Source organism: Trueperella sp. LYQ141 (assembly GCF_046599555.1).
In the GTDB taxonomy this organism is placed as follows: domain Bacteria; phylum Actinomycetota; class Actinomycetes; order Actinomycetales; family Actinomycetaceae; genus Trueperella.
This window is the reverse complement of the sequence record NZ_JBKIWQ010000010.1, coordinates 1-57,671: the sequence shown is the minus strand read 5'-3', so window position 1 is coordinate 57,671 and position 57,671 is coordinate 1. Positions and strand designations below refer to the sequence as shown.

44 protein-coding genes and 2 tRNA genes (1 of these 46 running past the window's edge) are annotated in these 57,671 nt (G+C 53.4%); 40 read left to right on the top strand and 6 right to left on the bottom strand.

Going from position 1 to position 57,671, the window contains the following annotated elements; all coding sequences use genetic code 11:
• The 10 genes from hisF to ACLHIJ_RS07685 all read left to right on the top strand — a co-directional run.
• Nucleotides 1-525 carry the 3' portion of an imidazole glycerol phosphate synthase subunit HisF gene (hisF, locus tag ACLHIJ_RS07730; protein WP_411296375.1) on the top strand. It extends 243 nt beyond the left edge of the window, so 525 of the gene's 768 nt are visible here — the last part of the coding sequence; the start codon falls outside the window, past its left edge; it ends in the stop codon at nucleotides 523-525.
• Nucleotides 518-943 carry a phosphoribosyl-AMP cyclohydrolase gene (hisI, locus tag ACLHIJ_RS07725; RefSeq protein ID WP_411296374.1) on the top strand — a complete coding sequence of 142 codons (426 nt, stop codon included), beginning with the start codon at nucleotides 518-520 and terminating at the stop codon, nucleotides 941-943. Before hisF ends, hisI begins: the two co-directional genes overlap by 8 nt.
• 30 nt (nucleotides 944-973) lie before the next feature.
• The gene (locus tag ACLHIJ_RS07720) at nucleotides 974-2,509 is read left to right on the top strand and encodes a chorismate-binding protein (protein ID WP_411298873.1); all 1,536 of its coding nucleotides are present in this window, start codon (nucleotides 974-976) and stop codon (nucleotides 2,507-2,509) included.
• Between the two features lie 25 nt (nucleotides 2,510-2,534).
• The gene (gene trpC, locus ACLHIJ_RS07715; protein ID WP_411296372.1) at nucleotides 2,535-3,347 is read left to right on the top strand and encodes an indole-3-glycerol phosphate synthase TrpC; all 813 of its coding nucleotides are present in this window, start codon (nucleotides 2,535-2,537) and stop codon (nucleotides 3,345-3,347) included.
• Nucleotides 3,348-3,451: 104 nt separating this feature from the next.
• The gene (gene trpB, locus ACLHIJ_RS07710; protein ID WP_411298872.1) at nucleotides 3,452-4,678 is read left to right on the top strand and encodes a tryptophan synthase subunit beta; all 1,227 of its coding nucleotides are present in this window, start codon (nucleotides 3,452-3,454) and stop codon (nucleotides 4,676-4,678) included.
• Complete coding sequence (trpA, locus tag ACLHIJ_RS07705; RefSeq protein ID WP_411296370.1) at nucleotides 4,675-5,514, top strand: tryptophan synthase subunit alpha; 840 nt, start codon at nucleotides 4,675-4,677, stop codon at nucleotides 5,512-5,514. Before trpB ends, trpA begins: the two co-directional genes overlap by 4 nt.
• On the top strand, nucleotides 5,515-6,513 hold the full coding sequence (lgt, locus tag ACLHIJ_RS07700; protein ID WP_411298871.1) for a prolipoprotein diacylglyceryl transferase: 999 nt from the start codon (nucleotides 5,515-5,517) through the stop codon (nucleotides 6,511-6,513).
• A 38-nt stretch (nucleotides 6,514-6,551) separates the two neighbouring features.
• On the top strand, nucleotides 6,552-7,979 hold the full coding sequence (pyk, locus tag ACLHIJ_RS07695; RefSeq protein ID WP_411296368.1) for a pyruvate kinase: 1,428 nt from the start codon (nucleotides 6,552-6,554) through the stop codon (nucleotides 7,977-7,979).
• A gap of 136 nt (nucleotides 7,980-8,115) precedes the next feature.
• Nucleotides 8,116-8,197, top strand: a tRNA-Leu gene (locus ACLHIJ_RS07690).
• A gap of 199 nt (nucleotides 8,198-8,396) precedes the next feature.
• Nucleotides 8,397-9,026: an ANTAR domain-containing response regulator gene (locus ACLHIJ_RS07685; RefSeq protein WP_411296367.1), complete on the top strand. Its 630-nt coding sequence runs from the start codon at nucleotides 8,397-8,399 to the stop codon at nucleotides 9,024-9,026.
• Nucleotides 9,027-9,202: 176 nt separating this feature from the next.
• Here ACLHIJ_RS07685 and ACLHIJ_RS07680 read toward each other — a convergent pair whose 3' ends face one another.
• Nucleotides 9,203-9,577 carry a PaaI family thioesterase gene (locus ACLHIJ_RS07680; protein WP_411296366.1) on the bottom strand — a complete coding sequence of 125 codons (375 nt, stop codon included), beginning with the start codon at nucleotides 9,575-9,577 and terminating at the stop codon, nucleotides 9,203-9,205.
• A gap of 45 nt (nucleotides 9,578-9,622) precedes the next feature.
• On the opposite strand from ACLHIJ_RS07680, the gene polA reads away from it, so the two are divergent.
• The 6 genes from polA (at nucleotide 9,623) to ACLHIJ_RS07650 (ending at nucleotide 20,142) form a co-directional block, all read left to right on the top strand.
• The gene (polA, locus tag ACLHIJ_RS07675; protein WP_411298870.1) at nucleotides 9,623-12,364 is read left to right on the top strand and encodes a DNA polymerase I; all 2,742 of its coding nucleotides are present in this window, start codon (nucleotides 9,623-9,625) and stop codon (nucleotides 12,362-12,364) included.
• Between the two features lie 208 nt (nucleotides 12,365-12,572).
• Nucleotides 12,573-14,042: a 30S ribosomal protein S1 gene (rpsA, locus tag ACLHIJ_RS07670; RefSeq protein ID WP_411296364.1), complete on the top strand. Its 1,470-nt coding sequence runs from the start codon at nucleotides 12,573-12,575 to the stop codon at nucleotides 14,040-14,042.
• A 630-nt stretch (nucleotides 14,043-14,672) separates the two neighbouring features.
• Nucleotides 14,673-15,467 carry a siderophore-interacting protein gene (locus ACLHIJ_RS07665; protein ID WP_411298869.1) on the top strand — a complete coding sequence of 265 codons (795 nt, stop codon included), beginning with the start codon at nucleotides 14,673-14,675 and terminating at the stop codon, nucleotides 15,465-15,467.
• Between the two features lie 59 nt (nucleotides 15,468-15,526).
• Nucleotides 15,527-16,591 (top strand): dephospho-CoA kinase, encoded by a 1,065-nt coding sequence (gene coaE / locus ACLHIJ_RS07660; RefSeq protein ID WP_411296355.1) that lies wholly within the window; start codon nucleotides 15,527-15,529, stop codon nucleotides 16,589-16,591.
• 37 nt (nucleotides 16,592-16,628) lie between these two features.
• The gene (gene uvrB, locus ACLHIJ_RS07655; RefSeq protein ID WP_411296354.1) at nucleotides 16,629-18,680 is read left to right on the top strand and encodes an excinuclease ABC subunit UvrB; all 2,052 of its coding nucleotides are present in this window, start codon (nucleotides 16,629-16,631) and stop codon (nucleotides 18,678-18,680) included.
• A 358-nt stretch (nucleotides 18,681-19,038) separates the two neighbouring features.
• Nucleotides 19,039-20,142: a TerC/Alx family metal homeostasis membrane protein gene (locus ACLHIJ_RS07650; protein ID WP_411296363.1), complete on the top strand. Its 1,104-nt coding sequence runs from the start codon at nucleotides 19,039-19,041 to the stop codon at nucleotides 20,140-20,142.
• Between the two features lie 124 nt (nucleotides 20,143-20,266).
• Here the strand turns inward: ACLHIJ_RS07650 and ACLHIJ_RS07645 are convergent, their stop codons facing one another.
• Nucleotides 20,267-21,250, bottom strand: a complete 984-nt coding sequence (locus ACLHIJ_RS07645; protein ID WP_411296353.1) for a bile acid:sodium symporter family protein — start codon at nucleotides 21,248-21,250, stop codon at nucleotides 20,267-20,269.
• A gap of 110 nt (nucleotides 21,251-21,360) precedes the next feature.
• Here ACLHIJ_RS07645 and uvrA point away from each other — a divergent pair, with 110 nt between their 5' ends.
• The 9 genes from uvrA to secG all read left to right on the top strand — a co-directional run bounded on the left by uvrA (nucleotide 21,361) and on the right by secG (nucleotide 33,077).
• Nucleotides 21,361-24,231: an excinuclease ABC subunit UvrA gene (gene uvrA / locus ACLHIJ_RS07640; RefSeq protein WP_411296352.1), complete on the top strand. Its 2,871-nt coding sequence runs from the start codon at nucleotides 21,361-21,363 to the stop codon at nucleotides 24,229-24,231.
• Complete coding sequence (uvrC, locus tag ACLHIJ_RS07635) at nucleotides 24,224-26,317, top strand: excinuclease ABC subunit UvrC (protein WP_411298868.1); 2,094 nt, start codon at nucleotides 24,224-24,226, stop codon at nucleotides 26,315-26,317. Before uvrA ends, uvrC begins: the two co-directional genes overlap by 8 nt.
• A 39-nt stretch (nucleotides 26,318-26,356) precedes the next feature.
• A complete protein-coding gene (rapZ, locus tag ACLHIJ_RS07630) occupies nucleotides 26,357-27,310 on the top strand; it encodes an RNase adapter RapZ (protein ID WP_411296350.1) in 954 nt (317 codons plus the stop codon).
• A 2-nt stretch (nucleotides 27,311-27,312) separates the two neighbouring features.
• Entirely contained in the window at nucleotides 27,313-28,254 is a 942-nt protein-coding gene (locus tag ACLHIJ_RS07625; RefSeq protein ID WP_411296349.1) for a gluconeogenesis factor YvcK family protein, read from the top strand.
• Between the two features lie 66 nt (nucleotides 28,255-28,320).
• Nucleotides 28,321-29,301 (top strand): DNA-binding protein WhiA, encoded by a 981-nt coding sequence (gene whiA, locus ACLHIJ_RS07620; protein ID WP_411296348.1) that lies wholly within the window; start codon nucleotides 28,321-28,323, stop codon nucleotides 29,299-29,301.
• Between the two features lie 312 nt (nucleotides 29,302-29,613).
• The gene (gene gap, locus ACLHIJ_RS07615; protein ID WP_411296347.1) at nucleotides 29,614-30,618 is read left to right on the top strand and encodes a type I glyceraldehyde-3-phosphate dehydrogenase; all 1,005 of its coding nucleotides are present in this window, start codon (nucleotides 29,614-29,616) and stop codon (nucleotides 30,616-30,618) included.
• Nucleotides 30,619-30,743: 125 nt separating this feature from the next.
• Nucleotides 30,744-31,937 carry a phosphoglycerate kinase gene (locus tag ACLHIJ_RS07610; RefSeq protein WP_411296346.1) on the top strand — a complete coding sequence of 398 codons (1,194 nt, stop codon included), beginning with the start codon at nucleotides 30,744-30,746 and terminating at the stop codon, nucleotides 31,935-31,937.
• Nucleotides 31,938-32,714, top strand: coding sequence for a triose-phosphate isomerase (gene tpiA, locus ACLHIJ_RS07605; protein ID WP_411296345.1), 777 nt, complete (start codon nucleotides 31,938-31,940; stop codon nucleotides 32,712-32,714).
• A 117-nt stretch (nucleotides 32,715-32,831) separates the two neighbouring features.
• Entirely contained in the window at nucleotides 32,832-33,077 is a 246-nt protein-coding gene (gene secG / locus ACLHIJ_RS07600) for a preprotein translocase subunit SecG (RefSeq protein WP_411296344.1), read from the top strand.
• 248 nt (nucleotides 33,078-33,325) lie between these two features.
• Here the strand turns inward: secG and tal are convergent, their stop codons facing one another.
• Together tal and tkt are read right to left on the bottom strand one after the other, a co-directional pair.
• Nucleotides 33,326-34,423, bottom strand: a complete 1,098-nt coding sequence (gene tal, locus ACLHIJ_RS07595) for a transaldolase (RefSeq protein WP_411296343.1) — start codon at nucleotides 34,421-34,423, stop codon at nucleotides 33,326-33,328.
• Nucleotides 34,424-34,514: 91 nt separating this feature from the next.
• Entirely contained in the window at nucleotides 34,515-36,608 is a 2,094-nt protein-coding gene (gene tkt, locus ACLHIJ_RS07590) for a transketolase (RefSeq protein WP_411298867.1), read from the bottom strand.
• Nucleotides 36,609-36,715: 107 nt separating this feature from the next.
• Between tkt and xerD the strand changes: the two genes are divergently transcribed.
• The 10 genes from xerD to ACLHIJ_RS07540 all read left to right on the top strand — a co-directional run bounded on the left by xerD (nucleotide 36,716) and on the right by ACLHIJ_RS07540 (nucleotide 47,765).
• A complete protein-coding gene (xerD, locus tag ACLHIJ_RS07585; protein ID WP_411298866.1) occupies nucleotides 36,716-37,675 on the top strand; it encodes a site-specific tyrosine recombinase XerD in 960 nt (319 codons plus the stop codon).
• Between the two features lie 17 nt (nucleotides 37,676-37,692).
• Nucleotides 37,693-38,547 (top strand): ParA family protein, encoded by an 855-nt coding sequence (locus tag ACLHIJ_RS07580; protein ID WP_411296341.1) that lies wholly within the window; start codon nucleotides 37,693-37,695, stop codon nucleotides 38,545-38,547.
• Entirely contained in the window at nucleotides 38,547-39,314 is a 768-nt protein-coding gene (locus tag ACLHIJ_RS07575) for a segregation and condensation protein A (protein WP_411296340.1), read from the top strand. Before ACLHIJ_RS07580 ends, ACLHIJ_RS07575 begins: the two co-directional genes overlap by 1 nt.
• On the top strand, nucleotides 39,307-39,858 hold the full coding sequence (scpB, locus tag ACLHIJ_RS07570; RefSeq protein ID WP_411298865.1) for an SMC-Scp complex subunit ScpB: 552 nt from the start codon (nucleotides 39,307-39,309) through the stop codon (nucleotides 39,856-39,858). The genes ACLHIJ_RS07575 and scpB overlap by 8 nt, the downstream gene beginning before the upstream one ends.
• Nucleotides 39,855-40,610: a pseudouridine synthase gene (locus tag ACLHIJ_RS07565; RefSeq protein ID WP_411296338.1), complete on the top strand. Its 756-nt coding sequence runs from the start codon at nucleotides 39,855-39,857 to the stop codon at nucleotides 40,608-40,610. The genes scpB and ACLHIJ_RS07565 overlap by 4 nt, the downstream gene beginning before the upstream one ends.
• Nucleotides 40,610-42,391 (top strand): prephenate dehydrogenase, encoded by a 1,782-nt coding sequence (locus tag ACLHIJ_RS07560; RefSeq protein ID WP_411298864.1) that lies wholly within the window; start codon nucleotides 40,610-40,612, stop codon nucleotides 42,389-42,391. Before ACLHIJ_RS07565 ends, ACLHIJ_RS07560 begins: the two co-directional genes overlap by 1 nt.
• A 25-nt stretch (nucleotides 42,392-42,416) precedes the next feature.
• Nucleotides 42,417-43,829, top strand: a complete 1,413-nt coding sequence (gene der / locus ACLHIJ_RS07555) for a ribosome biogenesis GTPase Der (RefSeq protein ID WP_411298894.1) — start codon at nucleotides 42,417-42,419, stop codon at nucleotides 43,827-43,829.
• Between the two features lie 35 nt (nucleotides 43,830-43,864).
• Nucleotides 43,865-44,179, top strand: coding sequence for a DMT family transporter (locus tag ACLHIJ_RS07550; protein ID WP_411298863.1), 315 nt, complete (start codon nucleotides 43,865-43,867; stop codon nucleotides 44,177-44,179).
• Nucleotides 44,179-44,523, top strand: a complete 345-nt coding sequence (locus tag ACLHIJ_RS07545; protein WP_411296335.1) for a DMT family transporter — start codon at nucleotides 44,179-44,181, stop codon at nucleotides 44,521-44,523. The genes ACLHIJ_RS07550 and ACLHIJ_RS07545 overlap by 1 nt, the downstream gene beginning before the upstream one ends.
• 221 nt (nucleotides 44,524-44,744) lie before the next feature.
• The gene (locus ACLHIJ_RS07540; protein ID WP_411298862.1) at nucleotides 44,745-47,765 is read left to right on the top strand and encodes a family 43 glycosylhydrolase; all 3,021 of its coding nucleotides are present in this window, start codon (nucleotides 44,745-44,747) and stop codon (nucleotides 47,763-47,765) included.
• A 127-nt stretch (nucleotides 47,766-47,892) separates the two neighbouring features.
• Here the strand turns inward: ACLHIJ_RS07540 and ACLHIJ_RS07535 are convergent, their stop codons facing one another.
• On the bottom strand, nucleotides 47,893-48,267 hold the full coding sequence (locus ACLHIJ_RS07535; RefSeq protein ID WP_411296333.1) for a hypothetical protein: 375 nt from the start codon (nucleotides 48,265-48,267) through the stop codon (nucleotides 47,893-47,895).
• A gap of 370 nt (nucleotides 48,268-48,637) precedes the next feature.
• Between ACLHIJ_RS07535 and ACLHIJ_RS07530 the strand changes: the two genes are divergently transcribed.
• Nucleotides 48,638-52,183 carry a beta-N-acetylglucosaminidase domain-containing protein gene (locus ACLHIJ_RS07530; RefSeq protein WP_411298861.1) on the top strand — a complete coding sequence of 1,182 codons (3,546 nt, stop codon included), beginning with the start codon at nucleotides 48,638-48,640 and terminating at the stop codon, nucleotides 52,181-52,183.
• Between the two features lie 503 nt (nucleotides 52,184-52,686).
• Here the strand turns inward: ACLHIJ_RS07530 and ACLHIJ_RS07525 are convergent.
• Nucleotides 52,687-52,760: transfer RNA gene (locus tag ACLHIJ_RS07525), tRNA-Pro, on the bottom strand.
• A gap of 115 nt (nucleotides 52,761-52,875) precedes the next feature.
• Here ACLHIJ_RS07525 and pepN point away from each other — a divergent pair.
• The 4 genes from pepN (at nucleotide 52,876) to ACLHIJ_RS07505 (ending at nucleotide 57,428) form a co-directional block, all read left to right on the top strand.
• Entirely contained in the window at nucleotides 52,876-55,422 is a 2,547-nt protein-coding gene (gene pepN / locus ACLHIJ_RS07520) for an aminopeptidase N (protein WP_411296331.1), read from the top strand.
• 111 nt (nucleotides 55,423-55,533) lie between these two features.
• Nucleotides 55,534-55,983, top strand: a complete 450-nt coding sequence (locus tag ACLHIJ_RS07515) for an FHA domain-containing protein (protein WP_411296330.1) — start codon at nucleotides 55,534-55,536, stop codon at nucleotides 55,981-55,983.
• Nucleotides 55,983-56,738, top strand: a complete 756-nt coding sequence (locus ACLHIJ_RS07510; protein WP_411296329.1) for a MerR family transcriptional regulator — start codon at nucleotides 55,983-55,985, stop codon at nucleotides 56,736-56,738. The genes ACLHIJ_RS07515 and ACLHIJ_RS07510 overlap by 1 nt, the downstream gene beginning before the upstream one ends.
• 174 nt (nucleotides 56,739-56,912) lie before the next feature.
• Nucleotides 56,913-57,428: a MerR family transcriptional regulator gene (locus tag ACLHIJ_RS07505; protein WP_411296360.1), complete on the top strand. Its 516-nt coding sequence runs from the start codon at nucleotides 56,913-56,915 to the stop codon at nucleotides 57,426-57,428.
• The last annotated feature ends 243 nt before the right edge of the window (nucleotides 57,429-57,671 follow it).

The window sequence follows — 57,671 nt, the reverse complement described above, 5'->3', positions numbered from 1 at the left end:
GGCGGGGTTCGCAATGTAGAAGATGTCCGTGAACTGATGGAGGCTGGCGCGTCAAAGATTGGCATCAATACCTCGGCGTTGCTTCGCCCCGAGGTGCTAACCGAAATCGCTGAGGAATTTGGCCCGCAAGCAATCATGTTATCGGTAGATGCACGCCGCGCGCCAGGGTGCCCTTCAGGATTTGAAGTGACGATCAATGGAGGCACACAAGGGCTGGGGCGGGATGCTCTCGAATGGGCAGTTGAAGCTGTGGAACGCGGCGCCGGGGAAGTCCTCCTCAACTCAATGGATGCCGACGGCATGACCACCGGCTATGACATTGAATTACTTGAAAAAGCTCGGAAGATTATCAGCGCTCCGATCATTGCTTCGGGCGGTGCCGGATGTGTTGCGGATTTTGTTTCGGCTGCCCAAGCTGGTGCTGATGCGGTACTCGCGGCCTCGGTATTCCACTTCGGGGTTGTGACGGTTGCTGAGGTCAAAGCTGCTCTGCGGGCGGCTGGCTTCGAGGTTTTGGGTGAATAAGAACACCGTGCCAGCGAGTACGAATACGCCCTCGGGGTTAGACACCGAAGGCGTCGATACTCTTTCTGATGAGATTCGGGCACGTATCCGCTTTACCGATGACGGTTTAGTGCCGGCTGTTGTTCAGGATCGGCGCAGCCGGGATGTTCTCATGGTGGGGTGGATGGATGAAATTGCTCTCGCTCGGACGCTATCAACTGGACGCGCCTGGTATTGGTCGCGTTCTCGTCAGCAGTATTGGCGCAAAGGTGACACCTCAGGAGCTATCCAGCTTGTTCATTCTGCGGAATTAGACTGTGATGGAGATGTTATCTTGTTGACGGTCACGCAGATTGATGCCGCATGCCATACCGGCACGTGGCGATGTTTCGACGCCGGTGGAGCATTACCCGTGACTACCGAGCACCATATGGTATAGCCATAGCGAATAGATAAGGAGAAAACCGCAGTGAACAATCGTCAATGGGGGGAGATTTATCCTCCGCGTGAGGAGTTCCTTGAGTTAGGAGCGACTCGGCGCGTTGTTCCCGTCGCTATGAAAGTTCTCGTTGATGATGCCTCGCCGGTGAGCTTGTACCGGACTTTGGCACTGTCACAACCAGGCACTTTTATGTTGGAGAGCGCAGAGCGAGATGGTTGGTCCCGATGGTCCTTTATCGGTGTGGCAGCGCGTGCCTGGATGGTGACTCGCGACGGAGTGAGCCGGTGGTACGGAGATGTGCCGGAGGGGATTACCCGTGAAGGTAGCACCTTGGAGCTGCTCCAATCTGCACTGGATGTGTTGTCCTCTGAGCCGATTGTAGATCTGCCGCCATTAACCGGCGGCTTAGTGGGAACGATCGGCTGGGATGTGCTCTACGAATGGAATCCAGAGTTGCGTCGGGAGGCAGTAAAGGAATATCAAACGCCAGAAGCTGTACTCACCTTAGTTGACGATCTTGTTGCCGTCGATCATAAGGACAACTGTGTATGGCTAATTGCCAACGCGATCAACCGCAACGGCACTGCAGCGGGTATTGAGGAAGCCTGGGCAGATGCGCTTTCCCGTATTGAGGCTATGCGCCAGCAGTTGAATACGGCTCAGACGATCCACCCTGCGGTAGTAGATGGCGATGCGTCGGGGCCAAAGCCGCAGTGGCGAGTGACGAAAGAAGAATTTGCTCGGGCAATTGAACAGACCGTGCATTACATCAATGCCGGTGAAGCTACCCAAGTGGTTATTGCGCAACGTGCCGATGTCGAATGCCCGGCAGATCCTGTGGACGTATATCGAGTTTTACGTTCCATTAACCCCAGCCCGTACATGTTCTATGTCGTTTTGCCAGATGATCACGAGGGCTCATTTACGCTCGTCGGTTCTTCACCGGAGACGCTTTTGCGGGTGAAGGATCGACAGGTGATGACCTTCCCCATCGGAGGAACGCGCCCGCGCCCCGCCGATCCACGGCAAGACGCAGCAGTTATTGCTGATCTGCAGGCTGATCCGAAAGAAGTCCATGAACATGAACTGTTGGTGGAACTGTCGGAGCATGATTTAGGTCTAATCTGTGATCCAGCCACGATTGAGGTTGTGGATCGCCGAGCAATCAAGGTGCTTTCGCACGTCATTCATTTGACCTCAACGGTGACGGGAACCTTGCGTGAGGATGTGACGATTCCGCAAGCCTTGCAGGCAACATTCCCAGCGGGAACGCTTTCCGGCGCGCCAAAGGAACGTGCCATTGAGATGATTGACGAACTTGAGCCAGCACTGCGGGGAATCTTCGGCGGCGTTACGGGCTACTTTGATTTCTCCGGTAATACGGATTTGGCAATTACGATTCGCACTGCGATTATTACCGGGAACCATGCTCAAGTGCAGGCCGGTGCCGGTGTTGTTGCACAGTCGCATGCCGATTATGAATACAACGAAACGCAGAATAAAGCTGGAGCAGTTCTAAAGGCCATTGAGCTAGCCGCTCGGTTATCTGGTCCGGCCAGCTAGTTTGTCAATATATGAGGTGAGAGACATGACGGTATTAGACGACATCATTGCTGGGGTTCGTCAGGATCTTGCGGTGCGAGAAGCTGCGGTAAGCCTTGATATGCTCAAAGAAATCGTGGCTCGTCAGCCGCAAGCCCGTCATGCTCTGGCCGCATTAAAGCCTGCCGAACATCGCAGCGTTCAGATTATTGCGGAAGTGAAGCGAAAGAGCCCGTCAAAGGGGGCTTTGGCAGATATTCCGGATCCCGCTCAGCTCGCCGCATTGTACGAGCAGGGCGGGGCTGCGGTGATTTCGGTGTTGACGGAAGAGCGCCGTTTCGGTGGATCGCTTCACGATCTGGATGCCGTGCGGCGCGCCGTCGATATTCCAATATTGCGTAAGGATTTTATTGTTACGCCGTATCAGATCTGGGAAGCTCGGGCGCATGGTGCAGATCTGGTTCTCCTGATTGTTGCCGCCTTAGAACAAACAGTGTTGACCTCTCTTATCGAGCGCACTCATTCACTAGGCATGACGGCATTGGTGGAGGCCCACAGCAGGGAAGAGGCCGTGCGAGCCTTAGATGCTGGAGCTCAGGTTGTGGGGATCAATGCGCGGAATTTGAAGACCTTAGACGTCGATATGCGGGTTTTCGATCAGGTGATTGATATTGTTCCTTCCCATGTCGTTCGGGTGGCGGAGTCTGGAGTAGCCCATCCGCAGGATGTGTTGAACTATGCCCGAGCTGGAGCCGATGCGGTTCTCATGGGAGAGGCCCTCGTCACCCATCGCGATCCCTTGCAGGCAGTGCGGGATATGGTTGCCGCCGGGCAGCATCCCTCGCTGGATTCGATTTAGTAACACCAGATGCATACGATGAAGAAGACGGCATAAACGTGTTGCTATAGATTGAACATAGCGCCGGCTATTCCGTCTCACCGTAATAAAAAGAAGAAGGCATAATGCTGTTTTCCAAAGCACATGGTCCATACTTTGATGTTTTTGGGGGATGTTTTGTCCCAGAAGCCCTCAAAAAAGCGTTAACAGATCTAGAAAACGGATGGGAAGCGCTCAAAGACGATCCGAATTTCATCACGGAGCTTGACCATCTGCATCGGAGCTATTCCGGGCGCCCCTCAATTGTGACGCAGGCGGAGAGATTCGGTGAGCAGTATTGTGCAGGCGCGCGGGTTTTTCTAAAGCGAGAAGATCTCAACCATACCGGATCGCACAAAATTAACAATGTTTTGGGTCAGGCTCTCCTCACCCGTTCCCTGGGGAAGAAACGAGTTATTGCCGAGACGGGTGCGGGTCAGCATGGAGTCGCGACGGCAACAGCGGCGGCTTTGTTGGGCTTGGAATGTACGATCTATATGGGTGCGAAAGACGTCCAACGCCAGTCATTGAATGTTGCCCGAATGCATTTATTAGGAACGAATGTCGTCGCAGTTGATTCGGGGTCATGCACCTTAAAAGACGCCATTAATGAGGCTTTCCGCGATTGGGTAACGAATGTCGATACCACTAACTATATTTTCGGTACAGCCGCTGGCCCGCATCCTTTCCCGACGTTGGTCCGTGATTTACAGAAAATCATTGGTGAGGAAGCGCGAGCACAGATCCTTGATATAACAGGTGAGCTACCGGATGTTGTTACTGCTTGTATCGGGGGTGGCTCCAACGCGATTGGGATGTTTAACGCCTTCCTTGATGATCCAACCGTGCGACTGATCGGTGCGGAAGCCGGAGGAGAAGGAGCAGAAAGTGGACGCCACGCTGCTTCTATTACCCAGGGCGAGATTGGCGTATTGCACGGGGCAAAAACATATTTACTTCAAGACGATGACGGGCAAACGATTGAGTCAGTTTCGATTTCGGCAGGCTTAGATTATCCAGGGGTGGGCCCAGAACATGCCTGGTTGGCTGCTAGCGGGCGAGCGGAGTATTGGCCTGTTACAGATGCTGAGGCGATGACGGCGTTCCGTGCTTTGGCGCGTAGCGAGGGAATCATTCCGGCGATTGAATCTGCTCACGCGCTAGCTGTTGCCATGAAAGTGGGGTGTCAGGCAGCCGAATCTGGCCAGCAGCCGACGATTGCGGTGTGTTTATCAGGGCGAGGCGATAAAGATATGTACACGGCAATGGAGTATTTCGATTTGGGTAATCATTCTCAGGGGGAGGAGCGATGACGCGCTATACCGCACAGGTTATTGACGAACGCCGGAAAGCTGGTCAAGCGGCATTTATTGGTTATTTGCCGGTGGGTTTCCCCTCCGTCTCTGATTCTATTGCGGCTGCTCGTCGGATCGTTGATGCGGGGGTAGATATTGTTGAATTAGGGATGCCCTATTCTGATCCGACGATGGACGGGGCAATCATTCAACAGGCTACAACGGCTGCGTTGGCTCGAGGTGTGCGTCAGGCAGATATGTTTCGGGCAGTTGAAGCAGTTGCGAATACTGGGGCAGCAGTCGTTATTATGAGCTACTACAATCCGATATTCCGCTATGGTATTGAACGTTATGCTCGGGATTTGGCGAATGCCGGAGGGGCCGGTCTGATTACTCCGGATTTAGTACCCGATGAGGCGGCTGAATGGATTGCGGCTTCGGATGATTACGGTCTGGAGCGAATCTTCTTGGTTGCCCCCTCATCAACGGATGAACGATTGGCATATACGGTCGGGCATACTCGCGGTTTTGTGTATGCGGCTTCCCGCATGGGGGTTACGGGTGTACAGGATCGCGTAGCTAGCGGCGCCGAAGATCTCGTTGCGCGCACGCGCCGCGCCGGAGCGCGCAATGTATGCCTAGGAATTGGGGTATCAAATGCCGATCAGGCCCGTGATGTTGCGCAGTATGCAGACGGAGTGATTGTTGGTTCAGCGCTTGTGCGCACGTTAATTGACCACGATGGCGACACCCCTACTGCCTTGGATACTATTGAACGGATTGCTGCCGAGATTGCCAGTGGTGCGCATGTCTTGCGTGGTGATGTAGCTGTGACGACTACCAAAGGAAACTGAATGATGTTTCAGGCTCTCCCATCTCCGCCGATCCATGAAATCACCGTGGGGCCACTGAGTCTCCGCTTCTATGCTTTGGTGATTATCCTCGGAATTATTATTGCGACGTTTTGGGCAGATCGTCGGTATAGAAAAAAGGGTGGGCCACAAAACGTGGTGGTAGATGTTGCCGTCTGGATGGTCCTTTGGGGGATTGTCGGTGCGCGAATCTATCACGTTATCACTACTCCGGATCCGTATTTTGGCCCTGGAGGAGAGCCAATTCGCGCGTTCTACGTTTGGCAAGGCGGGATTGGAATCTGGGGTGCTGTTGCAGGCGGGGCATTAGCTGGGTATATCACGATGCGTCGGCGTGGCTTACGATTTAGCCCGCTTGGTGATGCGGTTGTCCCTGGTTTATTGCTGGCTCAAGCGATTGGTCGTTTTGGGAACTGGTTTAATCAGGAGTTATTCGGGCGGCCAACTGATCTTCCGTGGGGCTTGCGCATTGATGCGGTCCATCTGCCTGCGGGGTATTCGCCAGGAACGACTTTTCATCCCACGTTCTTGTATGAGTCGCTGTGGTGCTTAGCAGCGGTGCTGGTGATCTTGACTCTGGAGAAGAAATTCCATCTGTGTGGCGGTCAATTAGTGTACGTCTATATCGCGCTATACACCTTAGGGCGGGTATGGATCGAGAATTTACGGATTGATACGGCCCATATCTTTTGGGGATTGCGGTTGAATGTATGGGTGTCGATTCTGGTCTTCTGTGCGGCCGTGATTGGGTTGATGTGCCGTACTCGGTATCTGCGTCAGCATCCGCAAGCCAAAGGGATCTATCTTCGCCAGGCGGCAGAAAACCAAAAGCAAACAATGGCTGACGAGTTGCTTGAAGATGACGAGGTATCTGACGCGGAATCGGATGTAGAAACTGAAATCGACGGCAAGGAGATAGCTGGTAATTCAGCGCTATCCACAGGTAATGCGGGAGATGATCGCGATGAAACCAAGCACTAGTTTTCACTCCCTACGAGCTGGTCAGGTATGGTGGTGCTATGCGTAGAGCGAAGATCGTATGTACTCTTGGTCCGGCTGTTGACTCTAAAGAGCGTATCGTTGAACTGGTAAAAGCAGGCATGAATGTTGCCCGCATTAATGCCTCACATGGCTCCCATGACGAGCATGAAAAGCGTATTCAGTGGGTGCGTGAGGCGGCTGACGAGCTTGGTGAAGCTGTTGCGGTGCTCGTCGATTTGCAAGGTCCGAAGATTCGTCTGGGAACATTTGAATCAGGGCCGGTGCTGTTGGAACAGGGAGATATTTTTACGATCACAGCCGAGGACGTCCCCGGCGATAAAGAGCTTGTCTCCACGACCTTTAAGGGGCTACCGGGAGATTGCAAGCCGGGCGATATTATCTTGATTGATGATGGTAAGGTCCGGGTTCGAGTTCTTTCAGTTACTGGGCCGCAGGTGCGCACGGAAGTTCTCATCGGCGGGACGGTATCCAATAACAAAGGGGTAAATCTGCCCGGTGTGGCGGTGTCCGTTCCGGCCTTGTCAGAAAAGGATAAGGTTGATTTAGAGTGGGCGTTAAACGTCGGCGTTGATGTGTGCGCATTGTCCTTTGTGCGTTCGGCAGATGATGTGAAGGACGTCCATGCGATTATGGACGCGGTTGGCCGCCGGATTCCGGTAATTGCCAAGATCGAAAAGCCGCAGGCGATCACTGTTTTAGATGAGATCGTCGATGCTTTCGATGGCATTATGGTCGCCCGCGGTGATCTCGGGGTGGAATTGCCGCTGCAGCAGGTGCCATTGGTGCAAAAGCGAGCGATCATGATTGCCCGTCGTTCTGCTAAGCCAGTGATTGTGGCAACCCAGGTGCTGGAATCTATGATTTCTTCACCCACTCCGACGCGAGCTGAGACTTCAGATTGTGCGAATGCGATTTTGGATGGCGCAGATGCGGTGATGCTCTCTGGAGAGACGTCGGTCGGAGCGTATCCGGTTGAATGTGTGCGCACTATGGCCTCGATTATTGAGTTCACAGAAGAGCACGGGCTGCAATCTATCCCGAAGATCGGCAATCTTCACCGCACGCGCAACGGCGTCATTACTCGCTCGGCAATGGATATTGGCGAAGCACTCGGCGTGAAGTATTTAGCGGTCTTCACTGCTTCTGGGCAGACGGCACGACGGATGGCTCGGTTGCGTGCCCGTATTCCACTGTTAGTGTTCACTCCTTCGGCAGATGTGCGCCAGCAGCTAGCGCTGACCTGGGGAATACAGTCCATCATCACGCCGGAAGTTGCTCATACCGATCACATGGTGGAGCAGGTGGATGTTATCTTGCATGAACGGGAGCTAGCTGTGGACGGGGATCGCGTTGTCATCGTCTCTGGTATGCCTCCGGGGCAGGTGGGATCGACGAATACGATTCGTATTCACAAGATGGGCGAGATGTTTTCTGGCGAACGCTAAGGAGCGCGGTTTCGCTATTTTGGTGGAAAACCTCGGCAACGTACCAGATCGTCACGGTTAATGTGATGATGGTCCTACTTGTGGCTGCGATGTGGAGATGATTAATTCTCGTGCAGCATGTAGGATGGTACGCGCTGCTCCTGTGGTGGAACTGGTAGACACGCCGCACTCAAAATGCGGTGCCTCCGGGTGTGCGGGTTCGAATCCCGCCGGGAGCACTTTTTCATTGCTGCGTTAGTGCGGATATTCCGCACTAACGTTTCATGTGCGTTGAGGAAATTCCCCGTGATAGAGATCGCCGTGCAAGAAGTCTTGCAGACTGTGGATATCCTATCGCGGTAAAGTGTTCGTCAGTTTATAGTTAATAGGGTGTAAAGCTAACCGATGGCGGTTTAGCGAAAGAGCTCGGAGGAACGAATGAGTGATCTGATCGCAGGCGCGGTTTTTGATACCAGCGATGATGACCGGGCGGCGGTGCGTGCGCTAGTCGTCGAGGATGAAACGCTTATTCGGTTAGATATTGTCGAAACCTTGCAGGAGGCCGGCTATACCGTGGTAGGCGAAGGCGCTACCGGCGAAGAGGCTATTGAGCTGGCCCAGGAGCACGATCCTGATCTAATCGTGATGGATATTAAGATGCCTGGTTTGGATGGCATTTCGGCAGCGCAAGCTATTCTTGCAGAACGTCAAGTTGCCATTGTTATGTTGACGGCCTTTTCCCAAAAAGAACTGGTTGAACGGGCGCGCGATGCCCGAGCATTAGCGTATGTCGTTAAGCCCTTTACCCCGGAAGATCTCATTCCAGCAGTAGAAATCGCACTGTCGCGTTCGCGTGAGATTGCCTCACTGGAAGCAGAGGTTGCTTCCTTGACCGAACAGTTTGAGACGCGCAAGCGGGTGGATCGGGCGAAAGGTCTGTTGCAAGAGAAGATGGGATTAACGGAGCCAGAGGCATTCCGCTGGATTCAAAAGACCTCAATGGATCGTCGCTTAACGATGCGGGAAGTTGCTGACGCAGTTGTTGAGCAGGTCGGGGGAGAAGAATAATCCCTATCTGCCGGCGTAGGAGAGCCTCGCGGAACCGCTGTTGCACTCCTGCCGGCTATTTGCTGTAGCTTGGTCTGTACTTACCAGGTATGTTGCTGTGCCCAGATTGACGTTTCTCGGCTATCTGGGCACAGGACGAGAGAGCGTGCGGGGGCAGGTGTTGTTCTTATGGAAGGCTAGGCTGCGACAAATACACAGGTTAAACGCCCAACTGCAGTGATTGTGCCGTTAGCGTCGGTAACGTTAATGCTCAGGCATATTGATGAGCGCCCTTGATGGATTACTTGGGCGTGTGCTCGGGCCAGAGGCGTGGCATTTGCGGCAAGTTGCGTGACGGATAATTCCGTACCCATGGCGATGCGCCCCTCAGGCGCGCGGGAATTAGCGAGAATAGAGCCGGCATGTTCGACGAGCACGCCATTTGCTCCGCCATGCAATACCCCGAAGGGCTGGCGCGCTGCCGTTGTTGACATAGAAATGACACACTCAACGTCGTCAGATTTTTCTATCAAAATACCTAGTGTTTGCTCTAATGTCGTCCATTGCTCCATAGCTGTAGCCTACTCGGTGTTCCTCAGACGCGATAGGCTAGGGGCGTGACAACGAATACGCTGCTTCTCATTGATGGTCATTCCATGGCCTTCCGATCCTTCTATGCCCTGGCTGCGCCGAATTTTCGCACCACCCGCGGGCAGTACACCAACGCTATTCATGGCTTCACTATGACCTTGTTGCGGTTAATGAAGGATCACCAACCGGATCACGTGGCAGTTGCCTTTGATCTTCCAGGAGGGACGTTCCGGACCCGAGAATATCCGCAGTATAAGGCTGGTCGAAGTGCTACTCCGGTAGAGTTCAGTGGCCAAATTGAGGGTATTCAGCATGTTCTGGAGAGTCTGGGTATTAAATGGTTCAGCTACCCGGATTACGAAGCTGACGATATTGTTGCGACGTTATCGACCCAAGCGTGTGCCGCGGGGATGAATGTCGTTATCGCCTCCGGTGATCGCGATGCCTTCCAACTGGTAGGTGAGCATATTACGCTGATGTATCCCAAATCCGGGACGACCTTAATCCCTATGGACGCAAAAGCTGTTTTAGAAAAAACCGGCGTTACCCCGCAGATGTATCCCGATATGGCGGCGTTAGTGGGAGAGGACGCGGATAACATCCCTGGTGTGCCCTTGTGGGGGCCAAAGACTGCCGCAAAATGGCTCAATCACTATGGTTCCTTAGCTGCTCTGCTGGATCATTGCGAGGAGATTTCTGGTAAGGCTGGGGCAAATTTACATGCGAATGTCGAACTTGTCCGGCGCAATCGCGAGCTCAATGCGTTAGTTTGCGATTTACCCTTGGTAGACGATCTGGCGGAGCTTCGCATATCTGGGGGTGGGCCAGCGCAGGTTCGTCGCGTCTTTAGTGAATACGAATTTGTTGGTTTGCAACGGCGCGTCCTGAGCGAGTTTCCGTTTGCGCTATCGGCGGATTCTTCCGAAGGCATTTCGGATGCCCTCGACGGGGAATCGGGTAACGAGCGCGATGACGTAACCGCAGATAAAGAGGAGCTGATCGCTCAGATTCTTACAGGTGGGCAGGTTGCGCTGGCACAATTCTTAGCAGAACATCCTGCCCCGTATGGGCTGTACGCCACTGGTCAGCAACGCCCACGGAAGGGCAATGTTGATACGGTGGCGATCGCGGGGGCAGATAAAGTGGTGTTCTGTGCGGATCGAGCGAGTTTATCGCCGGAGGATGAGGAGACTTTGCGAGAGTTCCTCGTCGGCGATACGCCAAAAATCGGGCATGCAACGAAAGGGCTGTGGCATGCCTGGCATGGGGTGGGATATGACCTTGCGGGAATGATCGCGGATATTGAGTTAGCGGCATACGTTTTGGCACCTTCACAGCGCGATTATTCTTTGGAGAATCTGGCGAGCCGTTATCTGGGTATTGAGCTGACGGCAGATGAATCCGATCAGCTTTTTAGCCTAACCGGAAACTCCTATCAGGGGGCTGCAGAGCGAGCAGCGGTATTGCATCCGCTTTACGGGTATTGCCAGCGGGCTTTAGCCGCGATTGACGCTGTAGATCTCGCTTCTTTGGAGTTGGTGACGGCGCAGTTACTTGCCCAGATGGAAGATCGAGGAATCGCAGTTGATGAGGCGGTACTCGAATCGCTGTATGAAACATTCAATGTGCATGTTGAAGATGCGCAACGTCGGGCGTGGGACGCAATTGGTGATGATTCAGTTAATCTATCTAGCCCGAAACAATTGCAAGAGGTGCTTTTCGAGCGGCTTGAGTTGCCCAAGACGAAAAAGACAAAGTCTGGATACACCACAAACGCTGCTGCGTTGGGCGATTTGCTGCGGAAAATTGCGCTCCGTGAGGACGATAAATCTGTGGCAGGTCAGGAATTTCTATCGGCGTTGCTGCTACATCGGGACGCAATTAAATTGCGGCAGTCCATTGACGGTTTGCGCCGTGCGGTGGAGTCCGATAAACGCATTCATACCACCTATCAGCAGGCGGTGACGGAAACGGGTCGGCTGTCGTCCACTGATCCGAATTTACAGAATATCCATGCCCGCACTGAGGAGGGTTTGCAGGTCCGGGAGGTTTTTGTTCCGGGGCAGGAATTTGACTATCTGATGACGGCGGATTATTCGCAGATTGAGATGCGTCTCATGGCACATTTCTCTGGTGATGAGGAACTTATTGCGGCATTTCGCGATGGGGTGGATCTGCATAGGTACGTCGCTTCGCGAATCTTTAATGTTCCGCCAGAAGAAGTGACGTCTCAGCAACGTTCGCATATTAAAGCGGTGAGCTATGGTCTGGCGTATGGTTTATCAGCGTATGGGCTCTCGAGCCAGTTGCATATCTCAGTGCCGGAAGCTGAGCGTCTTATGGCGGATTATTTCACTCGTTTTGGTCGGATTCGAGATTACCTGCATGAAGTAGTTGAGCAGGCACGTCAGGACGGTTTCACGGCGACGATTACCGGGCGGCGCAGGTACTTGCCAGAACTGACGAGTATGAATCGTATGGAGCGGGAGACGGCGGAGCGGCGGGCCTTAAATGCCCCGATTCAAGGCTCGGCGGCTGACATTATCAAGTTGGCTATGATTCGAGTCGATGAGGCGATGACGCAGCGGGCAATGGCTTCGCGAATGTTATTGCAAGTCCACGACGAATTAGTGTTTGAAGTTGTGGCGGCAGAGGCTCAGGAGTTGGAGGCGTTAGTTCGCGCTGAAATGGGAAATGCGGTTGAGTTGCGGGTGCCCTTAGAAGTTTCGGTTGGAATTGGGCGAAATTGGCGAGCGGCCGCACATTAAGGAGTGCCTAGGCTGTTTGGTCGGATAGCTCGGTTAGATAGCGGCGGATCTGCGCGGAAAAATGCGATGTGCGTCGCTGTTTCACGCTTGCTCCAGAGTGCGTCTTGCCCGTAAACTTGGCTTTTGGTGCATCGCTCGTGCGCATCGCGCATACCGTGGGCACCACGTAATTGTCCGAACTAGTACACAATCTGGAGTCACCAACTCTATGACCATCAACAATCAGACCTCTCCTGAGGTCGCTATCAACGACATCGGCTCTGAAGAAGATTTGATTGCCGCTGTTGACAAGACCATCAAGTACTTCAACGATGGCGATATCGTCGAAGGCACCGTTGTAAAAGTCGATCAGGATGAGGTCCTGCTCGATATCGGTTATAAGACCGAAGGCGTTATCCTCTCTAAGGAACTTTCCATCAAGCACGACATTGACCCTGATGATGTCGTCGAAGTTGGTGACCAAATCGAGGCGCTCGTCCTGCAGAAAGAAGATAAGGAAGGCCGCCTCCAGCTATCCAAGAAGCGTGCTCAGTATGAGCGGGCCTGGGATAAGATCGAAGAAGTCAAGGACGCCGACGGCGTTGTCACTGGCTCGGTCATTGAAGTTGTTAAGGGTGGTCTTATCCTTGACATTGGCTTGCGTGGATTCTTGCCGGCATCTTTGGTTGAGATGCGTCGGGTTCGCGATCTGCAGCCATACGTCGGTCGGGAATTACAGGCCAAGATCATTGAACTGGATAAGAACCGCAACAATGTTGTGCTCTCGCGTCGTGCATGGCTAGAGCAGAGCCAGTCCGAGATTCGCGCTCACTTCTTGGATACCTTGCAGAAGAACCAGGTTCGTGAGGGTGTTGTTTCCTCGATCGTTAACTTCGGTGCGTTCGTTGATCTTGGCGGCGTTGACGGTCTGGTTCACGTCTCCGAGCTGTCGTGGAAGCACATCGATCACCCGTCTGAGGTGGTTGAGGTTGGCCAGCCGGTCACGGTTGAGGTTCTCGACGTCGATATGGATCGCGAGCGTGTTTCGCTGTCCTTGAAGGCTACCCAGGAAGATCCGTGGCAGACCTTCGCCCGCACCCACCGTATCGGTGAAGTTGTGCCGGGTAAGGTTACCAAGCTCGTTCCTTTCGGTGCGTTTGTGCGTGTTGAAGACGGCATTGAGGGCTTGGTTCACATCTCCGAATTGGCGCATCGTCACATCGAGCTGCCTGAGCAGGTTGCCAAGGTCGGCGATGAAGTATTCGTCAAGATCATTGATATTGATCTGGAGCGCCGTCGGATTTCCCTCTCCCTCAAGCAGGCTAATGAGGGTGTCGATCCGAACTCGACCGATTTCGATCCGTCCTTGTACGGTATGACGGCTGAGTACGACGAAGAAGGCAACTACAAGTATCCTGAGGGCTTTGATCCTGAGTCCAACCAGTGGCTTGAGGGCTACGAGGAGCAGCAGGCTGCCTGGGAAGCGGAGTACGCCAAGGCTGAGGAGCGCTGGATTGCTCACAAGGCTCAGGTTGCCGCCCACCTTGAGGCAGACGCCGAAGCTGCTGCCGCCGGTGAAGGTGCAGAAGCCGCTGCTGAGGAGACGCCGGCTTCTTACTCCTCGGGCAACGAAGCGAGCGGTATGCTTGCCTCCGATGAAGCCCTTGCCGCATTGCGGGAGAAGCTGACGGGTAACTAATTTTGAACGCTGTTGTGAAACAGCGCTAATGACGGGGAGCGGAGACAATTTTCGCTCCCCGTCATTGTATGTGCTCTCTTTTTCAGTTCCGCAATATCTCTGCGTAATTCCACAGGGCGCGGAACTGCGATCACTGTAAAACTAAGAAGAAATAGGCGGATCGCGCGAGCCTAACGACGAATAAGGCGTATGGTGAGGCGTAAATACGGATAAAACACGATGTATCGGCGTGGCAATAAGTTATAGTACACGCAGTAAAACCGCAGTTATGCGCTATTGTGATCGCAGCGCGGGGGCGGCAGCGCCGCGTTACACGTCTATCGGGTGTCTGCTGGCTGAGCTATGTTATGTGTGCATGGTTACCTCAGTATGGCGAGCGGGCGGCGCGAGTACCATATTTTACTCGCGCCGCCCGCCTGTGTTCTGGCAGGGAGTAGTGGTTATCAAGTTGGGTTGTACCGGAAGCCGAAGTCGGCGATATGGGGTTGTAACACTTGATGATTCAGCGGTATTCGGTTGTGGCGCCACGCGAGCCAGGCCGATCGCATTGTTCAGTTTGGCGAGCACAGTAGCTATGCCGTGCCTAGCACCACACTTAACCTCCAATTAGAAAAGGGTAGACTTGCGTATATGGCATACTCTTTTTCGCGTGACCGAGTCCAATACCCGCTCACTTCTCGTATCGGAGTCGTACACGAGGTTGAACACTTGGCAGGGATATACCGCGTACATATTGATCTTCCTGAGGAGACAACAATTAAGGCACTCGGACCGACCGATCATCTTAAAATCTTCGTGGCAGATGATCCGAGCCGACGTATTGAGCTACCTCAACCGCATGCGGGGCAGCGCCCACAGCTTTCCCCTGGGGTTGTGAGCCGAGATGTGACGATACGCGAGGTAAACGGTTCTCGTCTCATCTTCGACGTGGTCAATCACCGTAGTGGACCGCTTATCGAGTGGGTGCGTAATGTGCGCCCAGGAATGTCTGCTACGACCGCTGGACCGCGAGGTTCGCTGTTAGCGCCTGCTGCGCCGCGCCTATTTATGTGCGTGGATGCGAGTGCGCTTCCTGCTGCAGCACGCTGGCTGGAATGTACGTCGGCAGAAAAGATAACGCTGGTGACTCGGACGAGCGGAATTGATATTGCCCAATATCTTGGCTCAGCCTTAGCGAAACAGAATGTAACTTGGTATTCCTATGACGATCAGGCGCCGGCACGCCACATTATTGATCGGTTAGCAGGCTACAACTTTGCCGAACATTACGTATGGTGTGCCGGTGAAGCACAATGGTTGATCCCGATTCGTCGGTGGCTCCGCACCTGCCCGCAGCTTTCCCATGAGAATATTAGTGTAGAAGGGTATTGGAAACTGGGAGTCAGCGGGCATGACCATCATGCGCAGCTCGATCCGGAGGAATAAAGAACTCCTCGAAAAGTATTCTTCCTTCTTACAGCAATAACTGATAGGAAAACGGCGCAATGTTAACACTGGCGATCACCGGCGGTATCGGCTCAGGAAAATCTACTGTGGCTCAGATCTGGAAAGAAAACGGAGCTACAGTCATTGATGCCGACGCTATTGCCCGTCAGATCTTATTACCAGGATCTGAGGTCGTCGATCGTATCGTGGAGCATTGGGGAGCGGACATTCTCACTGCAGATGGGCACATCAATCGTCCAGAACTAGCCCGCCGGGTTTTTCAGGATCCAGCGGCCCGCCATCAGCTTGAGATGATAACGCATCCAGCTATTAACAAACGTGTCGATAATGAATTCGCTGCCGCAGTGCAACGAGATCCACACGGAGTGGTGATCTACGACGTGCCACTGCTCGTCGGTTCGCCTCGTCAGTTTTCCCTACATGCCAATATTGCGGTGAGCACGCGCGAAGATGTGCGGGTATCGCGTCTTATCACATATCGAGGAATATCTCGTGAGGATGCCTGTGCCCGTATCTCCTCCCAAGTATCTGATAGCCAACGTGAACAGATTGCTGACGTGGTGATTCACAATAACGGTAGCGTTGATGAGCTACGGGTCTGTGTACAATACCTCTGGCATGAATGGGTTGAGCCATTCCGCCAACGTCTAATGCAGCCGTGCCTGCCTATCCCACAGCGCTCCAAAGATGACGCATATTCTTGTGATGGCGAGCCGAATGCCTCGGGCAGTGGGGGGTCCTCGCCCACTGCTACATCTGGTTGCGCTGCTTCGCTGCCGAAGCGCCCATCGGCCAGCGTGGAATATATCGAGGACAATCCCAATACTCACGATACGGGTTTTAGCTATCTGCCTTTTGGTGCAGGTAGCGGCAGCTGTATCGCAATACGCCACGACGCCGATCTTCATATCCGCCGTCTACAGTCGTGCGGGGCGTCGGCGCATATTGACGGAGACGGTCAGATCCGCCTTGCACACCTAAGCGCAGCCCATGCGAAGAATCTGGGCTGGGTGCCCAGTTGTGCTGATTCGAGGGTATTCGTCAGTGCTAATCCGTTTTCCCTATGGCTTGCGCACAGTTGTCTATCATCTCCTAGCAAATAATTTTTTCGATACGACGTGCGGCTATTAGCCTAGAGATATGCGCCCTGTTTCAGATCTTATTCGTCATGATGCGCCTTTCCACGTCATCTCGGAGTACCGGCCCTCGGGGGATCAGCCTCAGGCTATTGCCGAGTTAACTGAACGCATATCTGGCGGGGAATCGGATGTCGTTCTTCTGGGCGCGACGGGCACCGGCAAATCGGCGACGACTGCCTGGATGATTGAGCAACTGCAACGCCCGACCTTGATTCTCGAACCGAATAAGACGCTCGCTGCGCAAATGGCAGCAGAATTTCGGGAATTATTGCCCAACAATGCTGTGGAATACTTTGTTTCATATTACGACTATTACCAGCCGGAAGCCTACGTTCCGCAAACGGATACGTATATTGAAAAAGATTCTTCTATTAATGACGAGGTGGAACGTCTGCGCCATTCCGCGACGAATTCCTTACTGACCCGCCGCGATGTCGTTGTTGTGGCGTCAGTGTCATGTATCTATGGTTTGGGAACTCCGCAAGAGTATGTTGATCGGATGGTCCAGTTGCATGTTGGCCAGCAGTTGGATCGTGACGGGCTGCTGAAGCAGTTTGTTGGCATGCAATATACCCGCAATGATATGGCTTTCACTCGCGGAACTTTCCGAGTGCGGGGAGATACCGTCGAGATTATTCCGGTGTACGAAGAGCTAGCTGTCCGGATTGAATTCTTTGGTGATGAGATTGACCAGATTATGTTGTTGCACCCGTTGACGGGCAATATTATTCGGCAGGTAGATCACGCATATATCTTCCCAGCCTCTCATTATGTTGCTGGCCCGCAGCGGATGGAACGGGCAATGCGCTCGATTCAAGCGGAACTTGATGAGCGCTTGGCTCAATTCCGTGACGCAGGAAAGCTATTAGAGGCTCAACGGTTGGAAATGCGCACATCATACGATTTAGAGATGATGCGTAATCTGGGATCATGCGCTGGTATTGAGAACTATTCGCGGCATATTGATGGGCGTGGGCCTGGAACGCCGCCTAACACCTTACTGGATTATTTTCCTGAGGATTTCCTACTGGTGATCGACGAATCTCATGTTACTGTCCCGCAGATTGGGGCAATGTATGAGGGGGATATGTCGCGTAAGCGCACATTGGTTGAGCATGGTTTCCGCCTGCCATCAGCGATGGATAACCGCCCGCTGAAGTGGGCAGAATTCTTAGAACGGATCGGTCAGACGGTCTATCTATCAGCCACTCCCGGACCCTATGAACTCAGCAAATCCGACGGTGTGGTAGAGCAGATCATCCGTCCAACTGGTCTGGTCGATCCGGAGGTTATCGTCAAGCCAACGAATGGGCAAATTGATGATTTGTTGGAGGAAATCCGAGTTCGGACGGAACGCGATGAGCGCGTATTAGTCACAACTCTGACGAAGAAAATGGCTGAAGATCTCACGGATTATCTCGTTGAACGTGGGGTGCGCGTAGAGTATCTCCATTCAGACGTCGATACCCTGCGCCGTGTGGAATTGTTGCGGGAATTGCGTTTGGGCAAATATGACGTGCTCGTAGGTATTAACCTATTGCGTGAGGGGCTCGATCTGCCAGAAGTATCACTGGTGGCAATCTTGGATGCAGATAAGCAAGGATTTTTGCGCTCCACAACCTCCCTGATTCAAACTATTGGCCGTGCAGCTCGTCATGTTTCGGGGCAGGTCCACATGTATGCCGACGAGATAACGCCAAATATGCGTCAGGCTATTGATGAAACGAACCGCCGTCGGGAAAAGCAACTTGAATTCAATCGGGTGAATGGTATTGATCCGCAACCCCTGCGTAAGAAAATCTCTGACGTTACAGATATGTTGGCGCGAGAAGATATTGATACGGCACAGTTATTAGAAGGTGGGTATCGGCGCGAGAGCACGCACAAGATTGCGCTACCGTCGCATGATGGCGAAGAGATTGAAACCCTGTTGCAGGATCTGACGGAGCAAATGCATGCAGCCGCAGAACAATTACACTTTGAGCTTGCCGCTCGATTGCGTGATGAGATTGAGGATGTTAAACGAGAGCTGCGGCAGATCCGCCAGCGTTAAGTGTCATGTGTGCTAACTGGCTATATTTCGGGGTATGCCGATATATAGATGTCGATCTTTAGTGCCGACGATAGATCGCCATGCCGGATCTTTCGCAGCTGAAAAGATGTCATTGACCGCACAGAGGAGGAATACTGCCGCTGAGATGGTAATGGGTTAGGATCGTTTCTGCGGAGGGGAGTATTCCCATGCAACATCGATTCGTCAGTACGGCCTATGCCCGGATCGTGGCCACTATGTGGCGGGAAGAGACCTCCGGTACTTCGTCGTTCGTGTACCGGAAGGTGTGTACCCTATGGTTATTTCGTCATTTATGTCAGCGGCTACTCATGGCGTAGCTCAAGCAGCGCAGGAATCAATGGTCGTTCATCCGTGGGAGTGGCTGGCATTAATTGGGCTAGTTGTCGCTATGATCGCGTGGGATCTTCTCGGTCATGTGCGTAAGCCGCATGACCCAACAATTAAAGAAGCTGCCCTGTGGTCCAGTTTTTATATCTCTTTGGCGGTTATCTTCGGTGTTGTCGTCTATCTCAAGCATAGCCCGGAGTTTGCCGCGCAATATTTTGCCGGATATTTAACTGAAATATCGCTTTCTATTGATAATATCTTCGTCTTTATTATCATTATTGCGGCCTTTAGAGTTCCCCGAATTTATCAGCAAAAGGTGCTGATGTGGGGCATTGTGGTGGCCTTGCTGATGCGTTTTGTCTTTATCATTGCCGCGGCGACGATCATCGAAAAATTCGCCTGGACGTTCTTCATCTTCGGAGCCTGGATGCTGTACACCGCCATCGTTCAGGTACGCGACGGTATCGAAGAAGAAAAGAACCGCAACAACCCCAATGCGCCCGCCGCCTCAGAGGAGTATGAACCAAATTTCGTTACTCGCTTAGCCTCTCGGGTGTTCCGCGTAACTGACGGCTACGTCGGGCAGCGTCTGGCAATTCGCCGTGGCGGTAAAACCTGGGTGACGCCACTGCTCATGTGCGTGATCTCCATTGGATCAATTGATCTGATGTTTGCGCTCGACTCCATTCCCGCTATTTACGGTCTGACGAGTGAGCCCTTCATCGTTTTTGCCGCAAACGCCTTTGCCCTTTCCGGATTGCGCCAGTTGTTCTTCCTAGTGGATGGCCTATTAGACCGACTTATCTATCTGCATTTTGGTCTAGCGATGATCCTTGGGTTTATCTCGCTGAAACTCATCTTGCATGCGTGCCACGGGGTTGACGTCCTCACTGCGATCCACGAACCTTCCCCGCTGGTATCGACGATGATTATCATGGTGATTATTATCGTTACCGTTATTGCTTCGATTATTGGGGCGCGCCACCATGCCCGACGGGTACAGCACGCCTCACAGATCGGCCCCTTTGAGCCAACCGCTATGGATCTCGGGGAGCAGGCGACGGGCAAGGAAAACCCTGATTCGGCAACAGAAACAACCGCTAACGTCAATTAGCCTAAAGAATCACCGCGTAGCATGAGAAAATCGCCATCATGCCACGCGGCGATTTTGCATATCGGTTCAGCAACACGAGGCACAAAGGCGGCGTCACCGCTAAGCGATGCGCCCACATTCAGGGCTACTGCGCTATTGGCTCTGCGTCGCGCCCTAACCGTCGGGCAATAATTGCGCAGGTGATGAGCTGAACCTGATGGAAAATAATCACCGGAACGGCGATAGCGCCAACGAGTGCCGGATCGAACAGGGCTTTAGCCATCGGCAATCCGCTTGCCAGAGATTTCTTCGACCCGCACATCAACAAAACAATCTTTTCAGCGCGCGACAGCCCGATAAGACGCCCCGCATACCAAGTACTTGCCAACATAATGGCCAACTGGATTGCTAACACAATGAGGAGCAGAACAAAACCGCCAGGGGTAACAGAGGTCCACGCGCCATCATTTGTTGCTTTAACAACGGCAGAAAAGACCACGAGAATAATCGTTGAGTTATCCGTTATTCGGGTAACTGCTCGGTGCGCACGCATCCACGTTCCAGCAAAAGGTTGGAGGCACTGCCCGACAATAAATGGCAACAGTAGCTTGATGAGCACGGATTCAATGCCTCCAGTTGAGGCATTATCTAGATGCATGAAAAGCAAGACCAGGGCTGGAGTGAGAAACATGCCCAAAATATTTGAAATCGTCGCAGAACATACCGCACTGGCAACATTGCCGCGCGCAATAGAAACAAAAGTGACGGAGGATTGAACAGTGGAGGGCAGGAGCGATAGATAAAGCAATCCGGTAGCGAACGCAGTACCGATAAGAGAGTGCGTCAGACCATATAACGCGAATCCAACCAGCGGGAACACCAGATACGTCGCTACTAAAACAGCAGCTTGTAAGGTGATATTGCGCAATCCGGCAATTACTTCAGAGGTCGGCAAACGCATTCCATAAACGAGGAAAACCATTCCCACAGCAATATCGCCGATCTCGGAAAGAACATCATTTGCACCGGCAGAAACGGGAAGAAGCAAGCCGAGAATGAGTGCCAAAATAATGCCGGTGAGCAAGAAATCCGGACGAAGATAGCGAGGTAATCGGAAACGCGAAGCCATGGTGCTACTGTAAATCAGATTACTGGCAGTGACGATATACGCATCGCGCCGGTGGCGGAATTCATGGTCATACAGTCGTATTCGGCGCGGCACTTTTCTAAACTGTGGGAGTGCATGAATATATCCACGTTCAAGGTGCTCGGGAACACAATTTACGCAATGTCTCAGTTGATATTCCACGTGGGACGCTAACGGTATTCACTGGCTTATCTGGTTCTGGCAAGTCATCCTTAGCCTTTGACACGATTTTCGCAGAAGGGCAGCGTCGCTATGTGGAATCGCTGTCGGCGTATGCGCGTCAATTCCTTGGGCAAATGGATAAACCCGATGTGGATTTCATTGAGGGATTGTCACCAGCAGTCTCCATCGATCAAAAGTCAACAAATCGCAACCCGCGCTCAACGGTGGGGACGATCACCGAAGTCTATGATTATTTGCGGCTACTCTACGCTCGAGCTGGAACGCAATATTGCCCGGTGTGTGGTGAACTTATCGCAGCGCAAAGTGCGCAGAAGATCGTGGATCGGCTGCTGGATTATCCGGAGGGGACTCGTTTTCACGTATTGGCGCCGGTGGTGCGTGGGCGAAAAGGGGAACATGAGGATGTTTTCCGCTCCTTAATAGCCGATGGATATTCGCGCGCTCGGGTGGACGGCGAACTGATTCGGCTTGATGAGATTCCGAAATTAGCAAAGACGAAGAAACATACCATTGAGGTCGTTGTCGATCGGTTAGTAATCCGCGAGGGAATCCGATCACGGCTCAATGACTCTGTGGAGACGGCGCTACGCCTAGCGCATGGGCGGCTAATTATCGAATGTGTCGATCTCGCCCCAGATGATCCGAGTCGGGAGCGCAAATTCTCGGAGTTTCGCTCCTGCCCAAACGATCACGTCCTCGATATTGAAGAAATCGAACCGCGCACATTCTCCTTTAACGCTCCCTACGGTTCGTGCCCAGAGTGCGATGGGATTGGCTTTAAGGTTCAGGTTGCCGCTGATTTGGTTGTTCCTGACGAGGATCTCAGCATTAATGAGGGCGCGATTGTGCCGTGGTCCGTCACTGCGTCGGCAACTGCTCGTGATTACCACATGCGCCAAGTTGCCGCCCTCGGGGAATCACTCGGTTTTGATCTGGATACCCCCTGGAAAGAGCTGCCAGAACAAGCCCGAGAGGCCTTGCTGTACGGCCAGGATTACACCGTGCGTATGCGTTATCGCAATCGGTGGGGGCGCGAAAAAATATACAGTTCAGGATTTGAGGGGGTACTACATTTCGTGCGCCGTAAGCACGATGAAACCTCCTCGGATTGGTCGCGCGAGCGCTATGCGGGCTTCATGCGGGATGTCACGTGCTCTGCCTGTGGGGGAGCACGGTTACGCCCAGAAGTATTGGCAGTTCGTATCGGGGAACTCAATATCTTTGAACTCACCGAGCTATCTATCGCCGATGCGTTAGAGTACATCCGCAATGTGACGTTAGGGCAGCGGGAACAGCAAATCGCCAATGCCGTTCTCAAAGAAATCATTGATCGACTCGATTTCCTCGTTACAGTTGGTCTGGATTATCTGACGTTGTCGCGATCCGCTGGGACCCTTTCAGGTGGCGAAGCTCAACGGATTCGCTTAGCCACCCAGATTGGCTCAGGGCTTGTGGGAGTGCTCTACGTTCTCGACGAACCATCCATCGGCTTACATCAACGCGATAACGAGAAACTTCTTTCGGCATTATTGCGGCTACGCGATCTAGGCAATACGCTCATCGTCGTTGAACATGACGAGGACACTATTCGCGCTGCGGATTATGTTGTGGATATTGGCCCAGGAGCGGGTGAACACGGTGGAAACGTCGTTTATAGCGGTACACCTGACGGATTAGCACAGGCCGCTGATTCCATCACTGGCGCATACTTAACGGGCGCTCGGGCCATTGCGGTGCCCAGCCAACGCCGCAGTATCGATCCAGAGAAGATGTTAACGGTACAGGGGGCGCGGGAAAATAATTTACGCACAATTGACGTGCAATTCCCCGTGGGGGTCTTTACCACCGTCACCGGAGTATCAGGTTCAGGCAAATCGTCCTTGGTGAACACGATTCTGTATCGGGTATTGGCGAATAAACTCAATCGTGCGCAAACCCTGCCGGGGCGGCACACGAAAGTCACTGGTCTGGAGCATGTCGGTAAAGTTGTCCATGTAGATCAATCACCGATTGGTCGGACGCCGCGCTCAAATCCAGCAACATATACCGGCATGTGGGACGATATTCGCAAGTTATTTGCGCAGACGGAAGAAGCAAAAGTTCGGGGTTATGCTCCGGGGCGCTTCTCCTTCAACGTCAAAGGCGGGCGGTGCGATTCGTGCGACGGAGATGGCACCTTGAAGATTGAGATGAACTTCTTGCCAGATGTGTACGTCCCCTGCGAAGTCTGCCACGGCACGCGATACAACCGCGAAACCCTTGAGGTTCACTATAAAGGCAAGAACGTCGCTGACGTATTGAATATGACCATTAGTGAAGCGCGAGAGTTCTTCTCGGCTATCCCACGGATCACCAAATATCTAGAGATGATGGAATCTGTGGGCTTGGGATATATCCGTCTTGGGCAGCCCGCAACCACGCTTTCTGGAGGCGAGGCACAGCGCGTCAAACTCGCCACTGAACTGCATAAACGCTCAACTGGCCGCACGGTCTACATGCTTGATGAACCGACGACGGGTTTGCATTTCGAAGATGTGCGCAAATTGCTTTCTGTCCTGCAAGAACTGACGGATAAAGGCAATACCGTCATCGTTATTGAACATAATCTGGACGTTATTAAATGTTCGGATTGGTTAATTGACCTCGGTCCAGAAGGCGGGCGCAATGGGGGAATGGTGATTGCCGAGGGGACCCCCGAGGATGTAGCACGTGTGGCGCAGTCGCATACCGGTCAATATATCCGGCCCATTTTGGAACGGGCAGGGACGCTCCATGGCTGATCCGGCTGACTATCGCCCGCGTACTGGTGATATTCCGACCCAGCCAGGGGTGTATCGCTTTCTCGATGACGAAGATCGCGTCCTATATGTGGGAAAAGCAAAGTCGCTGCGCAATCGGCTACAAAACTATTTTCAAGATCCGGCTGGATTACATCCGCGTACTCGACAGATGGTATTCAGCGCTTCTCGCGTTGAATGGGTGATTGTTGGCTCAGAAATTGAGGCATTAACGCTGGAGTACGCCTGGATTAAAGAGTTTTCTCCGCGTTTTAACGTTATGTATCGGGATGATAAGTCCTATCCCTATTTGGCGGTGACGCTGCGCGAGGAATATCCGCGCGTGATGGTCACTCGTGGTGCACACCAGCGCGGAAATCGCTATTACGGCCCATACACAAAAGTGTGGGCCGTGCGTGACTCGCTTGATCTGCTGTTGCGCGTTTTTCCCGTTCGCTCATGTACGTCCGGGGTATTTCGTCAGGCACAACGGGCAGGGCGGTCGTGCCTGCTGGGCTACATTGATAAATGTTCAGCCCCATGTATTGCTCGAGTCTCGGCGGAGGAACACCGCCAGATTGTTAACCAACTCGTCCATTTTCTTGACGGCACCGGCGAGGAATTGATTAGCGAAAAACGTCAAGGGATGGCTGCGGCTGCGGCGAGTCAACAGTATGAATTAGCCGCAAAACTACGTGATGAGGCTGCTGCGCTAGAGACTATTGCGGAGCGGAACGCCGTCGTATTCGATTCAGATGTGGATGCAGACGTCTTTGGTTTGCAGTATGACGAGTTGGAAGCCTCAGTTCAGGTATTTTTTGTGCGCGGTGGCCGTATTCGCGGGCAGCGTGGCTGGATTACAACGATTGAAGATGAAGATGCCGCAGGGCTTATTCAGCAGCTTTTACTTCAGGTTTATGGTGAATACGCTGCTGGGAATTCTCGGACGGCTCCGCGCAGTCATGCCCGCTCGGTTGACGATATTGCGCATACCGCGACGGCAGCTATTCCTCGCGAGATCTGGGTACCAGTGTTGCCGGTTGATGACGCCGCTGTGAGCCAGTGGCTCACTCAAATCCGAGGTGCGAAGGTGCAGATCCGTACCCCGCAGCGCGGGGTAAAAGCGAATCTGATGGGGACCGTTCACGAAAACGCGGTGCAGGCCTTACAGCGGCACAAACTCGCGCGCTCGGGTGATTTAACTGAGCGTTCGCAAGCCTTGGAGGAATTGCGTGTCGGTTTGGGGCTGCCCCGAGCGCCATTGCGGATTGAGGGCTACGATATTTCGCACACTCAGGGGACGAATCAAGTCGCATCGATGGTGGTTTTTGAAGATGGTTTAGCGAAAAAGAGCGACTATCGGCACTTTATTATCCGAGGAGCAGACGGTTCTGGTGCCCGAGATGACACAGCCGCTATGGATGAGGTGTTGCGTCGGCGCCTGCGTCGGCTCGTTGCAGATACATCGCTGAGTAATACTCAGGTTGATGGTGATGCCCCACATGATCTGTTGCATATTGCGAGATCAGCAGATACGCATCTTGCAGTGGGAGATAGCCCAGCCCTGCCCCAGGAATCAACCGACCTATCCCAATCACCTGGGGCAGCTACATCGCCTGAAAATGCAGAAATATCCGAGGCAACCCCGCGCCGGTTCGCCTACCGACCAGATCTCATTGTGGTTGATGGGGGATTACCTCAGGTTAATGCGGCGCAACGAGTGGTTGACGAGCTTGGTGCAGATGTTTGCGTCATCGGTTTGGCTAAGCGATTAGAGGAGATATGGCTACCCGGCGAAGAGTTTCCGGTTATTCTTTCGCGCTCTTCGCCGGCCTTACGTTTGCTACAGTATCTGCGCGATGAATCCCACCGTTTTGCCATTACCTTCCATCGGAAGAAACGCTCTCAGGCGATGCGGCGCTCAGTATTGGATGACATTGCGGGCTTAGGGCCGGTAAAACAGCAGGCGTTACTCAAGCGCTTAAAATCGGTGAGTCGGATTAAGGCTGCCAGCGAAGACGATTTATGTGCCGTGCCCGGAATCGGCCCACAGCTAGCTCAAACGATTTACCAATTTTTCCACCCGTGAGGGGGAGCGCACGGCGAAAAAGAATGGCACGATAGAACTATGGATATTATCCCGCACGAGCACATTAACGATACGAGCAAGATTCCACGGATTGTCCCGCAGCTTGACCGCGAAGCGGTGCTCCCTCCGGTGGATGTCCCAGAGATCATTATTATCACTGGTATGTCTGGGGCGGGGCGTACTCGAGCAGCAGCGACGCTGGAGGATCTCGGATGGTACGTCGTTGATAACTTGCCACCCCGTCTGCTTACGGCCTTAGCTGGGTTGATGAGCCCGGCAGCTGGGGGCGTGAGCCAGTTAGCTGCTGTGGTTGATGTGCGCTCTCGCGGATATTTCCGTGAATTTGTCGAAGTGCTTGATAGCTTACAAGAGCGCAATCTTGACTATCGCATTATTTTCTTGGACGCGACAGATGACGTTCTGGTGCGCCGATATGAGTCCGTGCGGCGTCCTCATCCACTGCAAGGCGATGGGCGACTGCTAGACGGTATCGTCCATGAACGGCATTTGCTTAAAGATCTCCAACAGCGGGCAGATATTTATATTGATACGAGTAATTTGTCGGTGCATGATTTAGCGCGAAAGCTTCGCTCTAGCTTGGAACACGCAAAAGATGCCGGGACGCATGTGACAGTGATGTCTTTTGGCTTCAAATACGGGATTCCGTTAGATGCCGATCACGTGGCAGATGTGCGGTTTTTGCCTAATCCCTACTGGGTGAGCGAATTGCGGCATCTCACTGGTAAGGATCAGCCGGTGGCAGATTTCGTCTTGCATATTGCTGGAGCGGAGGAATTCATCACTGGCTACACCAAGGTCTTGGAGCCAATTTTCTCGGGGTATCGGCATGAGCTTAAACCTTATGTCACGATTGCGTTCGGGTGCACGGGAGGAAAACACCGCTCAGTGGCAATGGCAGAAAAATGCGCCCAGATTATGCGCGATAATGGTCATTCCGTGCGAGTAATGCATCGCGATTTAGGTCGGGAGTAGCGATGCGTGAGCGACGTGGGGCGCATGGGGCGAAGGTCGTTGCCTTAGGCGGCGGGCATGGGCTCTATGCTAGTTTGCGGGCTTTGCGGCTACTGACGAGGAATCTCACTGCGGTTGTGACGGTTGCCGATGATGGTGGCAGCTCCGGGCGTCTGCGCGAAGAGTTCGATATTTTGCCTCCCGGCGATCTGCGCATGGCTTTGTCTGCCTTATGTGATGACGGGGAGTGGGGGTTGACCTGGCGCGATGTGCTGCAATATCGTTTTGCCTCCGATGGTCCTCTCAATGGGCATTCTCTAGGGAATCTGCTACTGACCGGGGTATGGGATTTACTTGGCGATTCCGTTGAGGGTCTCGATCTCGTTGGTCGCTTATTAGATACCAAAGGGCGCGTTGTCCCGATGGCGGCAACCCCGCTGCGCATTGAAGCTGACGTGCTAGATGGAACGCAGACCCGTCGCGTCGTCGGGCAAGTTGCCGTGGCCTCGTCGGATAACGAAATCTCGAAAGTGTACGTCTTTCCAGAGAATCCGCCAGCTTTCCCGCAAGCATTGAGCGCGGTTCATGAGGCTGATTGGGTAATTTTTGGTCCTGGATCGTGGTACACCTCCGTCATTCCGCATCTGCTGGTACCGCAATTGCATGAAGCGCTGCGCAATACTGCGGCTCGACGCGCGCTGGTTATTAATTTGGTTCGAGATAGCGAAACAAAAGGTCTATCTCCGGCCGATCATATTCGATCTTTCCATGAACATTCCCCAGATTTACGCCTGGATGCGATCATTGTGGACGAAGATTCGGTCACGGATTGGGAAGATCTTTCGCACGCGGCTTCTGAATGTGGGGCAACTATCCACAGTGCCTCGGTGCGCTCTCGCCATAATGAAGCGTGTCACGATAGCCTGCATTTGGCGGCCGTTTTTCGAGAGCTACTCGACTCCTAACACTGATTACCGATATATTAACGACTCGTGCGGATTACTTGCGCGTGTGAACTATGAGGAGGATGTATGCCCGCTCTGACTGGACTCGTGAAAGACGAACTGTCGACGGTTGTTCCGCAATCCACCTCGTCGCTATCTGCAGAAGTGGCGATCATATTCCGATTCTCTGGTGGTCTGCAGATCAATAATGGTGTCGTATCACTGCAGGCAGAACTTGAGCATCCGGCGGTTGCTCGCCATTTGTGCGAGCTAATCAAGCGGCTTTTCAGTATCGACGCCGATTTGGTAGTTGTGCAGAATCCGGTTCGCCCAGGTAATACCTATGTGGTGCGTATTACGACCAACGGGGAGCGTATTGCTCGCCGTTTAGGCCTGCTTGATCCGCATGGTCGTCCAGTTCGTGGTATCCCGCCGCAGATCGTTGCGGGATCGAAAGCTGATGCTGCTGCCGCGTGGCGTGGAGCGTTCCTTGCCCGAGGAAGCCTCATCGAACCTGGTCGTAATTCTTCTCTGGAAATCGTGTGCCCCTCCTTAGAAGCGGCCTATGGCATTGGAGGTTTGGCTCGTCGGATGGGAATTCCGTATCGGGCACGGGAGGCTCGTGGCGCTTTCCGCATCGATATTCGAGAAGGGGATGCGATCTCCGATATGTTGACCCGCATGGGCGGTAACGACGCAGTGCTGCGATGGGAAGAGCTGCGCACTGAACGAGAAGTATTGGGGCAGGCAAACCGATTAGCGAATTTTGATGACGCCAATATGCGCCGTAGTGCAGATGCGGCAGTAGTTGCGGTTATTCGAGTAAAGCGAGCCTTTGAGATTCTCGGTGATGATATTCCGAAGAATTTACGAGAAGCTGGGGAGTATCGCATCGAGTATCCGGATGATTCGCTTAATATGCTGGGAGATCGTCTCAAGCCGCCGGTGACGAAGGATGCGGTCGCCGGGCGTCTGCGTCGGCTCAATACGATGGCTGATAAGCGTGCTGCCGAATTAGGTATTCCAGATACGATGGAAGCCGTTAACCGGATGCAACGCGGGCAATAAGTTCCGAGAGCGCAGGTAAGCGCTTTTCACGATAAGAGTACCTGTTATCTGCATGCGGTGCGCTTGCCGGTGGATCTGGCTCGCGTATCCTATGAGCATTACCAGTCAAAAGTGATATTTCATGAGATCGGCTATTTTGCTGAGTGTGAAACACGCGGCAGCAATTGCCTAAGGTCCCTATAGTTCACGACCTTTTCGAGGTAGAATCGGTACGAAACGATGGGCGTCAGTGAATACGCTGAAGTCATCGTTGCGGGAGATTCCCGTTCAGATATCGACGACGTGTGGCACGTCCACACTAGGAGGACAAGAGTGACCATTAAGGTTGGAATCAACGGATTTGGCCGCATCGGGCGTAACTTCACCCGTGCAGCTCTCAAGAAGGGCGCCGATTTTGAAATCGTGGCAGTGAACGATCTGACCGATAACAAGACGCTCGCTCACCTGCTCAAGTACGACTCAATCCTGGGCACGCTCGAGGAAGAAGTGACGTACACCGATGATGAGATCAAGGTTGGCGATCGCGTTATTAAGGCTCTCGCAGAGCGCGAGCCAGCCAAGCTGCCGTGGGGCGAGCTCGGCGTTGATATCGTCATCGAGTCCACCGGTCGTTTCACCGATGCTGAAGCAGCCAAGGCACACCTCGAAGCTGGTGCAAAGAAGGTTCTCATCTCCGCTCCGGCGAAGAATGAGGATGTCACCATCGTTATGGGCGTGAACCACGAAGATTACGATCCGGAGAAGCACAACATCATCTCCAACGCTTCGTGCACCACGAACTGCTTGGCTCCTTTGGCTAAGGTTCTTAACGACGAATTTGGCATCATCAAGGGTCTGATGACGACGGTTCACGCATACACCGCCGATCAGAACCTCCAGGATGGTCCGCACAAGGATCTGCGTCGCTCGCGTGCAGCCGCGCTGAGCATCGTTCCGACCTCCACCGGCGCCGCGAAGGCTGTTGCTCTCGTGCTGCCCGAGCTGAAGGGCAAGTTCGATGGTTACGCACTGCGCGTTCCGACCCCGACGGGTTCGGCCACCGATCTGACCTTCGAAGCAGAGAAGGAAGTCTCGGTTGAGGCTATCAACGCTGCTGTGAAGAAGGCTGCTGAGGGTCCGCTCAAGGGCATCCTGGTTTACACCGAGGATCCGATCGTCTCCAAGGACATCGAAGGTCACCCGGCTTCCTCGATCTTCGATGCTGGTCTGACCAAGGTTATCGATGGCCAGGTTAAGGTTGTCTCTTGGTACGACAACGAGTGGGGCTACTCGAACCGTCTTGTTGACCTGACCGAACTGGTCGGCTCCAAGCTCTAAGATCACATCAACAGTGCCGTCAGAGTGCCCGCACATGAAAAATGTGCGGGCACTCTCTCAGAAAGCTGTGGTCATTGTGCCAAAGTCGGCATAATGGCACTACCTAACCTGTAAGGAGAAAGCATTTGAGGACTATTGATTCGCTCGGCGATCTTGCCGGCAAGAAAGTATTTGTGCGTTCGGATTTCAATGTTCCGCTTGATGACGAGAAGAACATCACCGATGATGGCCGTATCAAGGCCGCGCTGCCGACGATTACTCGCCTGGTTGAAGCCGGGGCACGCGTGATTGTTGCTGCCCATCTTGGCCGTCCCAAGGGGCAGGTCAAGCCAGAGTTCTCGCTTGCTCCGGTAGCTAAGCGCTTAGGGGAGCTGCTTGGTAAAGAAGTGAAACTTGCCGAAGATACCGTCGGTCCGTCGGCCAAAGAGCTCACAGCAGCTATGGAAGATGGCGACGTCGTCCTGTTGGAAAACGTGCGCTTTGATCCTCGAGAAGACTCTAAAGATGATGCACAGCGCGAAGAGCTGGCCCGCGAATATGCCGCTCTTGCTCAAGCCTTTGTTTCTGACGGCTTCGGTGTAGTGCATCGCAAGCAGGCTTCCGTATATGACATCGCCAAGGAACTGCCATCTGCGGCGGGCGAATTAGTGTTCAAGGAAATTGATTCCCTGTCGAAGGCCACTAAGGATCCCCAGCGCCCTTACACGGTTGTGCTTGGCGGTTCGAAGGTGTCCGATAAGCTCGGAGTGATTGACAACCTGCTCGATAAAGCCGATCGTCTCCTCATTGGAGGCGGCATGGCCTACACATTCCTTAAGGCAATGGGCAATGAAGTCGGCACGTCTCTCCTAGAAGAAGACTTCGTGGAGAAGGCAGCAGAGTATTTGACGAAAGCAAAGGAAAAGGGCGTTAAGCTCCTGCTGCCGGTCGATAACGTTACTGCGCCAGAATTCAATGCAGATGCAGCAGCCTCCATCTACGATACCGGCGAAATGCCAGAAGAAGAGATGGGCTTGGATATTGGTCCGCGCACACGCGAACTGTATGCCAAGGCGATTACTGAATCGCAGACGATCGTATGGAACGGTCCTATGGGCGTCTTTGAGTTCCCCGCATTTGCTAAGGGAACGATGGCGATCGCAGAGGCTATGCAAAACGCAGACGGATTCACCATTGTTGGTGGTGGAGATTCCGCGGCTGCTGTACGCACTCTCGGTTTCGACGAAGAAAAGTTCGATCACATTTCCACCGGCGGCGGTGCCTCCCTCGAATATCTCGAGGGCAAGGAGCTGCCGGGTATCGCAGTTCTGGAGGATTAAATGACTCGCACCCCATTGATGGCTGGCAACTGGAAGATGAACCTCGATCACCTTGAGGCAACGTCGTTGGTGCAGAAGCTGGCATGGACGTTGAAAGACCTCAAGCATGATTTTGCTACGGTGGATACCGCAGTGATTGTTCCATTCACTGATATCCGCTCTGTGCAGACTCTGGTTGACTCTGAAGAGTTCGACATTAGCTACGGTGCTCAGGACGTCTCCATCCATGAGAAGGGGGCATACACCGGAGAAATCTCCACTGCTATGCTCACCAAACTGGGCTGTACCTATGTTGTTGTCGGTCATTCCGAGCGTCGCGAATACCACGGTGAAACCAATACACTAGTTGGCCAGAAAGCGAAGAAAGTGCTTGACGCTGGCATGACTCCGATCATGTGCTGCGGTGAAGCTCTGGATATCCGCAAGGAAAACAAGCAGGTGGAATACGTTCTCGGGCAGATCGCCGAGATGCTTGATGGTTTATCTGAAGCCGAAGTAGCAAAATCGGTCATCGCCTATGAGCCGATCTGGGCTATCGGAACGGGCGAAGTAGCTACCCCGGAAGATGCTCAGGAAGTCTGCGGCGCCATCCGTGAAAAGATTGCGGAACTCTACGATCAGGCAACTGCTGATGCAGTGCGTATCCAGTACGGTGGCTCGGTTAAGTCCAGCAACGTCAAGGATATTATGGCTCAGCCCGATGTAGACGGTGCCTTAGTGGGCGGTGCTTCTCTGGATGCTGACGAATTCGCCAAGATCGTCACCTACCAGGCCTAAATTCCGCAGATAAAGCGAGAGAGCTATCACATAAGGGGGCTGATATACCATATCAGCCCCCTTATGTACCGTAGACTAGAGCAGGAATTTTCGGTTCAGAGAAAGTCGTGATTCACAGTGAAGGTGCTTCTCATTATTTCGATCGTATTGCTCGTCATTTCGAGCTTGCTCTTGATCGCGTCGATCCTATTGCACAAGGGTCGAGGCGGGGGCATCTCCGATGTTTTCGGTGGTGGTATTTCCACCTCGATGCGCTCCTCTGGCGTAGCAGAACGTAACTTGAATCGCATCACCATCGTTGTCGCGTTAGTGTGGCTGGCTTCGATTGTGATGATTGGGCTTATTACCAAGGTTCAATACTGACGCTTCAGTAGCAATACCGTAAACGATAATTGGTGGGCGGGTGATCTGCACAGATCACCCGCCCACCAATTATCTATATGTAAACCGCTGTTGTGGGGCATATAGGAGCAGTTCGCTATTTTGTACCCAGACGCCCCACAACAGGCAGATGATCACCTTTTCGATCATCCATAGCGGCACAGAACAGCACATGTTAGGTAGGGAAGAGCCATGCGAAAACGAGAACGATCCGGCACAGCTCCTACACCTCAGCGCATTTCATCGTGGACCGTTTGAATGAGATCCTCCCATGCCACTTCAAATTTCTCTACGCCCTCGTCCTCTAACCTGTGGCACGTCCCCGGTAGATCAACTCCCAGCAAGGTTAGCTGGTGAAGCGTATTATGTGCCTGCTCAATAGCTGGCTGGACAGTATCACCAGCATGCAGATCGGCGTGATCCTTAACTGCCCATAAAGTCGCTTCCGGCATCGTGTTGACCACCGCAGAAGTCACCAACTGATCCACATACATCGTCGGAGAATAAGCTGGATTCTTCACTCCGGTTGAGGCCCACAAGAGACGCTGCAAGCGTGCCCCCTGATTAGCGAGCGTCTGGAACCGATCTGAGGATTCTACGTCGCGGAACACCTCATACGCGGTACGTGCCGATGCGATGGCCGCTTTGCCACGCATGGCCAAGGCACTAGGCCCACCAATTTCCTCAAGTCGAGCATCAACTGCAGTATCAACCCGAGAAATAAAAAACGACGCCACTGAATGAATCTGCGATAGATCCCGCCCCGCCCGCGCGGCCAGCTCCAGCCCCTCAAGATAAGCCTCAAGAACCTCACGGTAACGCTCTATCGAGAAAATCAACGTCACATTGACAGAAATTCCAGCCGCGATAGTCTCCCGAATTGCGGAAAGCCCCTCGGTCGTCGCCGGAATTTTAATCATGACATTCTTGCGGTCAACCCGTTCATACAGCTCCATAGCTTGCTCAACGGTTTGTGGGCCGTTATGCGCCAGACGCGGATCTACTTCAATCGAGACACGACCATCAACGCCATCCGTTTGCTCATACGTCTGAGCGAAAAGATCGCAAGCCTGGCGAACATCCGAGGTGGTTAATTCTGTAATAATTGCCTCTGCGTCCAAGCCCTCCTGAGCTAGCCGACGAATATCATCCCGATAATCATCAGCATCAGAAATGGCCGCTTGGAAAATCGCTGGATTCGTCGTCACTCCAACGACAGCATGATCGCGAATAAGCTCTGCCAAATTTCCGCTTGTTAACCGAGCGCGCGAAAGATCATCAAGCCAGATCGACACCCCGTGCTCACTCAACTCATGCAGCTTACTCATATTCTGAGGTCCTTTCTTTACTGACAGGTGGTATATGATGACGCCGCGGAGCCAATACCAAACAGACTCCGCGGCGTCGCCTCAACACATATTAGCGAGCGGCATCAATTGATTCTTTAGCGGCAGCAGCAACATTCTCTGCGGTAATGCCGTACTTCTTCATCAATAGATCACCAGAGGCAGACTCGCCGAAGTGATCGATACCGACGCAACGACCAGCATCACCAACAAGGGCCTTCCAGCCGAACGTCGATCCTGCTTCCACACTGACCCTGGCTCGAACCTCGGAAGGAATAACGCTTGCGCGGTAGGCTTCATCCTGCTCCTCAAACCATTCCAAACACGGCATGGAAACAACTCGAGCGCCAATGCCATCTTTAGCGAGCAATTCGCGGGCGTCAAGAGCAACGCTAACCTCAGAGCCACTTGCGATAAGCACGACATCAACCTTGGGGGCATCTGCCAAGACGTAGCCGCCCTTGAGGACGCCCTCTGCCGAGGCATACGTATCGCCTTCTGCTGGCCCATCACCGCGCGCAATCACCGGCAAATTCTGGCGAGACAAGATCAGACCAGCCGGACGATCGCTCCGCTCCAAGATGCCGCGCCACGCCTGCGCCGTTTCGTTACCGTCAGCCGGACGAACGATATCCAATCCAGGAATCGCCCGATATGCCCACAGGTGCTCAATCGGCTGATGCGTCGGCCCATCCTCGCCCACGCCAACTGAATCATGAGTCCAGACGAAAATCGACGGAGACTTCATGAGAGCAGCTAACCGCACAGGTGGGCGCATGTAATCAGCAAAAACAAAGAATGTTGCACCATAGCAGCGGGTCAAACCATGCAAAGTAATGCCATTGATGATTGAGCCCATACCGTGCTCGCGAATACCGAAGTGCAGGTTTCGCCCAAACTCGTTACCCGAGAACATTTGCGAAGAACGATCCGCCGGAAGGAAAGACGGCTCACCATTCATATAGGTATTATTCGAACCAGCCAAATCAGCCGAGCCACCCCACAGCTCCGGCAGAACATCCTTGATTGCGTTAAGGACTTTACCGGAGGCAGAACGAGTAGCAACAGATGAGCCTGCTTCAAAGACGGGAAGTGCTTTCTCCCAGCCAGCGGGCAATTCGTGTGCGCACAAGCGGTCGAGAAGCTCTTTCTTTTCCGGATTCTTTGCGGCCCAGGCATCGAAGGATTCCTGCCACTGAGCACGCACCCGCTGTGCCTTATCGGCAGCCTGACGGCGAGTATGCTCAAGGACTTCCGGATCAATGTGGAAAGTCTTATCGGGATCCAAGCCGAGAAGCTCCTTCATCGCGCGGATCTCCGCATCGCCGAGGGCCGAGCCGTGAGCTGCGCCGGTATCCTGCTTAGTCGGTGCTGGCCAGGCAATAATGGTGGACAGGCGAATGATGGACGGCTTATCAGTGACAGACTTCGCCTCTTCGATAGCGTTAAAGAGGGCTTCGAGATCTTCGTGATACTCTCCGCCACCACGCCAATCAACGTGCTGGGTATGCCAGCCGTATGCCTCGTAGCGCGCTAGGACGTCCTCCGTGAAAGCAATCGTGGTGCGATCCTCAATTGAGATGCGGTTGTCATCCCAAATTAAGATCAGATTGCCAAGCTTTTGGGTGCCAGCCAGTGAGGACACCTCAGATGTAACGCCCTCTTGCATACAGCCATCACCAGCGATGGTGTACACAAAGTGGTCAAAGGGGCTCTGCCCGGCCGGAGTATCGGGATCAAGCAAGCCATGCGCACGACGAGCAGCCATTGCCATGCCTACTGCTGAGGCCAAGCCCTGACCCAACGGACCTGTTGTGATTTCAACGCCCTTGGTGTGGCGGTATTCCGGATGGCCTGGGGTCAACGATCCTGCAGTGCGAAGTGCGGCAATATCTTCCATCTCCAGCCCGTATCCGGCCAAGAAAAGCTGGACGTATTGGGTAAGCGACGAGTGACCAGCGGATAAGACAAAGCGGTCACGACCGAGCCACATATCGTCGGAAGGATCGTTGCGCAGCACCTTTTGGAACAGGAGGTAAGCGGCAGGGGAGAGCGAAATTGCCGTACCAGGGTGACCATTACCGACTTTTTGCACGGCGTCAGCGGCCAGTGCGCGCCCGGTATCGACGGCCTTCTGATCGAGGTCGCTCCATTCAAAGGTTGTCATCAGTTCTCCTTTATTTTCGTCAGTGAAAAACACGCTGGGGTGATGCGCCCTGCATAGGATTAGCCTAGCGTGTTAACGTGCCTAAAGAGGTGACTAAAGTGCGAAATGTGGGGAGTAATCTCAAGGCGGATGATTCCACCGCGTTATTTGAACGCGACATCCGCCAGTATCTGGCGCATTTAAGCGTAGAACGCTCGCTATCGCCGAATACGATAGCTGCTTACCAGCGCGATCTGAGCCACTACGTCAATCATTTATGTGCCCGTCAACGACACGCCTTTGCCGAGGTAACAGCCGAGGATGCGGCTGCCTTTGTGGATTATCTATGCGGGGCAGACGGGCGCAAACCGATGGCTGCATCCTCTGTTGCGCGCATGGTTACCGCCATTCGCCGCTTACATGAGTTTTTATTCGCAGAAGGCCGTACTCCCAGCGATCCCACAACAGATCTGCATCCTCCTAAACAAGGGCAGCGTCTGCCGAAAGCTATCACCATTGACCAGATGACCCAGCTTTTAGATACTGCCAGCGCGTCAGATACACCAATATCGCTGCGCGACCGCGCCCTATTAGAGATTCTCTATGGCACAGGTGCTCGTATCTCGGAGGCAGTGGGATTGACTGCCGATGATATTGATTTAACGACAGCCAGTATTCGACTCTTTGGTAAGGGTCGCAAAGAGCGCGTCTTACCCTTAGGCAGATATGCCATTGACGCAATAGAGGCATACCTGGTGCGCGGTCGGCCAGCACTAGCCTGCCGCGGGCGCGGCAACACCGCTATTTTCTTGAATAAACGCGGCAACCCACTCACTCGGCAATCGGCATGGATAGCCATTCACGCGATCGCTGAGCGTGCTGGAATACCTGGTATTTCTCCGCACACATTCCGTCATTCCTTTGCCACTCATTTATTACAAGGCGGGGCGGATGTACGCATAGTGCAAGAGATGCTCGGCCATTCCTCGGTGACTACCACACAGATATACACAAAAGTCACCCGAGAGACGTTACGCGAAACATATATTTCGGCCCATCCCCGTGCCATGCATACCTCGGGGGCGTAATCCGGTAGATTAGATATGTGACACCAGTACAGACAGATCTTTTCAATGAACTAGATCCGGAGCGTGACTTCCCGCTACCCGGTGACCTCAACACGCATGGGCCAGCTCGGATTATCGCCATGTGCAACCAGAAAGGTGGCGTCGGAAAGACGACGACCTCCATCAATCTTGCGGCTGGTCTTGCGGAATACGGGCGGCGGGTTTTAGTGGTCGATTTTGACCCTCAAGGAGCGGCATCCGCCGGTTTAGGCGTCAATACGATGGCGCTGGACCGCACGCTATATAACGAAATGGTGGCCACGAAACCGGATGTCACCCGTATTATCCATCCTATTTCCGAAAACCTGGATCTATTGCCGGCGAATATCGAGCTATCGGCGGCGGAGATCCAGCTCATTAACGAGGTCGCGCGGGAGCAATCCCTTATGCGGGTTCTGCGTCCAGTCCTCGGGGAATACGACGTTATCATCGTCGATTGCCAGCCCTCTTTAGGCTTGCTGACGGTGAATGCGCTGACGGCTGCTCATGGCGTCATTATTCCTCTGGAAGCAGAGTTCTTCGCTATGCGCGGCGTCGCGTTGCTGGTGGATCAGATTGAGCGCGTCCAAGATCGGCTTAACCCGCAGTTGGAAATTGATGGCGTGTTGCTGACGATGGTTGATACTCGCACACTTCACGCCCGCGAGGTAATCTCCACAATTCGGCAACAGTTCGGTGATCGCGTATTCGATACGCAGATTCCGCGAACCGTCCGTTTCCCCGACGCGACGGTAGCTGCGGAACCGATCACCAGCTATGACCCGAACTCAAAGGGCGCGCAAGCCTACTTGCGCCTAGCTCGGGAGCTTATTTCGCGAGGTGGTGCGCCGTAGTGAGCGCGCCGATTCGCGAAGATCTGTTTAGCTCTGATGAGTTCGCAGTTGATCTCGATGTGTTTTCGGGGCCTTTTGCCGTCCTGCTATCGCTGATTACCAAGAAAAAACTTGATATTACCGAGATTGCCTTAGCAGAGGTAACAGACGAATTTCTGGCTTTTATCCAGGCGCAAGACGACGCAGATATTTCCCAGCTCTCACAGTTTCTCGTGGTTGCAGCCACATTGCTTGATCTGAAAGCGGCGCGATTGTTGCCCCACGATGAGGACGAGGAAGAAGATCTCGAATTATTGGGGGCGCGCGATGTGCTGTTTGCAAAACTATTGCAATATCGGGCGTTCAAAGACGTATCGATGGATATTGCCCAGCGGTTATCTGAGCAATCTCTGGCCTATGCTCGGATCGTCCCAATGGAAGATGAATTTCGCGCATTATTACCAGAAGTGGAGTTGCCGTTGACGGTCGTGGATTTGGCGATCTTGGCAGCACGTCCGTTCACTCGTCAGCCCACCGAAGTCATGATGGACCATCTTCACGATCCACTCGTCCCGGTAGATACCCAGGTGGCATATCTGCGCCAACGGTTAGTGCGAGGAGATCGGGTGAGTTTTACGGAGTTGTGCCGAGACGCCCGCTCAATCCCCACAGTCATTTCCCGATTTTTGGCACTCTTAGAACTGCTGCGTGATCGCGAAATTCGAGTGGAACAAGAAGGGCCGTTGCAACCGTTATTTGTCATTCGAGTAGGAAAAGACGATGAATAAATTTCAACGTGGGGCACTGGAAGCGATCCTTATGGTGGCGCCAGAGCCGGTATCTGTTACGCGGCTTGCACAGGCGATTGAAGCCAGTGAAGCAGATACTGACGCTTTATTGCGTTCCATGCAAGCACAGTACTGTGCTGATGAGCGGGGATTTCAGCTTCGAGAAGCCGCGGGCGGCTGGCGAATGTATTCTGATCCGCGATATGCCCAGATCGTTGGGGAATTCGTCACTGCCGGTCAATCAGCCCGACTATCGGTTCCCGCCTTGGAGACTCTCGCAGTTATCGCCTATCGTCAGCCCATCACCCGAGCACAAATCGCCGCAATTCGCGGGGTAGAGGTGGATTCAGTGGTGCGCACCTTGGTCACTCGCGGATTAGTGGAGCAGGTGGGAACGACCGCTGCAACTGGCGCTGGGTTATTTGGCACAACCGCACTCTTTCTTGAGAAAATGGGGATGAACTCGTTAGACGAGTTAGCACCTTTGGCGCCCTACCTGCCAGATGACGCCATATTAGACGATATTGAAAAGGAGATGCGATGAGCCGCACTGCGCACAATGTGCATGAACCAAGCGGGGAACGCTTGCAGAAAGTTCTTGCCCATGCCGGAGTAGGATCGCGTCGGGCGTGTGAGGAACTCATCGCCAGTGGGCGAGTGAGCGTCAATAATGTTATTGTTCGTCAGCTAGGTATCCGCGTCGATCCGGAAACTGCCATCATTCATGTCGATGGTAACCGAGTACAGCTTGATGATTCCAAGGTGACGTTAGCGCTGTATAAAGAACGTGGCGTCGTTTCTACAATGAACGACGATCAAGGTCGCCCGTGCCTGGCCCACTATGTTGCTGATCGCTCGCAACGGCTTTTTCATGTGGGGCGTCTTGATGTGGATACCGAAGGTATTTTATTGCTGACCAACGACGGGGAACTGGCACACCGGCTTACCCATCCATCCTTTGAGGTATCTAAGACGTATATCGCTCGGGTAATGGGGGCGGTTGCTCGGGGTCTGCCGCGTGTTCTGGAAAATGGGATCACCTTGGATGATGGGCCGATTCAGGCTGATCGGGTTGTTATCCGAGAGGTAGGCGCGAAGTCATCCATTATTGAAATAACGCTACATTCTGGCCGTAATCGCATTGTGCGACGCATGTTGGAAGAGGTCGGGCATCCGGTCATTGAACTGGTGCGCACTCAATTTGCCAATATTCCTATTGGGCGGTTAAAGCCGGGGCAGGTGCGTACTGTGGGTGGTTCCGAATTGGGCGCGTTAATGTCCCTGGTGGATCTGTAATGGAAGCCTTACTTACCCCGTCACCAGTACTTGTCATTGGTGCTGGATTGTTAGGGACGTCCATTGCATTGCGATTGCGCCGAGCAGGGGTGCAGGTCTTTTTAGAGGATGCCTCTCCTGTTGCCGTGCAGCTTGCGCATGATTTAGGTGCTGGCAGTTGCGCTGCCGCAACTGATCCGCAGCTCGTCATTGTCGCGGTCCCACCGGATGTGACAGCTCGAGTGGTGTGCCATGCCTTAGATCGTTTCCCGCAAGCTGTGGTGATGGATGTGGCGTCGGTGAAAACCGTTATTGCTCAGGAGATTGCCACACATGCGCAGGCGAATCGCTGGATTGGTTCACATCCGATGGCAGGTCGGGAGCGCTCTGGAGCGATCGCAGCAGATTCGGATTTGTTCGTGGGGCGTCCGTGGGTAGTTATCTCGGATGAACGACACTCGGCGCATACTCGTCAGATAGCTCGCGGTCTTGTCATTGATATGGGCGCGACTCCGATTGAGCTAGATGCACAGGAGCACGATCAGGCTGTTGCGCTGATCTCCCACATGCCTCAGATAATGAGTTCTTTGGTGGCGGCCGCACTGTGTGAGGCACCGTCGCATGCTTTAGATTTAGCTGGGCAAGGTTTGCGGGACGTGACGCGCATTGCCGAATCTGATCCGTTGCTGTGGACGGCAATCATCCAGGGGAACCGACGTGAAATCGTGCGGATTTTACAGGATATTCATGCCCGTCTGGTAGCGGTGATTGCGGGGTTAACCGCAGAACCGGCTCGGTTAGATCGTATTTCTGCGGTGATTGCTGACGGGAATCGCGGAGTTGGGCGGATTCCTGGTAAGCATGGTGGCGCCCGTGCGCATTACGGTGAGGTCACGGTACTTATTCCCGATGAGCCAGGAATGCTCGGTCGGCTATTTGCTGAGATTGGCGAGATCGGGGTCAATATTGAAGATGTCGAGATTGAACATTCGGCACGTCAGCCAGTGGGTCGGGTTATTATTTCCGTACACCCGCATCAGGTTGCCCCATTGGAACGGGGTCTGGATTCGCGAGGATGGCGAGTAGTGATGAGTGAAACGAAAGCGGCGTTAGTTATTGCCATTGATGGCCCATCAGGGTCAGGAAAATCAACAGTGGCGAAAGCGGTTGCACATCGACTTGGCTTGGCATATCTGGATACGGGAGCAATGTTCCGTGCGGCAACCTGGTGGGCATTGCATAACGGGATTCCGCTTTCGGATCACGACGCTGTTGTAGCTGCTGTATCCGAGATGCCGTTAGCTATTGAACTGGATCCGTGTGCTCAGCGTTTTATCTGTGATGGTGTCGATATTACGGAGGAGATCCGTACTTCTGCGCTATCAAAGGTGGTTTCTCAAGTGGCAGTTAATCTGGCGGTCCGAGCTGAATTAGCGCAGGCTCAACAAGATATTATCGCCGCTGAACAAACACCTGCGGGATATGCAAACGGGCGCGGTATTGTTGCGGAAGGTCGCGATATAACGACGGTTGTTGCTCCGCAAGCGCCGGTACGAGTGTTACTGACAGCTTCAGAGCAGGCTCGGTTGGCTCGCCGCGCGTTAGAGAATCAGGGATCAGCCGATGAGCAGGCGATTGCTGCAACTCGCGATGAGATCATTCGTCGCGATCAACAAGATTCGACCGTGTCGAACTTTATTACTGCCGAAGATGGTGTCGTCACGATAGATTCGTCAAACCTCACAATTGATGAGGTCGTCGATGCTGTTATTTCCTTGATTCCGGAGAAGTACCGTGACTGAAGAATTAGATGACCGCCGCTATGACATGATGCGGGCCAGCCTGGATGATTACGAGCTTGATGAAGACGATTACGCCCTCCTGGCAGATGATTATGAGCTAGTAGAACATGCCGCGGTTGCTCCGCGTCCGGTGTTAGCGATTGTCGGTCGCCCCAATGTTGGTAAATCGACGTTGGTGAACCGCATTGTCGGTAAACGGGTTGCGGTAGTGCAGGATACGCCTGGGGTGACGAGAGATCGGGTGTATTACGACGCGCAGTGGGCCGACCGAGATTTCACGGTGGTTGACACTGGGGGATGGGAGATTGACGTCACGGGGATTGACCGCTCAGTGGCAGTGCAGTCTGAGATCGCTATCGAGAATGCGGACGCAGTACTTCTGGTTGTTGACGCGACGGTTGGGGTTACTGATGCAGATGAGCACATTGTGGATCTCATTCGTCGTTCGGGAAAACCTGTTGTATTAGCCGCGAACAAGGTCGATTCTCCACAACAGGAAGCAGATGCGGCATATTTGTGGGCTTTAGGGCTGGGTGAACCGTTTCCGGTTTCGGCGTTGCATGGGCGAGGCTCTGGTGATCTTCTTGATCAGGCAATGCGAATTTTACCGAGGCAGTCCCAGGTCAATTATGAACGCCCAGGGGAGGGCCCTCGTCGAGTGGCTTTAGTGGGGCGCCCGAACGTCGGGAAATCGTCACTGCTCAATATGCTAGCTGGGCAAAATCGAGTTGTTGTGGATGATCTCGCTGGCACGACGCGAGATCCAGTTGATGAGCTTATCGAACTTGATGGTCAGGCCTGGACGTTTGTTGATACTGCAGGTATTCGGCGTCGGGTTCACTTGCAGCGCGGGGCAGATTACTATGCGTCTTTACGGACGCAGCGGGCGATTGACAGTGCCGAATTAGCATTGGTGTTAATTGACGCTTCTGTGGAGATCACCGATCAAGATCTGAAGGTGATGCAAAGCGTCATTGATGCCGGTCGCGCTATGGTCCTGATTTGTAATAAGTGGGATCTTGTTGATGAGGAGCGGCGCCGCTACCTTGATCGGGAGATTGAACGCGAATTAGTGCAGATGCCGTGGGTTGAACGGATTAATATCTCTGCGAAAACTGGCTGGCATACGAATCGTTTGACTCGTACGATGGAGAAGGCCTTGGAATCGTGGGATAAGCGTATCGCCACCGGGCAGTTGAATTCGACGTTGGGGGAATTGATTTCTGCTCATCCGCATCCTGTGCGGGGTGGGCGTCAGCCGCGTATTTTGTTTGCGACGCAGGTCAGTGTGCAGCCACCTCGCTTCGTCTTGTTCACTACTGGGCATCTCGATCATGGGTATCGTCGTTTCATTGAGCGGCGGTTGCGTGAGCAATACGATTTCACGGGGTCGCCAGTTGAAATTGCCGTGCGTGCCCGGGAACGGCGTAAGCGATAATCCGCGTAGATAGTCCGCGTAATTTTTAGATATTTATGGATTGGGTTATTCTCGTCGGTTCTGGGATGTGTGAAACGATCTGGGCGGTGGCTTTAAGCCGCTGTGCAGGATTTCGCCGATTATGGCCGACGCTTATCTTCGTGGGTGCTTCGGTCGTCTCTATTGCGGGTTTGGGTTTCGCGATGCGTTCTATCCCGACGGGGACGGCCTATGCAGTGTGGACGGCTACCGGCGCCTCTATGACGGTTGGGTATTCCCTTGTTACTGGCGAGGAGAAGGCCTCAATTATACGAATCGGGCTGCTGCTTGCCTTGGTGGCTTGTGTCATCGGTTTGAAGGTTGTGTCCTGATGATGCCGTGGGTAATTCTGGGCTTATCTGGTGTTTGTGAGGCCATTTGGGCGAGTGCACTGGGAGCCTCTGCTGGTTTTACTCGCCCGATTCCCCTGGTGATATGCGCAGTGGCTATGGTTGTTTCTCTGTTGGGCTTGGCGCGCGCAATGCGGTTTATTCCGACGGGGACGGCCTATGCAGTATGGACGGCGATTGGCAGTGCCTTGACGGTCATTTATGCGATTGTGCGCGGTAATGAGCCGGTAACTGTGGCAAAAGTTGTGTTTTTGGTAGGCATTATGTGCTGTGCTACTGGCTTGTCTATGACAGGTCGGCACGAATCGGAGCAAGATGCCCAATAATAGGGCTATAAGTTATATCTGTAATATGCCGGTGCGATTTATTAGGTATGTGTACCTGTGCTGGTGTGGTGGAAAGCAATATTCTGCGCCTTGCGTCGGCGCCTGGATCTAGTAGTTGCTGACGCCGCAGTATCACTATCCGAAAGGGCTTTCGTTTTATTAGTGGGAATGCTAAAGTGCCAGGTGAACAAGGTTGTTCCCGGTTGTGAAATGAGAATGAAATGAGTGCACGTTTTTCTCGCCGTTTCCTCGCCACCACTGCAGCCTTCCTGCTATCAGGAATAGGCGGCGTCAGCGTAGCAGCAGCGGATTCTGGGCAGACGCCACCTGCGCCTACCCGTTCCATTACCTCAGACGGTAACCCAATCATTCGGGACGGATCGCTATATACAGCCGATGCAGCGATGCTTGTGGACGGGGATCGGCTCTACATCTACGCCGGTCGAGATAGCGCGGCGCCGGATTACGGATCGTTTGACATGACGGAGTACGTGGTCATGTCAACGAGTGATGTTGCCGGTGGGCATTGGGATATCTGGGAAGGCAATCTGCGCCCTGCTGAGGTCTTTAGCTGGGCTTCCGGTAAGGGAGCGTATGCTGGGCAAACGGTTAAGGGGCGCGACGGCAAGTACTACTGGTACGTTCCTATTGAATCGCAAGATACGTCTGTGCCTAACCGTATGGCGATCGGTGTAGCTGTCTCTGATTCTCCTGTGGGGCCGTGGCGCGATGCCATTGGCAAGCCACTGCTCGCTTGGCGAGATGTCTTTGGAGATGCGACGAACGGGCAGGAAATCATTGATCCGCATGTATTAATAGACGGCGACCATACGTATCTGTATTGGGGATCGTGGTACACCGCCCGAGTAGTGGAGCTCGCCCCCGATATGGTGACTCGGGTGGGGGATATTCAGACAATGACGGGTCTGGATTCGTTCTTCGAAGCCCCGTGGATAACGAAAAAGGGCGATACCTACTACCTGTTATATGACTGGAAGAAGGGCGGATCGCAGTGTACTCCGTCGAACTATCAGGCCTGTATCGCCTACGCGACCTCGAAAAATCCCCGCGGCCCATGGACTTTCCAAGATGTGATTGTGGGTGGCACATCCGCAACAACAATGCATCCGGCACTCATCGAATTTAAGGGGCATTGGTACGTCACTTACCAGACCAAAGACGCGGTTAACGGTGGTCACTTCCGCCGTTCTGTCGCCATTGATGAAGTGACGTGGAATGGCGACAAAATCAACCGTGTTACCCCGACGCGAGCAGACGATCCAGCATGGCGGTTAACAACGAATATTGCCCCAGATGCCCGCGAGGTAGCGGCGTCGTTTACCGAGCAGCCGCCTATGCGCCTTGCCGCACTGAATGACGGGCGGGCACCTGCAGCGTTATTGCCACCAGATCAGTGGGGGAACTATCGCGGGGTAACGAATACAGTTCCTTCCGATTGGGTGCTTTACTCGTGGGATAGTGCGGTGACGATCACCGGCATGGGAGCAATGTTCCATCGCGATGGGAACTGGATTCGCCCGCCCGCGTCCTACACTGTGGATTATTTGGGCACTGACGGTAACTGGCATCCCGTTGCGTTACGAAGCACTCCGCGCGAAGTGGATACCTGGAATCAGATTGATTTTGCTGAGCCAGTGACCGCATATGCATTGCGCATGACCTTAACTGGTGAAGCGGAAGGTCCGTATTATCATTCGGTTTCCATCTCAGAGTGGGAAGTATATGCTGCACCGACGGGTAGCCCGCAGCTTTCTCCGGTGGTAACTAAGGTCGGCACGCCGCCACCTATGCCTGAGGGGATTCGTCTCGGAGAGCAATGGCGGTCAGTGCGCTGGGAGAAGATTGATCCTGCGTCTTATGCCCAACCTGGTCAGTTTACGGTTCGCGGGCGAGTCCTCGGATATGACACGAGTTATGTGACGCAGGATGTGACGGTAACGGCTTCGGGGCAACAGCCGGATACCCCGGATACGCAGGCGCCAACCTTGGCTTTGGGCACTATTGTGCAGGCGAGTGCCGACGGGTGGTATCGCACTGCCGTACCGATGTGTGCTTTAGGAAATGATGACCAGGATTACGCGCTGTCATATTCTGGCACTGTGGATGCTCAGCCCTGGGTAGCGCAGGAACCAGCTCACCAGCACTGCGTGTCAATTACGGGTGACGGGACGCATACGATTACCGCCATTGCGCGTGATCGTCACGGCAATACCTCCTCGTCGGTAAGCCAGAGTGTGCGCATTGATACGGTGGCGCCGACGGCGGAGGCACAATTGCGTGGCCGCTCAGCAGTTGTGAATGCTCATGACGAGCTCTCTGGGGTTCATTCAATGATGTATCGCTTTGATAATGGGCCGTGGCACTCAGGTGATGTAGGAGCGGAGATTGCCCCGCCAGACGGCATGCAGCACGTATTGGGCTATCACGTCTTCGATCGTGCGGGCAATATCGCTTCCGGAGAGTTGACCATTCCTTTTGATCCGAGCGCGCCAATGACCGGCAATATCGCACCCTATGCCAGCCCATCTGCGTCATTTACTGCGAGTTGGAATACCGTGTCGGGGTTGAATGACGGGACGATGGCTCCGGGCGTGGCTGATCCAGCTTTGCGCGGTAAAGAGTGGGGAACTTGGCCACAGGTAGGGGAGATCTCCGCCACCTTGCAGTGGCCGCAGGCAGTTACCGTTGGATCGGCTGCGGTGTGGTGGTTTAGTGATTCTCCTGATGAGGCCAATGCCGGTATGATTCCGCCACGTGAGTGGAAGATTCAGTATCAGCAGGGGGATCAATGGGTTGATGTAGTTCTCGATCCAGGGCAATCTTATGCGCGGGAGCGCGATGTGTTTAATACTGTGAAGTTTGCGCCGGTTACTACCTCGGCGTTGCGGGTTGTTATGCAATCCTGGGGCGCCCATGAGGGTGAAGGTTCGCCGGGCATCTGGGAACTTCAGGTAATGGCTGCGGAGAATCAACCGACGCCGTCACCTGCACCACAACCGAATCCCTCCCCAGATCGTCCGGTGCCTGCGCCGCAACCGCAGCCTGCGCCAGGTAGCTCACCACAGTCAGGCGAACAGGTGATTGCCTCTCATGAAGCGCCTAGTGCTTTGCCGCATACCGGCGCGCAGCTTGCCGGTATGGCGATTGCTGCACTGGCAGTTCTGCTCGTTGGTAGTGGACTGTGCGCCGTGCGTATTCGCCGAAAGGTCGCGATGTCGTAGCTGCAGGGTGTGCTAAGCAGCAAGTTAGCAGCGGCTAACTGTTAGGCAATTGGTGCTGTATGGTGTTGGGGCTGCGCAAGAACAGCGCGGCCCCAACACCACATACATACATGCACGCTTCCAGGTACTATTTGAGGTTGCCGTCTCTCGCCGCTTCTTCGTCGGTATGTAATCCATAAGGATGCTCAAGTGGTAGTATCGGGCGATTGCCAATAGGCATTTGTGTATGAACTAGTGCGGAAACGTATAACAGTTCCAGTGTGCACGCTGATGGGCTATCGGGGATAAGCCCGCAGACTACAGCAATCCGTATCGCAGACTCGGTTTCTTCAAGGATTGTGCGCGCCCCAAAACAGCGCGGTGAACCAACAGCAAAGAAGATACGCACGTGGTGGTCATCGATTATCTCGCTGTGTTGCCACGGTGTTACTACTTCATGATGTAGATCGAAACGCGGCTCGATATCTTGCTCAGTATCTCCAATATCTTCGGTATTGTTCACTAATTTTTCTTTCCAGTTAGGGGCAGTAGTTCTGCTGGTCGATACGTCACTCGTCGTAAGGATATGGGACTTAAGGCTAAGTGACAGTAAACGCTGCCCAGATTATTTAACGATAACAAAAGGGGTTTAATTAACGGCTAGCTATGCGCTAGCAGAGTAAATACGCCAAAAATACGTCCTGTTTAAGGCGAGAGAAACAGAAACAGACTTACCGCTTTAGAGGCTGTGTCAGGTTAGTCCACGAATGTCGGAAAACCCTCAGTAATCAGTCGGAGTTGCTGCTTTTGCCTTATTTAACAGTGTTGTTACTGTCACAAGCGGGCACTAAGATGGGAGAGTCCTTTACTGCTACGACAGAAACAATGAGGTTATGAAACGAGCACGTTCATTGCTATCTGTAATCACGGCCGGCGCACTTGCTTTTGGTACGCTCTATTCAGGGCTAGTCGGCAGTGCTGCGCCAGCACATGCAGATGATTCAGCTTCCACGTCACAGATTTTGCCCACGCCGCAATCTGTGGCTGCGTCAGCGACTCCGGTTGCATTATCGGGAACAGTGGCGGTCACGGGTACCGGCATGGCAGACGCAGCAACCGCAGAAAGTATCCAGGAGCTCGTTCGTGCTGCAGGAGGCACGATCGCAACTGATGATGCTGCTGCACGAGTTATTATTGGCACTCTTGGTGATCCTGCCGTCGCCGACGCTCTGAAAAAGGCTAATGTTGAGAACTCCTCAGCTTTGGTCGCAAATGGGTACGTGTTAACCACAGCGCTCATTGACGGCGTTCCCACGGTGATCATTGAAGGAAAAGATGCTGCCGGAACATACTACGGAACTCAAACCGCGCGGCAGATGCTCAATGGAGGCTCGCTGACGGGTACCGTCCGTGATTGGCCGTCAATGCCGATCCGTGGTGTCATTGAAGGCTTCTATGGGCAGCCGTGGTCGCATCAAGCTCGGCTAGATATGTTGGAGTTCTCGGCAAAGCACAAGATGAACACCTATATCTACACGCCGAAAGATGATCGCTACCTGCGTGCCCAATGGCGCGCGCCCTACCCAGACGCAGAGCTAGCAAAGATTCGCGAACTGGTCGATCAGGCCAACCGCTATCACTTAGATTTCGTCTTTGCGATCTCTCCGGGTAACGATATTTGCTATTCGAAGCAAGAAGATTACACGGCGACGATCAATAAGTTTGAGCAACTGCGTAGCATTGGTGTGCATTCTTTCTATGTGGCGCTTGACGATATTAGCCCGTACCTGAAGTGCCAGGAAGATTTCGCGGCTTTCCCCTCACGCGGTCCGTGGACCCAGTTAGCAGATGCGCAGAGCTACTACTTGAACAAGATCCAGAAGGAGTGGATTGTTCCGAATAAGCTCAATCCGCTGATGATGGTTCCAACTAACTACAATGGTTCCGCACGTGATCCATTTAAGACGGCACAAGGTGAACGTCTTGATAAAGACATCCGGATGCAGTGGACGGGTGAAGGTGTGTTCTCCAAGGAAGTAACTCGATCTTCCGTTGATAGCGCTCTCGTCACCTACAACACGCATCACATGTTTATTTGGGATAACTTCCCCGTCAACGATGGCGATCGTAACCGACTATTCCTCCAGCCACTGTTTGGGCGAGATCAAACCCTGCATGAGGTGTTGGACGGATTCACCTCAAATCCAATGATCCAGCCCTATGCCTCCTGGATTGCACTCCAAGGTTTTGCTGATTACACCTGGAATACGCCAGGATTCAAAGCGGATTCCTCACAAGAAGCGATTTTGCGCGAGCTGGCAGGCACAGATCCTAAGGTCCATGAGATCCTCGATGCTTTTGTGGATCTAAACCAGTACTGGGAATCCCATGATCCAGATTCCAAGCGAGCACCGAAGCTCAGCGTTGATCTAGCTGAGTATGAAAAGCATTTGGGTACTGACGGGGTGATCTCGAATACCGCCTCCTTGACCACTGCCAAGCAGCAACTGGCCAAGCGCCTTGAGGTTATCCGTCAGGCTCCGGAAACGCTGAAGAAGATGGCTGTTCCGGGATTCTATAACGACGCTGAACCGTGGATTCGTGCGGCTGCCGAATGGGCAGAGGCCTCGTTGAAGGCATTGGATGTGCGGGAAGCGGCGCAGTGTACGGATATGAAGGCTGCGGCCGAGGCGTATGCGAGTATGCGCCAGCACGTTAACACCGCTCGTCAACCAGCAGTTGATGACATGGATTCAAACTTCGTTTTGAAAGAAAAGTCGATTATCCCTAAGGTTGGCGACGGCAAGTTTGATGAGATGGTCGATGGAGCGAAGAGCTCTCTGGAGAAACTCCTCGATTTGAAGGCTGTTGATCTTGGCGCTGCCCCAACAGTTAAGAGTGATTTCGGACATTACGATAAATATGTGCCAGAGAATATGCTCGATGGCAATACTGAGACAATGTACTGGTCCAATGCGAGCCCCGATGTTGGTCAGGGTGTCCAGGTTGATTTGCAGGCAACGAAGTCGGTTTCCGCCATTGTGTTGCACCAAGGGAAATCCGATACGGATACCGGCGGCGACGTGGTGACCTCTATGAAGGTTAAATCCTCCATTGACGGTCAGAAGTGGGATGAAATCGGAACGTACAACGATCTGGCAAAGGTAGAAATTAAGCTCGATCAGCCGAAGGAGATGCGTTACGTGCGTTTTGAATCGGCCGTCAAGTCTAATAAGTGGTGGCAGATCCGGGAAATCATTTTCGCTATCTCTGGTGGAATGCCGATGACAACGGATCTTCCGCTGCAGGTGGGCGCTGAAGCGCCGATGGCTTTTGACGCAAACCTCAATACGGCGATGCTTGCTACCGGAGTACCTGAGAAGGGTGGTCATCTTACTTACACGCCGACGTCTGCCCAGGATGCAAAAGCTGCCGTGCTACTAGGTACGGCAAAGGGCAAGGCGCAGATTAAGCAGGGTAGTGGGGAATGGACGGACCTCGGTACCGTCTCCGCGGATAGCCCGTTCTTTGCATGGCCAATCACGGGTGGAAATGTTACCGGGCTGCGCCTGTTGGTAGATCCGGATTCACCAGCCCCGTCTATCACGGAATTTGGTTTACGTTCCGAGGCTTTGCCGCAGGCGAAGTGTGCTCCTATTTCGGTAGCACCCGTACAGCCAGAGCCTCCGAGCTACGCACCAAAGATCACTGGCCCGTCGGATCCGGTTGCAGTTAAGACCCCCGTTACTATTACGGGAACTGGTTTTGCTGCAGACGAGGACATCGACTTTGTCATTATGATTCCGCGGGCCAATGATGCGAGCGGAGCTACTGATCCATTCCCGATCGGCAAGTGGCCAGCAGATGAGAAGGGCGACGTAACCTTTACCTTCACGGTTCCTGGCGATTTGGCTCCTGGCACGTACACGATTCAGGCACTGGGGACGACGTCAAAGGCTCCTGCGACAACGCAGTTGACGGTTAAAGGAGCAGATGTTGTTCCACCGGCACCGACGATTAATCCCAGCTTGGATGTGCCCGCACAGGCGTCACCTGGGCAGGCCATCGCGGTTTCCGGTAGCGGATTCGCCCCGAATCAGCAGCTTGTATTGCGCCTGACGCCGATGACGAATCCGGATAATTCGGCACAGCCGGCGAAACCGGCCTTCTCTCAGACCCTTACAGCTTCTGCAGACGGTACGTTCCGAGTGAACCTTCCGTTGGACGCTGCTTTGGCGTTGGGGCTATACCGTGTAGAGGTAACGGGAACATCCCCAGATGTTGTGGTTGCTAAGCCGCTGAAGCTGGTTGCCCCTGAGGCAAAGCCCGCACCTGGGCTATCACACACTGGCGCGAGCGTTTTGTTCGTTGCGATCTTCGCAGCGATGTTGATCGCAGGGGGAGCAGTCCTCACGTTGCGCGCTAGCCGTCAGAAGTAATACGCAAGCTAATTTTGCTTGATGTGGTGGGGAAAGGTTTTCTTTCCCCACCACATGTATATATGCGCCCAATACGTGGCTTATACTGCCTCGCTCTTTGCGACGCCGATACGCTAGCCAACTCGGTATATCGACGTATTGATTGCGTTAGAGGCGGTTGCTGCTGATGCTATGTATCAGAAGATTGCGTATGTTCGGTAACGGCTTGACCAGGGCAGAATTACTGCACCCCAATAGCAGCGCGCACAAGAGCTCACTGAGCTCCAGAGAAAGCTACTCGGGGCCGCTTGCGACCCGCGCACAAGAACCCGTACTGCAAGCCCACGGGCGTATAGGTAATGCGTTGAGAATGGAAAGAAGATCTTTATAAACAGCAGCGGCACGAGATGGCATGCCGTTGGGTGAGGCCTCGGGAATCTTTTCATTTTAGATCTCTTTTACCCCCCCTCACTTCTAAAACAGAAAGCCCTGAACCACTTTTCCTAGTGATTCAGGGCTTTTCGTCGGGCTAGCGGGATTTGAACCCACGACCCCTTGACCCCCAGTCAAGTGCGCTACCAAACTGCGCTATAGCCCGTACGACGCCTCTCATCTTATCTGACGTCGGGCGTGTAACCAAAATGTAATTCCTATCGGCAATGTGACATCACATTAGTTTTGCATCATCGAAATATGCGCGATTAAATGGGGAGGTGAATGATAATCTTTCCCGTCTTGAGGCTCAACAGCGCGCTCAACACGTCAACATCCACGAGTATTTCATTGATCTGGACGTGCGAGATGCGGTCCTGGATACCCCGTATTTTGACGTTCTTTCCCGTATTAATCTGCATTGTGATACGGCATGTGATACCTTTCTCGATTTCGTCGGTCATGAGGTAAGCGCGGTTGCCATTGACGGCATACCGCAGCCGATCGTTTTTGACGGGGCGCGTATCGCCGTACAGTTACCTAGCGGGGATCATTCCGTATCCGTGCGAGCACGTGGGGTGTATTCCACAAGTGGGGAAGGCCTACATCGCTTCACGGATCCAGAAGATAACGAGACGTATCTTTACAGCCAATTCGAGCCTGCCGATGCTCGTCGGGTATTTCCTAATATTGAGCAACCCGATATGAAGGCCCAGTTCACTATCAGCATTGCAGCTCCGGCACATTGGATCGCGTTATCCAATCGCAGCGCTATTCACGTCGAATCCTGTGAGGCTAATAGCGCCGGAATGGCCTGTCAGCGTCATTCGTTCGCCCAGACGAAGCGGATGTCTACCTATCTCACGGCCTTCATTGCTGGTCCATATCATCGTTTCACTGACCAGGTAGATGTTGATGGGCAACAGATTGATCTAGGGTTCTATTGCCGGAAAACCTTGGCACAATACTTCGATTTCGATGATATATCGACGGTGACGAAGCAAGGTCTGCGATTATTGCCGCACACCTTTGACTATCCCTATCCGTGGGGGAAGTACGATTCGGTTTTCGTTCCGGAGTACAACCTCGGAGCAATGGAGAATCCTGGCTGTGTGACCTTCTGTGAAGATTCGTATATCTTCCGCGGGGAGTCCACCCGTGCGCAACGCGCTGGACGAGCAAACACTATCCTGCACGAGATGAGCCACATGTGGTTTGGAGATTTAGTTACTCCGCAGTGGTGGGATGATCTGTGGTTGAAAGAGTCTTTTGCCGAATTTATGGGAGCGTGGGCCAGCGTTCAGGCCACTCAATACGTTGAAGCATGGGAGAATTTTGCCGGTAGTCGGCTGATGTGGGCCTTGAAGAATGACCAGTACCCAACAACCCATCCTATTGTGGCTGATATTCCAGACTTAGAGGCTGCTGATCAAGCTTTTGATGGGATCACCTATGCAAAGGGCGCGGCTGTCTTGCGTCAACTTGTTGCCTGGGTTGGGGAAGAAGCCTTTTTCGCCGGTGCTCGTCAGCTTTTCCGGAAACACGAGTTTGCAAACGCCACCCTCGCTGATTTCCTTGACGCTTTATCGAGCGTATCCGGCAGAGACGTTCGCACCTGGGCGGCGCAGTGGTTGGAAACAGCAGGCGTCTCCACGGTTCAAATTGAACGGGAAGAATCTGGTGTGCGCCTGACTCAGATTGGTGATGACCCGCTCACTGCCACGCCGATTCGTCGTCCACACCGTCTGCGTCTTTCCCGATGGACTCGTTGCACTGGTGGCGAGGAGGGAGACTCGCGTAACCTGACGCGCCGTGGGAGTTGCGAGATTGAGCTGGTCGATAGCGTCGTTGTGCCGTGGGAGGAGTTAGGCGGTCGTGATTGTGAGTTGCTCTTAGCAAATGACGAATCCCTGTCGTATATCAAGATTGCTTTGGATCCGCAGTCTGTTGCGGCTGCTTTAGAATGTGAGCTGGATAATCCGCTGTCTCGTTCGGTGCTGAGTGGAACGTTGTGGAATATGGTGCGCGACGGGCGCCTCGATCCGAGCACCTATCTGAATTTTGTGCTGAATTCCGCGCCGGATACTCCGTCTGATCTCCTTAATACTCGCCTGAGTACTGCATTAAGTGCCTTGCGCTCGTTTACGGATTGCCAGGTTCGCACGCAGTTACTTGACGAGTTCTTCACTCGTGGCTGTGCTGTGCGTGAGGAGGCCACAGGTGATTCCCGACTGATTTGGACTCGGATATTAGCCCGTATTGGGGAGTCACTGCCGCATCGGGCTGAACAGTTACGCGCAATTCTCAGTTCAGTTACCGATGCTGACGTGCAGTGGAAGTATCTGACGGCGTTGGCGGCGATTGACGCAATAGACCAGGCAGAACTGGATGCGCAGTTGGCACGCACCGGAGCAGCCTGTGATGTCGTTGCACATCGTGAGGCTGTTGCGTCGTTGCCTGGGCATTGTGCTCACGCATTTGCTGAGATTCGTGGGGGAAAGCTTTCTAATGACCACGTTTCCGCTTTGATTGACGCTATGGTGAAGCCGTTGCGTTATGCGGAACGTTGTGCGGCAGTAGGCGATTATTTCGCTATGGTAAATCAGGTTTGGGCAGATCATTCTCAAGAGATTGCCGAGCGCATTATTTATGGCTTGTATCCCTTTAGTGACGATGTGCCGGGCGAGGAGAATGTGCAAGAGCGTGCGGCTAGGCAGTGGCTGAACTCAGTGGATGCGGCACCGGCTTTACGTAAGGTCATTCTGGATTGCCATGACGATCATCTGCGTATGTTGCGTGCTCAGCGGGCGTATCGAGCCACTGCCTAAGCACGTGTGGTAGTGCAGGCTTTGTCAATCCGTGAACAAAATGAGATCCGCCATGACACGAGCAGCGTCGTCGGATACAGTTAAAGGAACGAAGATACGAGGAGCATTCCAATGGCAGATTACGAGGTTCACCCGCACGGTCAAGATCCGACGTCAACCTCACGATTAACAGCCGTTAGTGCTGCTAGCGTTGATTATCAGCCAGCGCGTCATGGTCTTGATGCTGAAGATATTGCAACCATCAAAGCGTTGCCAGCAACGTCGGCGCTGTTGATTTCGGTTGCTGGTCCGAATATGGGTGCTCGTTTCTTGTTGAATGCCGATTCTACGACGGTTGGGCGGCATCCGAAGTCGGATATTTTCCTTGATGATGTGACCGTCTCGCGTAAACATGCGCTGTTGTTGCGTTCTGGTCAGGATTTCTTTGTACGAGATTCTGGTTCACTTAATGGCACATACGTCAATATGGAGCAGGTGGAAGAGGCAAAGCTGGAAGACGGAGACGAGGTTCGTATCGGTAAGTTCCAGCTAACGTTCTACTCAGCACCTAAGGTCAGCTAATGACGCCAGCATTTTCAGTTTCTGCTGCTCGTTCACCGCAGGGAGCTTTTTCTTGGCCGCATGAGGTTTCTCATGTGCCCACGTTGAAGATTGGTGAGCTTATTGCGCAATTGCAGGGGGAATTTCCGTTTTTGGCAGCCTCAAAGGTGCGGTATTTTGAGTCTCAAGGGCTGATTGAGCCGCATCGAACGGAATCAAACCAGCGGTTATTTTCTTCGGCAGATGTTGAGCGCTTGCGGTTTATTCTTATTGAGCAGCGGGATAGGTATGTGAGCTTGCCGCAGATCAAGGAGATGCTTCGGCAGTTGGATATGGGCTTGGTTGCTCGGGAGCATCCAGCTCGTATGAGAGCTGTTTCCAGTGGGGAAGTGGTGCGTCCAAGTCCGGGTGCTCGTTTGCATAAGGATGAATTAGCTTCGCTTACTGGCGCGTCACTAGCAGATATTGAGGAATATATCGCTATTGGTTTTCTGCAAACTGACGCTCGTGGGCGTTTGACTGCTCAAGCTGTTGATATCGTGCGCTATGCCATGATGTTAACTGAGCAGGGGATGGATTTGCGGAGTTTGCGGCAGGTTCGCACGGCCGCACATGCGCACGCTGTTAATGTCGTGCAACTATTGGCTACTGAGCGTGCTCGAAACACGCCGGTAGCACGCGAACGGGTTGCCAACGAATCTGCAGAATTCGCTGGAATGCTGTCACATCTGTATCGTGCATTACTTTTTGAAAATATTGACGTGGAGCTTCGCTAAGAACGCAATAGTTAAAGTTATACTTGAGACACGGCTATACGACACACTGAGCGAAACTCAACTTCGCAATGGCGCAATCCACGCAGGATAGGCGCACTGCGGAGACACACGAATGAAGGAGGGGACGTGAGCGACGCAGCAGCACGCAACGTTCATCCGCAACTTACGCAGGGGATGCTGTTTGGCGAACAAACTTCTCATCAGGATGCTGACTGCGGATACCGCGGTCCGGCGATTTGCCGCGCCTTGGGGATTACCTACCGCCAGCTAGATTACTGGGATCGTATTGGTTTAGTAGAACCGACGATCCGCTCAGCTCATGGATCTGGTTCGCAACGGCTATATTCTTTCCGCGATGTTCTCGTCCTAAAAGTCATTAAGCGCCTGTTGGATACTGGCATTTCACTACAGCAACTGCGTAAAGCTATTGCTCAGCTAGAGTCCTATGGGGTAGCAGATCTGGCGTCAATTACCTTGATGAGCGATGGCGCTTCTGTGTATTTGTGCACGTCAGACGATGAAGTTATTGATTTGATTAACGGCGGTCAAGGGGTTTTCGGCATCGCAGTTGGTCGAGTGTGGCGAGAAATTGAGTGTGAACTTTCGGAAATTCCCGCCGAACATGCCGAAAATAGCGCTATAGTAGATGAACTAGCGTTGCGCCGCCAAGCGCGACGTGACGCGATGTAATAAGAGTCCACGTGCGTGCTCCTCGCACATGCACGTGGAATAAGGGGTCGCCTTTGTGCGGCCCCGTCTTTTATTTCCGCGCTTTATGCTGGTCACGCCCCGCAGAGATAAATATGCGGGTTATAGGACAAAATGTGTTGCTATTTTTCGGGTTTTTCGTTGTGTTGATGCGCGAAAGTGGGGGTTTTAGTTGGTTGTAGTCAACTAATTGGTCGGACAAATTGTGTTGCTTTTGTCGGGATT

Coding starts and splice junctions, on each gene's coding strand:
- trpC (WP_411296372.1), top strand. CDS start 2,535: ATGACGGTATTAGACGACATCATTGCTGGGGTTCGTCAGGATCTTGCG.
- trpB (WP_411298872.1), top strand. CDS start 3,452: ATGCTGTTTTCCAAAGCACATGGTCCATACTTTGATGTTTTTGGGGGA.
- trpA (WP_411296370.1), top strand. CDS start 4,675: ATGACGCGCTATACCGCACAGGTTATTGACGAACGCCGGAAAGCTGGT.
- lgt (WP_411298871.1), top strand. CDS start 5,515: ATGATGTTTCAGGCTCTCCCATCTCCGCCGATCCATGAAATCACCGTG.
- pyk (WP_411296368.1), top strand. CDS start 6,552: ATGCGTAGAGCGAAGATCGTATGTACTCTTGGTCCGGCTGTTGACTCT.
- ACLHIJ_RS07685 (WP_411296367.1), top strand. CDS start 8,397: ATGAGTGATCTGATCGCAGGCGCGGTTTTTGATACCAGCGATGATGAC.
- ACLHIJ_RS07680 (WP_411296366.1), bottom strand. CDS start 9,577: ATGGAGCAATGGACGACATTAGAGCAAACACTAGGTATTTTGATAGAA.
- rpsA (WP_411296364.1), top strand. CDS start 12,573: ATGACCATCAACAATCAGACCTCTCCTGAGGTCGCTATCAACGACATC.
- ACLHIJ_RS07665 (WP_411298869.1), top strand. CDS start 14,673: ATGGCATACTCTTTTTCGCGTGACCGAGTCCAATACCCGCTCACTTCT.
- coaE (WP_411296355.1), top strand. CDS start 15,527: ATGTTAACACTGGCGATCACCGGCGGTATCGGCTCAGGAAAATCTACT.
- uvrB (WP_411296354.1), top strand. CDS start 16,629: ATGCGCCCTGTTTCAGATCTTATTCGTCATGATGCGCCTTTCCACGTC.
- ACLHIJ_RS07650 (WP_411296363.1), top strand. CDS start 19,039: ATGGTCGTTCATCCGTGGGAGTGGCTGGCATTAATTGGGCTAGTTGTC.
- ACLHIJ_RS07645 (WP_411296353.1), bottom strand. CDS start 21,250: ATGGCTTCGCGTTTCCGATTACCTCGCTATCTTCGTCCGGATTTCTTG.
- uvrC (WP_411298868.1), top strand. CDS start 24,224: ATGGCTGATCCGGCTGACTATCGCCCGCGTACTGGTGATATTCCGACC.
- rapZ (WP_411296350.1), top strand. CDS start 26,357: ATGGATATTATCCCGCACGAGCACATTAACGATACGAGCAAGATTCCA.
- ACLHIJ_RS07625 (WP_411296349.1), top strand. CDS start 27,313: ATGCGTGAGCGACGTGGGGCGCATGGGGCGAAGGTCGTTGCCTTAGGC.
- whiA (WP_411296348.1), top strand. CDS start 28,321: ATGCCCGCTCTGACTGGACTCGTGAAAGACGAACTGTCGACGGTTGTT.
- tpiA (WP_411296345.1), top strand. CDS start 31,938: ATGACTCGCACCCCATTGATGGCTGGCAACTGGAAGATGAACCTCGAT.
- tal (WP_411296343.1), bottom strand. CDS start 34,423: ATGAGTAAGCTGCATGAGTTGAGTGAGCACGGGGTGTCGATCTGGCTT.
- tkt (WP_411298867.1), bottom strand. CDS start 36,608: ATGACAACCTTTGAATGGAGCGACCTCGATCAGAAGGCCGTCGATACC.
- scpB (WP_411298865.1), top strand. CDS start 39,307: ATGAATAAATTTCAACGTGGGGCACTGGAAGCGATCCTTATGGTGGCG.
- ACLHIJ_RS07565 (WP_411296338.1), top strand. CDS start 39,855: ATGAGCCGCACTGCGCACAATGTGCATGAACCAAGCGGGGAACGCTTG.
- ACLHIJ_RS07560 (WP_411298864.1), top strand. CDS start 40,610: ATGGAAGCCTTACTTACCCCGTCACCAGTACTTGTCATTGGTGCTGGA.
- der (WP_411298894.1), top strand. CDS start 42,417: ATGATGCGGGCCAGCCTGGATGATTACGAGCTTGATGAAGACGATTAC.
- ACLHIJ_RS07550 (WP_411298863.1), top strand. CDS start 43,865: ATGGATTGGGTTATTCTCGTCGGTTCTGGGATGTGTGAAACGATCTGG.
- ACLHIJ_RS07545 (WP_411296335.1), top strand. CDS start 44,179: ATGATGCCGTGGGTAATTCTGGGCTTATCTGGTGTTTGTGAGGCCATT.
- ACLHIJ_RS07540 (WP_411298862.1), top strand. CDS start 44,745: ATGAGTGCACGTTTTTCTCGCCGTTTCCTCGCCACCACTGCAGCCTTC.
- ACLHIJ_RS07530 (WP_411298861.1), top strand. CDS start 48,638: ATGAAACGAGCACGTTCATTGCTATCTGTAATCACGGCCGGCGCACTT.
- ACLHIJ_RS07515 (WP_411296330.1), top strand. CDS start 55,534: ATGGCAGATTACGAGGTTCACCCGCACGGTCAAGATCCGACGTCAACC.
- ACLHIJ_RS07510 (WP_411296329.1), top strand. CDS start 55,983: ATGACGCCAGCATTTTCAGTTTCTGCTGCTCGTTCACCGCAGGGAGCT.
- ACLHIJ_RS07505 (WP_411296360.1), top strand. CDS start 56,913: ATGCTGTTTGGCGAACAAACTTCTCATCAGGATGCTGACTGCGGATAC.